The sequence below is a fragment of the Sphingobacterium sp. UBA7625 genome, assembly GCF_002484085.1.
Taxonomy (GTDB): domain Bacteria; phylum Bacteroidota; class Bacteroidia; order Sphingobacteriales; family Sphingobacteriaceae; genus Sphingobacterium; species Sphingobacterium athyrii.
The window spans coordinates 57672-115342 of record NZ_DLJD01000046.1; the positions used below are offsets into that span (position 1 = coordinate 57672).

A 57671-nucleotide genomic window follows, 5' to 3' on the forward strand; every position below is an offset into this window, starting at 1 on the left:
CCTACGGACTGAATGTTTTATGGCGGCACAATCGTTTTAAGGCTGGAATAAATTTTAATCAATCTCAATTGGATGTTGTCAAAGTCAAGGGCACGAGCAAAAGACAGCAATATGATTTCGAAGGAGATGTGCTGCGGAATATCAGCCTTTACACAAATTATACCTTTCGTAATGTGCATCTGTTTGGAGAATATGCCAGTAGTGTAGATGGAGGATCCGCCCTGTTAATGGGAGCAATCGCTAGTTTGCACCCACGTTTATCCACCGTAGTCCTTGTTCGGGACTATAAGAAAAACTACCATACTTTTTACGGACAGGGGTTTGGAGAATCGAGTAACACGGCCAATGAAGAGGGAATCTATCTAGGGCTTGTATACCAATTGGGAAGAAAATTAGTTTGGTCCAATTATATCGATGTGTTCCGATTTCCCGAAGCTAAATATCAGGCTGACAGTAGTTCTCTGGGAGCAGACTTCTTTAGCCAGTTTAGTTATATCTGGTACAAGAAAGGGCAGCTTAGTTTGAGGTATCGAAATCGGTTAAAGCAAACTAACTATATGGGGATGGGGCAGACGGAATCAGGATTGGTAAATAGCTCAAAACAACAGCTGAGACTAGAATTTCAATATAAGCTAAACCGTATCTGGACAATTCGGTACCGGGCAGAAGGTAATTTGTTTCAGAAGGAATATGAAGATAATAGCTTAGGTTATATGTTTTATCAGGATATCTTCTGGAAACCTGATATGGGAAAGATACAATTGAATTCGCGCTTAGCTTATTTTCAAACAGACACGTATGATAATCGGATTTATGCTTATGAGAATGATGTCTTTTATGCTTCGGGATTTGGCATGTATAATATGAGAGGCTGGCGTACATATCTTAATTTACGATATCGAATAAACCGTCATCTCGATATATGGACAAAGTATGGGATCTATTATTATCCTGACAATGAGACAATAGGAACGGGGCTGGATGAGATCATCGGAAATCGAAAGTCCGAAATCAAGGTACAATTAAGATGGCAATTATGACTGAATTGAGTTTTTACCAAAAGCTGGAACGAATTGCTTTACTAAAGATTGCTACTATTTACGTTATCGGTTTATTTGCCGCCCCAATGCTGAAGTTCTCGTTCTCCAGCTTTCAATACCTGCAAGATAGCTTGATTTTATTATCGGGTATCATCCTGTTTTGCTTTCTATTTAAGGGTGGGTTTTTTAAATACTGCTATCTTATAGGATATTATATACTCGTCCTGTTATTTGGCATCTGGCAATTTTGGCGTAGTGACCCGCTTTATATGGAAAACCATTTTTCGCATTTTCAGCTGGACAGTTATGTCGTCGAAATTGTACAGGAACCCAGCACTAAATCAGAAACCACGAGATTCTCGGTTGAAGTATTAGGTGGTTATATACAGGATAGTTTCATGGCCACAACGGGTAAGCTGATGATTTCATTGAAGGCTACAACGAAAAGGCCATTGCGGTATGCCGATCGGTTGTGGTTGAAAGGGACCATGTCGGCGGTGCCTCCTCCTTTCAATCCGTTTGAATTTGACTACAGGGAATATTTAAAAGGATCAGCTATCTATCATCAAATTTTTTTGCATCCAAGTAATTATATACGGATTGAAAGAGAAGACTCACATTTTCCGGACGTCATGGTTCTGGCTTTGCGGACACGCGAAAGCTTTCTGAAAAAATTAAGGCGCTATTGTAAGAATGAGGAATATTATGCTATTGCAGCAGCTTTACTGTATGGTTTTCGAGGCGAAATAGACGAAGCAAACATAAAGGCATTTACAAACACGGGAACCATACATGTACTTAGTGTTTCTGGAATGCATGTAGCGGTACTTTTCGGGTTTCTATCACTCGTGTTTAGGTATATCCCTTGGCCACTAAGATTGAATTGGGTACCTGTTGTTATTACTTTTTCTATTATTTGGATCTATGCTTTTATTGCTGGTTTAGATCCACCTATCGTCCGGGCTGCCATTATGATAAGTTTTGTCCTATGTGCACGGCATTTTAAACGAAATAGTTCTACCTTAAATGCCTTAGTTGCTGCGGCATCTATTATTCTGCTCTGTGATCCCCGTGCGATTACAAATGTAGGATTTCAACTTTCCTTTCTTGCCGTATTGGGCATGCTGTTATTTTTGCCGATCTTTGAGAAGATCGTTATTGTAAAAAATCCTTTCATACGTTTTTTGAGAGATACAGTTGGTATTTCAATCGCTGCGCAGGTGTTAACGACGCCATTGACACTTTATTATTTTGGACAGTTTCCGACTTATTTCTTATTGGCTAATCTACTCGTTGGCCTTCCTTCAACCGTCACGATGTATCTGGGCTTTTTGATGACGATCAACCCCATTGATTGGTTGAATGAGTTGTTTGGTTATCTTTTGGAGAATTTCATCGCATGTATACTCTATAGCCTGAAGGCCATCGACCGTTTGACATTTTCAACAATTCAAATTGATATCATTGACGGTAATCTTCTTTTTCTTTCGTATGCTGCTGTTTTTTCTTTGTTATATGCCTATCAATGGAAAGACAGAAAGTATTGCTACCTTGGGTTTCTTTGTGTCGCAGGGATCGTATTTATAACGATCATCCAACAGATAATAGATGAAAATACAGAGCGATTCCGGATATATAATACAAGAAATGAGCTGACAATAGCCTATTTTAAAAATCAACAGGCTATTATTTATAGCACTTTTGATTCGCTAAATCACAAAGCGCTGCAATATGCCTGTGGTCGGGAAATCCGTGTATGGGCATCCGAAGGAAACGTTCGATTTATTCCATTAAAAAGTAAAAGTGTAAGGAATAATTATCTGGTCGAACTTCCATTCGGAAAAATCGTTGTGATGGAATATTTCAGCAACGAATTACCCGCTGCGGAATTATTGGTTGTCAGAAAGAATGCTATTCAAAAGTTACCAGCTGCAGTAAACAAAATTTTACCTAGAGAGGTGATTTTGGATGGATCCAATTCCTTGAAAAAATCGTTACAGGCACGAACTATATTAGATAGTTTGCGGATGAAGAGTTATCTCATAAAAGATAATTTTGCGTATGTTTGGGATAAGGAGAGCTTATGACTTTAGATAGCATATCAATCTTAAGGCAATATTGGGGCTTTGAATCATTTCGGCCATTGCAGGAAGAAATTATTCAATCGGTTATTTCGGGTAAAGATACACTCGCTTTACTGCCAACAGGAGGGGGAAAATCCATTTGTTTTCAGGTGCCAGCTTTGATGATGGAGGGAATCTGCATTGTCGTGACACCGCTGATTGCCCTTATGAAAGATCAGGTAGCACATTTGCGGAAAAATGGTATTCAAGCCGTTGCCATTTATTCGGGGATGAAAAAGAGAGAGGTGGATATTACCCTGGACAATTGTGTTTATGGGAAAATAAAGTTTCTTTACCTTTCGCCCGAACGTTTGTACAGTGATCTTGTCCGGGAGCGGATCCGATTTATGAACGTTAATCTATTTGCTATAGACGAAGCGCATTGTATTTCGCAATGGGGCTATGATTTTAGACCGCCATACCTGGAGCTGGCAAAACTAAAAGAGCTTCATCCAAAAATCCCGTTTTTGGCACTGACTGCAACCGCGACCGAACGAGTGATCACTGACATCCAGCAAAAGTTAAATTTTCCGAAAGAAAATGTCTTTGTCAAAAGCTTTCTTCGAGATAATTTGGCCTATATGGCTATCGAAGAAGAGGACAAAATGGGACGGATGGTGCGTATTATTCATAAATTGGGGGGATCGGGTATCGTATACGTCCGGAATCGACGGGAAACGCAGGAAATAGCACGTATTCTGATCAATAATGGAATAGCATCAGATTACTATCATGCAGGGCTCTCAGGACAGGAACGCGATCAAAAGCAAGACGCATGGATGACTAATGCTATTCGTGTTATCGTTGCCACAAATGCGTTTGGAATGGGCATTGATAAGCCAGATGTTCGTTTTGTTATTCACCTGGATCTGCCGGATTCGTTGGAAGCTTATTATCAGGAAGCCGGTAGGGCGGGTCGGGATGGGAAAAAAGCATATCCTGTTATTCTGTATCAGGAGAATGATAAAAAAAAGCTTGTTGACACCTTGCAGGCTAGTTTTCCCGATATACCTTTCATCCAGCAAACTTATCACTATCTATGTAATCATTTTCAGGTGCCTTATGGAGCAGGTGAGGGGCTTACGCTGGATTTTGATGTGGTCACATTTGCAAAGAAATACCAATTGCCACTGATACCTGTCATGAATGCCATGAAATTTCTGGAACGTGATGGATGGCTAACATTGTCAGAAGCAGTGACGATACCTTCCCGCTTCAAATTTGAAATTGACAGTACGGAATTGTATAAAATCCAGGTACAATATGCGAAATATGATAAATTAATTAAAGCGATTTTACGAACCTATGGCGGTGTCTTCGAAAATTATATCTTGATTAATGAATACGAGTTCGCTAATAAGCTTGGTATTCCGTACGGTCGTGTCGTCGAGCTTTTAAAATCACTTGAAGCATTGGAGATTGCGAGTTATCTGCCTTCTACCGATTCACCACAGCTGACATTTTTACAAAATCGTGTTGATTATAAGCATCTGTATATCGACCATATATTTATTCGTGACCGTCACCGGGTAAAAGAGGGGGAGGTTAATGGAATGATAGATTATATTGAAAAAGCGCATTGTCGTAGTCAGTCACTACTACTTTATTTTGGAGAGAAGAATGCCGGCTTTTGTCAGGTATGTGATTTATGTTTAATACGTTTACACAAGGAAAATCAGCGAGCGCAAATCAAGGAAGAGATCAAGAGCAGCTTGTTGGCAGCACCAAAGAGACTGCATGATCTGGTTGAAAGTTTAACTCTCGGAACCGAAAAAAGAAGAATAGAGATTATCCGTGATCTGCTTGACGCCGAAGTAATTCGTCTGGAGGAAAATCTCTATTCCTGGAATACCTTATTTTGATTATTTTTCAATCGGAAGGTTGAGTTCTTCTCTGCCCCATTCAGACCATGAGCCATCGTATACCCGGATATTGGTATGACCTGAAATATAGGATGCAAAGGCAAGTATAGAAGCGGTTACACCCGAGCCGCAGGAGAATATATATTCATTACCTGTCGTTTTAAATTGATCAAATTGCTGCTTGAGTTCGTCAGTTGGTTTATAATAGATATCTTCGAGCAATTCTTCAAAAGGTAAGTTTTTGGAATGGGGGATATGACCACCATTAAGTCCTTTTCTTGGTTCTGGTACTAAACCGCTAAATCTTCCTTTACTTCTGGCATCAAAAATAGCGACATTGGCAGCTCTATAATGCGCTAAAATATAATCCTTGTCGGCATATAGATTTTTCTGAAAATGAGCTTTAAAATTTCCGCCTTTGTCCTGTTGTTTATAACTGTCCGCGAGTTTATATTTGTTTTTTTTCCATGCAGGAACTCCACCATTTAAAATGTACACCTGATCAAATCCCATTACCTTAAACATCCACCACGCACGTGGACTTGAATAGATTCCCCATCTGTCATATAATACGACTGTACTATTTTGATCAATGCCCAGAGCTTGAACTTCTTTTTCAAAGACCTGTTCAGAGACTAAGGTATGTGGCAATTTCGACGCGTGGTCGGAAAACTTTCCCTCGATATCAAAAAACAAAGAATTTGGAAGCAGTTCTAGCTTTGCATCTTTCGATGATTGACCGACTTTATCTATGGTACAGTCTAGTAGGATTACATTTCCATTTTGGATCAATACATCCTGAAGTTCGGATGCACTGATTAAGGCTGATTTGAATAACATAACAATGATCTTATGGATACAAAATTACAAAGCAAACCTATAAAAACAAAGAGGCTGTTCTTTTGGAACAGCCTCTTTTTATGGATCGAAAATACTAATTACTTAGCGTTTTTATCATTTTCCATTTGCTCTTTCAATTGAGCTAACACGTCTAAGTCGCCTAAAGTAGATTTTTCAACAGAATCTTTTACTTTTTTAACAGCTGAAGACTCAGCTTTAGCGTCTTTTTTACGGTTGTTAGACTCTTCTTTGCGAGCCTCTTCTTTCTCTTCTTCCCAGATACGAGAGTGAGAAATTACCAAACGTTTGTTCTCTTTGTTGAACTCGATGATTTTGAATGAAGTAACTTCATCAACTTTCAATGAAGAACCGTCTTCTTTAACAGAGTGTTTAGAAGGGCAGAAACCTTCAACACCATATTGTAAAGCTACGATATCACCTTTGTCACCAACTTTGATCACAGTACCTTCGTGGATAGAACCTTCAGTGAAGATGGTCTCGAAAGTATCCCAAGGATTTTCTTCCAATTGTTTGTGACCTAAAGATAACTTGCGGTTTTCTTCATCTAATTCTAAAACAACTACATCTAATGTTTCACCAACTTTAGTGAATTCGTTAGGGTGGTTGATTTTTTTAGACCAAGATAAATCAGAGATGTGGATCAAACCGTCGATACCTTCTTCTAACTCAACAAATACACCGAAGTTAGTCATGTTTTTAACAACAGCTGTTTGTTTAGAACCTACAGGGTAACGCTCAGTAATGTTTTTCCAAGGATCTGGAGTCAATTGTTTGATACCCAAGCTCATTTTGCGCTCATCGCGATCTAATGTTAAGATTTGTGCTTCGATCTCGTCACCAACTTTTAAGAACTCTTGTGGAGAACGTAGGTTTTGAGACCAAGACATTTCAGAAACGTGGATCAAACCTTCAACACCCGGGATGATTTCTAAGAAAGCACCGTAATCAGCAACTGTTACGATTTTACCTTTAACTTTAGAACCAACTTCTAATGCTGTATCTAAAGATTCCCAAGGGTGCTCAGATAATTGTTTCAAGCCTAAAGCGATACGTTTTTTCTCATCATCAAAGTCTAATACAACAACGTTGATTGTTTGATCTAGCGATAAAACTTCTTTTGGATGCTCGATACGACCCCAAGAGATATCTGTGATATGCAATAAACCGTCAACACCACCTAAGTCGATGAACACACCGAAGTCAGTGATATTTTTAACTGTTCCTTCTAATACTTGACCTTTTTCTAATTTAGCAACGATTTCAGATTTTTGGTTTTCTAAGTCGTTTTCAATTAATACTTTGTGTGATACGACAACGTTTTTGAATTCGTGGTTGATTTTCACAACTTTGAATTCCATTGTTTTACCTACGTATACATCGTAGTCACGGATAGGTTTGATATCGATTTGAGATCCAGGTAAGAATGCTTCAACACCTTTGATATCAACGATAAGACCACCTTTAGTACGGCTCTTAACGAAACCAGTAATGATTGCATCATTTTCCAATGCCTCATTGATAGCTTCCCAAGATTTTTGAGTTTTAGCACGTTTACGAGAAAGTACTAATTGACCGTTAGCATCTTCTTGAGATTCAACGAATACGTCAACTTTGTCACCAATTTTTAATTCTGGTAAGTCACGGAATTCGGATAAAGAAACTAAACCGTCAGATTTGAAACCAACATTTAAGACAACGTCTTTGTTGTTGATAGAAACGACAGTACCTTCAATAATTTCACCTTGGTTAACTTGGTTGAAAGTATCTGCGTATTGTGCTTCAAGTTTAGCGCGTTCAGCTTCGCTATAATTTCCGAAACCTTTGTCATTTGCATCCCAGTCAAATTCACCTTCTGGTGTGATCCAAGTGTTTGATTTGATTTCGTCGATTAAGTTTGAATCAGCTTCTGATTCAATTTTTTCAGTGTCTTTCACTACTTTAGTGTCAGCACCTTGTAGCTCTGCGTTTTTCGCTGCTAATTCTTTTTCTGCTTCTTGTTTTTTTGCCATTAATTAATTTTCTCCTTTTTCCTACGTTGTAGGAGTTGCAAAGGTACAAAAAAACTTTTAATGCAAAATTTTATTTTTCTTATTTTATTGAAAGACTTTTAGTTATACCCAAGTCAGGAAGGTTATGGGTAATTTGGTATTAGGAGCTTCATGTGAATACCTTTCATTCATCAGAATAGGAGGACTTTATGTCTCAATGGCAATATAACTTCTTCTTTATAAGGATGCTGTCTTTTTAGATTTTTTGAAGATTATTCACTGTCTTTCTTAAAGGAATTGAAGATCCGGGGTTTGGCGATCACAATGGTTTGCTTAGACAATGCAATGGCCGCATTTAGTTCATAGCCCAACAATAAGATCAGCGTATTCAGGTAAATCCATAGCATGATCACAATCAGGGTGCCTATAGAACCGTATAATTTGTTGTAGGCACCAAAATGATTAATGTAGAATGTAAAAATCGAAAAAGTTAAAATGGCCAATATGGTAGCCATGGAAGCACCTGGACTAAATAACTTCCATCTGTTTGAGGTAGAGGGACCAAACTTATAGATACAGCTTACAGTGAAAAAATAGATAGCAAAAATAATGATCCATCGCGCCAGCTTTAATAGTGTCGCCCACATACTGGATTTAATACCTGTTGTTTCCTTTAGATAGTCGATTGTCACCCCGGCAATCGTGAATATGGTCATGCCTACAGTAAGGGCAAAGATGATTAGAAATGCCAGTGTAAGCGCAATGAGCCTTTTCCTCAACCAAGGTCTTTTCTCCGTCATTAAAGATGCTTTATTGAAGGCATTCATTAAGGAGGCCATGCCATTTGTCGCAAAATAAGCGGCGAATAGAAAACCGAAAGATAAGAGCCCCCCATTTTGGTTCTTGATAATATCTTCTAGGGTGGTTTCGACTACGAGGAATGCGTTTTTGGGAATAACAACCGCTAGGAAGTCCAGTAATTGTTCCTGAAAATTGTTGATCGGAATATAAGGAATTAGCGTAAATAGAAAGATGATACCGGGAAATATGGCCAACAGGAAGCTATATGACAATGATGAAGCCTTGCTTACGATTGAATCTCTGGAGAGTTCCTGAAAGAAAAATACCGCCACTGTATAAAGTGGAAGTGAACCGAACCCGGGCAAAACTACCCGTTTACTCCATTCGATTAATCTAAAATAAGGTTCAAAATTTAATAACCATTGGTGGAATTTCCCCATATCAGTTAAAGTATTTACTCATCTTATCCAGAAAGATCTGTGGGGGCATGCATGGTTTGTTTTTTTCCATATTTACAAATACCAATGTTGTTTCGCCTTGATTGAGTAATTCGCCACTTTCGTTGAACAGCTCGTATTCAAAAATAATACGGACTGCCGGTTTCTTACGTATCGTTACCCGGATCGTTATCAGGTCGTCATACTTACCCGGTTTGAGATATTTTGTTTTCATCTCTGTAACAGGCAGCATCACGCCCATTTCTTCCAGTTCTTTATAGGATATTCCTGTACTTCTCAGCATTTCTGTTCGTGCTATCTCATAAAAGGCAGCATAATTGCCATAATAGACATAGCCCATCTGGTCTGTTTCTGCATAGCGGACACGAATCTGATGATCAAATACAAACATTATTTTTTGATATTTCTTGCGTCTAAAGCTTGTTGGAACTTGCGCGCATTGATCAGATGTTCTGCTTCTGTCTTCGCAAAATTATGGTATCCGGAGAAATCATCCTTTGCACACATATAGATATAATCGTGTTGTTTAAAGTTTAGGACCGCATCAATGGCTGCAATACTTGGAATAGAAATAGGACCTGGAGGCAAGCCTCTATAGATGTACGTATTGTATGGGTTGTCGGTTCTTAAATGTTTATTTAAGACCCTTCTGATGGTAAAGTCATTGTTCGCAAAGATCACTGTTGGATCGGCCTGTAAAAGCATTCCTTTTTTTAGACGGTTTAAATAGAGACCGGCAATCATGGGCATTTCGTCTTGATGCAATGCCTCGCCTTTGACAATGGAGGCTAAAGTGCTGACCTGTTGCCGCGTTAAATTAAGTGCTTTGGCTTTCGCAATACGGTCCGTATTCCAGAATTTTTTCCATTCATCATCGAAACGGGCAATAACCTTCTCTGGGCTCGTGTTCCAGTAAATTTCGTAGGTATTTGGAATGAAAATGGAAATTAAATTTTCCTTGGTAAAACCAAATTTTTGAGCGGTAGCTTCATCATTCAATACCGCAATAAATTGTGCTGAATCTGCTTCAAAACTTTTGTCTAACAAGGCCGCCATATTTTCTTTTAGCCTGACATTGGCAAACCTGAATTTTACGGGTTCCTGATGACCACCTATTAAATTACCGATCAGACGTCGATTGTTCATTCCCGGAGTTAATAAGTAACGGCCAGGCTTTACACTTTGTTCGTATTTTTTATATTGGGCTGCACGTTCAAATGAAGCGATATCATCCAGAAGACTAGAATCTTGAATTGATTTGAGCACATCCTCGTACGTTGTGCCTTCATGAATATAAAGGTATTTCTTTTCTCCAGAAACATTTGAGGCAAAAAAAGCCTTATAAAATGTCCATGCAAAGTAACCTCCGATAACGATGACAATTAATGCAATAATTTTTAACCAACTTGGTATTCCTTTTTTATTTTCCATCAGAATGATTTTTTATATCAATAATGAAACTTTCGCATACATCCGAATTATTTTTATGCAAACAATCCAATGTTTGTAAAGGTTTCAAAAATAATTTTAGAAGCCTAAACTATTACTTTTATTTTCCTTTTTCTGGCCTGCTGGAGGTGTTGTATTTGTCGCTTTGGCAGGAGGATTATTTGTTGTTGTTTTTGCCGGAGCAGCGGGTTTCGCCGCAGGAGGATTTGCCGGTGTAGGATTTCCCTGTGGCTTAGGTGTCGTTGTTCCTCCGGGCGTACCAGTTGTAGGTGTCGGTGCCGTCAAGGAAAGGGTTACATCTATTTTAGCGCCTAAGCTCGTTAATCCCTTCTCTATACCCGGAGATTGCGCGCTGATCACAGCTGTTGTCGTATCAGTCACATTTGGATCGTAAGTCACCGTTCCCAGACCAAGTCCGGCGCCGGTAAGCGCAAATTTAGCTTCATTTAGCGGAAGTCCGACCAAATTGGGAATTTCAACTTCATTTGCTCCAAGGCCATTTCCAAGGACAAGATCTATTCGTGAACCTTTCGGGATCATGCGCCCATTTCGAATGGACTGCCCCGCAAATTGAGCATCTAGAACAATATCTCTGGCGATATCTGCAACATAAGAGGTATCACCAATTTTAAGATTGTGATTTTTCAAAATAGCTGTTGCTTCGATCAGAGTTTTATCTTTAATATTTGGGAAAGAGACCTCCGGTGCTACTTGCGTGATAATTGTTAGATATATTGTGCGACCGGATTTCACGTGAAATCCCTGCTCAGGATCCTGTTCGATCACCAAGCCCGGTTTGGCATCCATCTGGTAAACGGAGTCAATCTGATATTCTAGTCCCGCATCTTCCAAGGCTTGGATGGCTGCGTTGATATGAAGTCCCTTTATTTTTGGAACTGCAATGGATTCATCATGTTTAGTATATATTTTCAGCCCGACATATACCGCAAGAAATAAGCAGATTATCGCAACAAAAGCGGCAATGAGATTTTTTCTGAACGCGGGCGTCTGAAGATATTGTACGACTTTGGACATTACTGTGTTTGATAAAATGAATTCTGCATGGAACCGCAATATTGAAGCCAGTTTTACAGAATGATTAAATAAAATTATTCCTCACAAAATTATTCGTTTTTCCGTGTATAGCAAATTATATTTGCTATTCGAATCGCTAAAATTTATGAAAGCAAAAATAGCATTAATAACTGGAGGTTATACAGGGGAGGCCGAAGTTTCTTTTAAAAGTTCCGCTTTTGTCTATTCTCAACTTGATCATGAGAAATACGATGTATACCCGATTACCATATCAAAAGGAGCATGGTTTTATACAGATAAAGACGGTCAGCAGCATTCTGTTCTGCGCGAGAGCTTTACATTACCACTACATGGAGAAACGATAAATTTTGACCTAGCTTTTATTATGGTACATGGCGTACCGGGGGAGGATGGACGACTACAGAGCTACTTTGATTTGCTGGATATTCCTTATACTTCATGCGATGCACTGACTTCAGCTTTAACAATGAATAAAGGCTATACGAAAGCGATTTTAAGTGATATTCCTGAATTATATCTGGCCAAATCAGTTTTATTATTTGAATCACAGCGGGCGGAAGCAGTCAGCACCGTGGAAAGCAATCTCTCCCTTCCGTATTTTGTGAAACCTAATGCTGGGGGAAGTAGTATCGGGATGACAAAGGTCAAAGAATCGGCTCAGCTACAGGAAGCTATTGATAAGGCTTTTGATGCCGAAAATACAGGAAAACAGGTTATCGTTGAGGAGTTTGTGACCGGACGTGAATTCTCGGAAGGAATTTTTCGAAATACAAAGGGAGAATTGGTTGTATTGCCTGCAACGGAGGTTCGTACGACACGTGAATTTTTTGACTTTGAAGCGAAATATGTTCCTGGTCTGACGGAGGAAATTACGCCTGCGGACCTGAGCGTGGAACAGCGAGAGCGCGCGGCACGTATTCTGAAGGAAATTTATGTCAGATTGAACTGTAAAGGTATGGTGCGTGTGGATTTCTTTTTGGAAAATGGGACCGACAATTTTTATTTCATCGAGATCAATACAATTCCCGGACAAACGGCGCAAAGTTTTATCCCGCAACAGGTACGTGCCTTCGGAATGAAAGAAGGCGACTTTTATGGTGAATTGATCGAAAGCGCTTTGCTATCTGTCAAATAGGACAGGTGGATTGCTATCTTTGAAAGGTCTCTCGGCCTGAATTAACTAAAATATCCCATATAGAAAAACGGCTTTCAGATTCTGAAAGCCGTTTTTCTGTTATTTTCTGAAATCAAACCTGGACAAATCGGGTTTGATTTTTTTTGTTCGTTTTAGCTCTTCTTGGTAGAGAAGCTGACCGATGTTTTTCAAAAATGGATAAGTGACGGTCTCGTATTCATAAATACCATCGTTGTAAATACCGTTTTCATTCGACTGAACTACTACGGCAAGGAGAAATTCAACGCCATGTTCAAAATCTACAATATAAGCGTTATCAATATTATAACCATAGGAATCGCCATATTTATTAAAAATTCGGATATTAGGATTCAGCACGGTATCTTTTTCACGACCATAGAACAGCAATTTGCTATAAGTAGGCCAGAATTCTACGGGGTCATATTTTGGAAAGTCCGATTCAAATGGATAGCGGGACATGTAGTCATAGAGTAGGTTATAATCTTCCTTTTTTAAATTAAATCTGTCTTTGCTTTTGAATGCTTCCGGAAATAATAATTTTTTTAGGATCAATTGTTGGTCCTCCAACGCATACACATTTAAACCTTCAAAGCTCCATGGTTCATGGATAAGCTGATCCTTATCATTCATGTAGCCCTTCCCCTGCAGGGTATTTGCTAACTTGATATCATAATCCTTGGGGTCGAATTGCGCTTTTTGCTGATAGAGGATATGATCGCCCTGATAGAAAGTGAACGGGTTGGTATGCTTGGCCCAAATTCCCTTGTCACCAATAGCAAGGCGGTTGACAATTCGGCTGTATTTTGTGCCCTGTTTTTTGAGTTTTGCATTTAATTCGGCACGGCCAATGAATTCGAACAATCTATTTTGAGCATCATTGTCACTGGTCAACAATATTTTTTTGACATATTGGGCGATAGATGGCAGCCCGTTGGCCGCAGATTCATCTATGGATACCTTGGTTTGCTTTTCAAAAGCAGAATCTATGCGCAGGGGGGTATCTCTAGTTAATCCTTCAATATGCAAATCATTAATTTTTTCCAATGCTAAGATTGCCGTTGGTAATTTTACGGTGCTTGCTGGATAGAAATACCAATTGGGATTTAGCCGATAACTATAAGACCTGAAATGCGGAACATTGGATTGATCGCGATCAATTTGAGTGTACAAGATCTGGATCTCGTTTTTGGTCGGATGATTTAATATTCGTTGAAATAGATCAGGGCGACTCTGAAGTAATTTTTCCAGGTATATCGTGTCAATCTTTTGAGCGTAGGTATTGGACATCAGTAGAATGAAAACAAGAGATAAACATTTTAACATCCGATTGGCTATTTGCGATTATACACTTCAAAGGTATAGTTGAACGCATGCTTATCATCGGCCTGATGCGCTTCTGAAGAAACCAAGTCCCATTCTTCAGAAAAGAGCTCGGGAAAGAATGCATCCCCTTGGATTGTCGTATGCACACGTGTCAAAAGCACTTTGTTTGCTAGCGGTAAGGCCTGTTGATAGATATTTGCACCGCCAATAATAAATACCTCACGTTCGTCGCGGCAATATAAAAGCGCCTCTTGGATACTATTGGCGACATCAATATCTTCCCCCTGAAAATCGGCATTACGTGTAATGACAATATTCCTTCTGTCAGGTAATGCTTTGCCTATGGCATCAAAGGTTTTTCTACCCATCAGGATAGAGTGATCAACGGTATTTCTTTTAAAATATTTAAAATCATTTGGCAAATGCCAAGGCATCTGGTTATTGATACCAATTGCATTGTTTTCCGATGCAGCTACGATTAATGTGATCGTTGGGTTACTCATTTTTGTGTCGTGTAAATTCGTGGTGTAAATTCTTGGCGGTGCGATGTGTGGGAAAACTTTTAATGGTTTTCCTAAACCGCAACCGGTGCTTTTATATGCGCATGGGATTCATAATTTAGCAGTTCGAAATCTTCGAATTTAAAATCAAAGATATTGTTGACCTCTGGGTTTATCTTCATTTGTGGCAATGGCTTTGGATCACGGCTCAATTGAAGTTCGGTTTGCTCAAAGTGATTGCTGTAGATATGCGCATCACCCAATGTATGGATAAATTCGGCTGCTTCCATATCACAGACTTGGGCCACCATCATGGTTAATAGGGCATAGGATGCGATATTGAAAGGTACACCTAAAAAAATGTCCGCACTACGCTGATAAAGCTGACAGGACAACTGCGGCTTCATAATCCCCTTCTCTGGCTGTGCCGGAGCGACATAAAATTGAAAGAAAGCATGGCAGGGAGGTAAAGCCATATGTTCGATTTCAGCGACATTCCATGCCGATACAATGATACGACGCGAATCCGGTGAATTTTTTAGCTGATTGATAACCTGCGCGATCTGATCAATGTGACGGCCGTCGGGTGTTGGCCAAGAACGCCATTGCGAACCATATACAGGCCCTAGGTTACCCTGTTCATCAGCCCATTCGTCCCAAATACTTACGCCGTTTTCTTTTAAATACTGAATATTGGTTTCGCCTTTCAAAAACCAGATCAGCTCGTGAATAATTGATCTGAGGTGCAGTTTCTTTGTCGTTACTAAAGGGAATCCTTCCTGAAGGTTGAAACGCATCTGATACCCAAAGACACTTTTGGTACCTGTTCCGGTACGGTCTGTCTTTACAACACCATTCGTATATACATGTTTGAGTAAATCTAAATATTGTTTCATCTGTAAATTTTAATTTTTAAACGTTTAATCCCGAATCGTTGAATACGTAGGTTAAACCTTCTGACACGTCCATCCTTTCAAGATAGTCAAAACTAAGGAAAATCCTTATAACGAGAAAGTCAAAACTCAAAATGATAAGAGGGGTTACTGAAAAAAAATGTAATTTTGCAAAATATTATGGAGAATAAAAAAGTAGCTTTTTATACACTTGGGTGTAAACTGAATTATTCGGAGACATCATCCATTGGACGTTTATTTAAGGATGCGGGCTATGATACCACCGCTTTTAATAGCCGTGCGGACGTTTATGTAATCAATACATGTTCTGTAACGGACAACGCGGACAAGAAGTGTAGAAAAGTGGTCAAGGAAGCGCTAAAGCACTCTCCGAATGCCTATATTACTATTGTAGGGTGTTATGCCCAGTTAAAACCAAGAGAAATTGCGGATATACCGGGCGTGGATATGGTACTGGGGGCTGCAGAGAAATTTAACATCATTGAGCATATCAATGATTTGACCAAGCAGGAAAAAACAATTGTTTTTAATGGCCCTATTGATGAGACCAACCAATTTGTGTCAGCTTATTCCATTGGTGATCGTACACGTACATTTTTAAAAGTTCAGGATGGATGTGATTATTCCTGTACATTCTGTACAATTCCCCTGGCACGCGGTGCCAGCCGTTCAGGAAAGATTGAAGAGATCGTCAGACAGGCTGAAGAAATTGCCGCTTCAGGTGTAAAAGAGATTGTGTTGACAGGAGTTAATATCGGTGATTTTGGTATCAGGGATGGAAAACGCGAAGATCGCTTTCTGGATTTGGTGAAAGCACTGGATGAGGTTGAAGGCATCGATCGGATACGTATTTCTTCAATAGAACCTAATCTTCTTTCAAACGATATCATCGAATTTGTAGCGCAATCCAAAAGATTTGTTCCACATTTCCACATGCCATTGCAGTCTGGAAGCAACAAAATTCTGGGTTTGATGCGCCGGAGATATAAACGGGAGTTATATACCGAACGGGTAGAATTTATCAAGTCGTTAATGCCCAACTGTTGCATAGGCGTTGACGTGATTGTTGGCTTTCCGGGTGAGACACGGGAGGATTTTATAGATACCTATAATTTTCTGAACGATCTGGATATTTCCTATCTGCATGTATTTACCTATTCGGAGCGCGAAAACACCATCGCAGCACAAATGGAGGGAGCTGTACCCGGAGCGCAACGTAGTGATAGAAGCAAGATGTTGCATATTCTTTCGGAGAAGAAACGTCGCGCATTTTATGAAACACAGCTTGGTGCTCAGGGTGATGTCCTATTTGAAGCAGATGAAAAAGATGGTTATATGCATGGTTTTTCCAAAAATTATGTCAAAGTAAGAACTTTATATGATCCATTGCTGGTCAATGAGGTCGTGCCAGTCAAATTTATGGAAGTTACGGATACCTGCGAAGTAGAGGTAGAAGAGGTTCCTGAAACATTGGCACATTAGTTTTTTAAGACTTATATATCAACAAAAAAGGGCGATCTTATAGAAAATCGCCCTTTTTTGTTGATGTACAGCTCCATATTCACAGCTTTCGATTATCCTTGATTTTCTATCAAATCCGCCATATGGCATGCGCGTGACCATCTCTTGAAATAAACTTTAGGTTGAATTAAAGGGTACTACTCTTCGCAGCATTTAACCAGATCACAGTCCCTAGGATCAAAAGAACACCGACCCACTGCACAGATGAAACAGATTCATGAAGGATAAAATAGGACATGCAGGTGGCCACAGGCAATTCTGCTGAACTCAAAATCCCTCCCAACGAGAAACCTGTTTTTGGTAAGCCATAGGCAAACAGCAAGGGGGGGATAACTGTACCAAATAAAGATAGGATCAACCCAAAATGCAGGAAATTAGTATCAAATTGACCGTTGAACAAATAGTTCGGCGGAAATAACGTGAAAACTAATAGGCAGGCACCAGTTACCATAATTGCGCTTTTTTGGATCGGATGGTAATCATTGCCTACACGGCCATTGACGATCATGAATACAGAATAAGCCGTAGCTGCCAAAAGTCCAAATAACAGCCCCGTTAAGTTGAGGTCCTTTAATCCTTTCTCAATTAATCCTGTTGCCAACAATGTCGCAATCAGGACAATGCCAATGCCAATTAGGTTGTTCTTTGACGGTTTTACCTTGAAAAAGATAAGCTCAATAACAACACCGATCCATATGTATTGCATGAGTAGGACAATGGCTAAGGAGGCCGGGACCAGCTGTACACATTTGTAATACAAAATACTTACTAAGCCTGTTGAAGTGCCACTGATTAAAATTTTGATCCATGAAGATTTTTTAGTTGAAGATTGAAAGGTTTTGCGGGAAAATAATTTGATGGCAATAAAGATAAGCCAAAGTATGAGCATGCCAAACAATACCTGAATCCCTGTTACCTCACCTAAAGTAAGCCCTTGGCCATATGCTTTTTTAACAAACGTTGATAATATTCCAAAACTGCTCGCACCTAAAAAGACAGCTAACGCACCTTTTAATTTTTCCATTCGCAAATAAATTAGGGGTCAAAGTTACGATTTCTGAACAATTCTTTTTCTGATCCGACGTTCTTGTAAAGGAAAATGGATAATCGAGTTGAAGACATTACTGGAGATCAGTGGGTAGAGCACATTAACGGGATGGAAATAATCCTTTGAGCATTTTATTAAAAAAAGAGGGAATGGGTAAATTGTTTTTTACGAAAGCAGCGAAAATATTGTATACAAAGGGTTATTTATTTAAGTTTGTTATACCGGAAAATAAATCGAACATAATGATTGTCAAGCCTTATTTTATCTTTTTTTTAAGCGTGCTATTATTCTTGAGCAGTTGTTCAACAAAGAAAAAAGTACTTACATCCCGTTCACACTCCTCGAGCGGCTCGGTGTTGACTGATGCAAGTTCGGCACGTGGAAAAACCTTTTCGGGATCCCGCCTTGATAATTATGCTTCGCTATTGAATGTAAACACAAAAAAGTTAAATCCGCAGCTTTATTCATTTATTGACGACTGGATGGGGATACCACATCGAATGGGAGGACAGACTAAAAATGGCGTGGATTGTTCGGGGTTCGTTAACCTCTTGTACATTGAAGTTTATAAAGGCAACCTGCCACGAACATCACGTGATATGGAGGGCATTGTGAAAAGAAAAAAGCCTGAAAAATTGGAAGAAGGAGATTTGGTTTTTTTCTCTTTTGGCAAAAATGGAATTGACCATGTGGGCGTGTATTTACACAATAACAAATTCGTCCATGTCTCCACGCGCAAGGGAGTTATTATATCAGATCTGACAGATAGCTGGTATGCCAAAACCTTTGTGGATGCGGGTTCTCCGAAGATCTAACCGGACAACATCCATGTAGGTTTTATGTCATATCTTGATATAAACTTTTATACCCTATATAAATCCTTATTTTTGTCAAAATTTTATAGAAATGACAATAAAGAGTAAAAAGATTTTTCTAGGCCTTTGTATTATTGTGCCATTTTTAATGTATTGTGTTTACTACTACAGCAATATGATTAAAAATGCACCGTTCCGTTTTGCTGATTTTGAATCAATTGAATTTAAATATGGCGAACCGAACCACATGGTCAATGAATATAATTCGAAAACGCGTATCTATAAATATTTAGACAAACAAGATTCATTAATTAGGGATACTGTCAAGTTCACAAAAGATGATCTATTGTATTTGCACCGCAAGGCAATGGAACTTGGTTTTTGGAATTTGGATACGGATATGACAGGTCCGGAATGGAAGAAAGATTCTACAAATTCGAAAGTACCTCGCTTCTACCTGGAATATAATTACAAAGATAAGTCCAAGCGTGTCACCTTAGATGCGGATTTTGCGGGTAACCCGAGGATGCATGATGCTGCTAAATCTATGATAGACGAAGTAAACCGGATGTTGGCAACGGCTCAGGCTAGATAATAACGCTATTTATACTTATTGAGGAGGGAGAAGCCAAGGAGCTTTTTCCCTCTTTTTTTTGCTATTTAATGTTGCCTTTTCTTAAAACGAGCTTTTATTGTTTCTATAGATCAGCTATTTCAGAGGTATGGTTGTGCCGTCGGCTTAATTAATGGACATTGGGATAACAACCTGATACGGGCTTCTATTTACAAATTCTTTATATACAATTGATCTTGTCTTAATGGGAATAGGGTACTTTAGCGGCAAAATCAACGTTCGATATGAAAACATTTTTTGCATTGGCTATTTCTTTAGCACTAGCCCAGACACTACAAGCACAGGAACTTGCAAAGGGAAAAGTTTATCTGGATATAAACAAAAATGGAAAATTGGATAAGAATGAAAAAGGAATAGCATCTGTTTCCGTAAGCAACGGTCGCGAAGTTGTCATTACTGATAAAGATGGGAACTATCAACTGCCGGCCGGAAATGATAATATTATTTTTGTTGTTAAACCTTCGGGATATGCAGTACCCTTAGACGATAATAATCATCCCAAATTCTATTATATCCATAAGGCCAATGGAAGTCCAGCTTCCAAATATCCCGGCGTGGCGCCTACGGGGAAGATTCCATCTGCCATAAACTTCGCTTTATATCAACAAGAAGAACAACCCAATTTTTCGGCATTTGTCTTTGGCGACCCACAGGCATACACAGAAGAAGAGCTGGGATTTTTTAAAGATGGTATCATCAATGAAATCGCAGATAAATCTGTTGCCAAATTTGGAATCAGTCTAGGAGATTTGGTCGGTGATGACCTTTCTCTTCAACCAAAATATAAATCGGTTATTTCTACCATGGGGCTACCTTGGTATAATGTTATGGGAAATCATGACATGAATTACGATGCCAAAACCGACAGCCTTTCTGATGAGTCTTTTGAGCGTACTTTTGGTCCCAATAATTACTCTTTTAATTACGGGAATGCCCACTTTATTGTATTGGATGATATCATTTACCCTAATCCTCGTACCGGAAAAGGGTATTTAGGTGGTTTTCGGAAAGATCAGTTGGATTTTGTTGAGAATGATCTAAAACAGGTGGATAAAGATAAATTAATTGTCCTATCGTTTCATATTCCACTGTATCATGAAAATTCAAATGTATTCCGCAACGAAGACAGACAGCGTCTTTTTGATATTTTGGCCCCCTTTCAGCACACGCTTTCACTATCGGCACACACGCATTTCCAACGTCAATATTTTTATGGACAGAAAGATGGCTGGAAACAAGCGCATGCGCACCACGAATATAATGTCGGTACGACATCCGGAGACTGGTATTCAGGTGAACTGAATGCAAAAGGAATCCCTGTTTCCACCATGCGTGACGGTACGCCAAAAGGCTACGCAATTTTGAAAATTGAGGGCAATCAATATCGCTTTGACTATAAAGTGGTCGGTCAACCTGCAAGCTATCAGATTGACGTGTATGGCGCATCAGTAGTGCCCGAAAAGTATACAAAACGATACCCGATCTACGCAAATTTTTTCATTGGCAAAGAAGGTGATAAGGTATCCTACAGAATCAACCAAGGGGACTGGAAAGCGATGGAATATGTGAATGAAAGTGATCCCGCATTCTTAAAATCCTTAGCGAAATACGATACGGCTGAGCAATTGATAACGACGCGCCGTCCATCTAATCCCGAAAAATCAAGTCATTTGTGGATGACAAATTTGCCTAAACTTAAAGCCGGGAAATATCAGTTAGAAATTAAAGCAGTTGATATGTTCAACAGGGAACATTTTGCGACGAAAAGTATTGTTGTGGAATAATTAAATACATAGTTTTTATACGACAAAAGGCAATCGTCAGGTTGCCTTTTCTTGTTGTTGAAATTGGCATATCAATATTTTGGGAACAGACTTAGATTGCTATAGGGGGGATTAGGATGCAGAACGTTAAATTTAAGGTTGAACGAAGTTGTTTATTGAACGGTAAATCCAGTGAAATAAATAGTTTAAATAACTATTTGTCGAATTGTTTTAAGTTTAAAGTTCCCTTAAGATGGACTTAACATAACAGTCCTATATTTGTGTAGAGTAATTTTTGATTCATAAAGAGTTAGGGTTAATGTGTAGATCTGTTGTGAAACACGTCTGAAAATTTAGTTTGTTTTTAAAGTGAAAAGGTAATCTCCCCGGATTACCTTTCACTGTTTTTATGGATCTCAGTTTCTTTTTTACAAATTCAATATATTGATCTGTTGTTTCCGGACAAATTGCCTGAAATCATCCGAAGCCGGATTTTCGAATATCTCAAGGTCGAAATATTTTGTGGCCGCAAAGAGGTGATCAAAAACATCGGAGACAATATCTTCATAATATTCCCACCGTATGTCATTGACAAAGAAATACAGTTCGATAGGTACACCATGTTCGGTTGATGCTAATTGACGCACCATTAAGGGCATGCATTTGTGTATGTCAGCCCTAGCTTGTTAATCCATTGAAAAGTCCAGTTGTAAATTTGGGATTGAGAATCCGTTAACAATTCCCGATGTATTTTGCATCCTGCAAATATACAAAAAGCCGCATTTGCGGCTTTTTGTTATTTTGAATTGAGCGGCTCGCGCTCATGTTTATGTCTAAAGAATATTGCAAAAAGTACTGCGATAATCAGTGTATAGATGGCAAAGGCTAGCCAGATGTCATGCCAGTCCTTGAGCATAATATTATTGTTCAGGGTACCATCAGGCAACAGTGCGATACTTTTCTCTTTTAAGAAATTCAGGAAATGCATATCATTGATATTTGTATCCAGGTAGTTGGCCAGATCCTGCCCATTCTGAAAGCTTTTTGTGAAATAATGGTCGATAATCCATCCCGATGCAAAACTGCCGAATACTGCTCCGAAACCATTGGTCATCATCATAAATAAGCCTTGAGCAGAACTACGTATACTTGATGTTGTGGATGTCTCAACAAACAAAGAGCCTGAGATATTGAAAAAGTCAAATGCCATTCCATAAACGATACAGGAAAGTACAATCATCCATAGGCCGCCAGCAGGGTCTCCAAATGAGAATAGCCCAAAACGTAATACCCAGGCAAACATAGAGATCAACATGACTTTTTTGATACCAAATCTTTTTAGGAAAAATGGGATTGCCAGAATAAAAAGTGTCTCTGATATCTGCGAAATCGACATGATGATCGTTGAGTATTTCACAACAAAAGATTCCGCAAATTTTGGATAGAATTTAAATTCGTCCAAAAATACATCTCCATATGCGTTGGTCAACTGCAATGCGGCTCCTAAGAACATGGAAAATATAAAGAACAGTGCCATTTTATAGTTTCCAAATAATTTAAAGGCTTCTAACCCCAACAATTGTGTCCAAGATGCACTTTCCTGCTGTAATTTTTTCGGTGGGCATTTCGGTAATGTAAAGGCATAGAGACTCAAAGCTAAGGCCGCTGTTCCCGCAATATAAAATTGGTATGCTGTCGCTTTGTTACCTGTCAGATTTGTGATCCACATCGCTACGATAAATCCAACGGTTCCGAAGACACGGATAGGAGGGAATGCTTTGACCAGATCATAGTTGTTTTCATTCAATGCGGTATAGGCAATTGAGTTGGATAGAGCCAATGTCGGCATATAGAAACACATTGCTGCGAGCATCGCATAAAAAAAAGTATTGGGATCATTGACTTGTGGTAGGTAGAAAAGAACAGCAGCATAAGATAAATGAAGGAAAAAATAGAGTCTTTCAGCATTTATCCAGCGGTCAGCAATGATCCCCATCAATGTTGGCATAAATAGCGAAGCTATTCCCATTGTCGCGAAGATAGCGCCGAATTGTGTACCATCCCATTGCTTTGTGCCAAACCAATAGTTAGCTATTGTAATCAACCATGCTCCCCAGACAAAAAACTGAAAGAAGCTCATAATGGTCAATCTTAATTTAATAGACATAAAACGATATTATTTAGAGTTTTTGTTTCGCTTTAATGAGAGGAGTTATTTTCTTTTGGAAATTTCATCCCTAATCAACGCGGCTTGTTCGTAGTTCTCTTCCGTTAATGCCTGGTTGAGCGCCTGCTCCAATTGTTCATCTGTCAACGAAGAAAAAGGGTTGTTAGCGGATTTGGAAGGAGTCTTCTCTTCGACCTCGACCATACTGGGATCTTGAACCTTGTTGGCTTTGTCCAGATTTTCCAAAAATGCGAATTCATGTCCCTCAATAATAATTCCTGCAGATGACATAATAAATTCATAGGCATAAATTGGTGCTTCAAAACGAACGGCCAAAGCAACCGCGTCGGAAGTCCGCGCATCAATTTCGACCATCTTATTGCCGTCAGAACAAATAATCTTTGCATAAAAAATGCCTTCAATCAGATTGTAGATGAGTACTTCAACGAGTTTAATGCCAAAAGATTCTGCAAAAGACTGAAACAGGTCGTGCGTAAGGGGACGGCTTGGAATCATTTTTTCTATCCGAATAGCGATGGCTTGAGCTTCATGGCTACCAATAATGATGGGCAGTCTTCTGTTGCCCTCCACTTCTCCCAATACAAGGGCGTAAGCCCCAGATTGCGTTTGACTATAGGATAAACCAACGATATCTAATCTGATTTTCTTCATTTTAATTCCAAAGCGGTCTACAAACTTAGATAAATTTGCTTTTATATGCAATTATAATTACGTTCCGTGTGAAACAAATTTATCGATCTCCCTTGCTGATGCCGGCCTTTTTAATTGGGGAAATTGCAATTAGTTAAAGGGTAAATAAAAAATCCCCAATCATGTTTTGAATGAATGGGGAGGAAAATATGCGGTAAATCCTAATGACCTTTGTAAGCCTTTAGAGCCTGTGTCAATTTGGGGACGATATCAAAGGCATCACCAACGATACCGTAATCCGCAACTTTAAAGAATGGTGCTTCAGGATCCTTGTTGATCACGACAATTGTTTTTGAAGAGCTAACACCGGCTAAATGTTGAATAGCGCCGGAGATCCCGATGGCAATATAGAGGTTGGGACTTACAACGATACCCGTTTGGCCGACGTGTTCGGAATGTGGGCGCCATCCTGCATCAGACACAGGCTTGGAACATGCCGTGGCTGCGCCAAGGACATCTGCAAGTTCTTCGATCATCCCCCAGTTTTCCGGACCTTTTAGTCCACGGCCAGCAGAGACAACGATTTCTGCCTCCGGGAGGGAAACTTTATCTGTTGCGCGAACAATTTCTTTAACAATTGTCGAGAAGTCCGTGGACGCAATATTGGCTGTAAAAGGTTCAACAACGGCAGTACCTCCAGTTTCCTTGGTTTCATAAGCATTGGGATTTAAAGCGATCACTTTGATCGCTGCGGTCAATTCCACTGTAGCAAATGCTTTATTTGAAAATGCGGTCTTTTTGACGGTTAATTTTTTACCTTCGATGGTCGGCAGAGCCAAAGCGCCGTCAGCTAGTGCCGCGTGAAGCTTTGCGGCAATACGGGGAGCAAGTCCTTTGCCAGAAAATGAGTTGGAAAGTACAAGCAGATTCGCGCCTGTGCTTTTGACAGCTTCTGCGATAATGCTCGCATAAGCCTGGTTGACAAAGGAAGAAAGCTGATCAGTATTGACCGTTAGTACCTTTGATGCACCATAGTTGCCCAGTGTAGCAAGTTCATCCTGTGCGACATTGCCAATCGAGATGGCAATAAGGTCGGTGCCAGTATTATCGGCGATGGCTTTCGCATAAGAAACGACTTCAAAAGCAGACTTTTTGAATTTTCCATCGGTATTTTCTACATATACAAGTATTGACATAGTTTTTTCGGAATTTAATGATTAAATAACTTTGGCCTCATCATGTAACAGCGAAACCAGTTTCTCAACTTCTGCCGCATCAACGAGTTTTACAGTGCCGCGTGGAGCTGGAGTCTCATAATTAACAATGTGGGAAAGCGTATCAACTGCGGATGGTTCCAGCACATCCAATGGTTTGGTCCGTGCGCTCATAATACCACGCATGTTAGGTATCTTAGGCTCTGCGACTCCTTCCGCTGTACCAATAACAATTGGAAGTTTGGCGGTTAACACCTCTTTGCCACCTTCTATTTCACGTTCAATACTGACAGCATCAGCAGCGATATCGATCTTCTTGGCAATGGATACCGATGGTATATTCAGTAATTCTGCAACGATTGCACCAACTTGTGCACCATTATAATCAATGGATTCCCGTCCAGTTAAAATAAGGTCAAAAGCATTGTCTCTGGCGTAATTTGCGATTTGATTGGCAACAAACCAAGCATCTCTCGGAATGGCATTAATACGTACTGCATTGTCAGCGCCTATAGCCAATGCTTTGCGAATGGTCGCATCGGTTGATGCATCTCCAACATTGATGACAGTCACTGTACCTTTTCCTCCTTCAGCTAATTCAACTGCCTTCGAAAGGGCAATCTCGTCATAAGGGTTTATAATAAACTGCACCCCAGTTGTATTAAAGGCAGTGTTGTCATTTGTAAAAGTGATCTTCGATGTAGTGTCAGGGACATTACTTATACAAACTAATATTTTCATATACGATTGGTTTTACCCAAACTTACCATATTTTCTCCCAAATAAAAAGCCCCCAACCGCTTAAAATTTTGGTTTACCTCAGGTTTTTGTTATTGTATTATTTTTAATTTATAATGATTTTTTGCTTATTATTTTATTGTATTTGTAATTTATAGCCTGCTTCGTGCTTTTTTTAATAAATTTTTCTAAATTCTACATGTATTTTTTCAATAAAAACAAACCGTCAGCATAGTGTCATTTTGTATGCTTGCATAGTATTTTTGATAGCATATCTCTGTTGCGGAGTTATTGCTCGATAGCGAAGGGCCGAGCCAGCACAAAGAAACCTAAAGTGTTAACTAACACTTGCTCTACGTGAAAAATGAAAGAGAAACAGGTGGATTGATCGGATAATTTATAGTATCGAAACGCGGGCGCTATAAAATAATTGTTTACAGATGAGCCCAATTTTAGTTAAATTTGAAATAAAAAAGATATGTCAACACGATTGGATCAACTCAACGAATTTTTGAAAGAGAGCCCTGAAGATCCTTTTTTAAAATATGCCATTGCTGCAGAGTACCTGAAACAAAATAATGAGCAGGAAGCTTTAGACAGATTTGAGAAGCTGATCAATAGCCATCCGGACTACGTCGGAACATATTATCATCTGGGAAAATTATACGAAAAACTGGACAAACAGGAGCTTGCGATCAAAACATATAAACAGGGAATTGATATTGCACGTAAAAGCCGCAATTTCCATGCCTTGGGCGAGTTACAGGGCGCTTTATCATTTTTGGACGAAGACGAAGATGATGATTTTTAGTTCTTTCTAAATTTTTGGTATCTAATTTGTTATGAATTTTAAGGGTGTAACTATTAGATGCTGATTTTTTGAATTTGGAAAGAGATGAAAAGGTTTATTTGGACAGTAGGAGTGATGGTAATGATTGGATTAGGAGGGTGTGATAATCCGAAACAGAGTGTGGCTGCCTATAAAGATAATTTGCAGGAATTAAAAGGAAGAGACAAAGCTGAAATTGTGATCGGAGAATATAAAGGGGTGATGCCTTGTGCGGATTGCGACGGTATAGAGACGCTTATTTCTTTACATAAAGACAATACCTATAAATACTCGTCCAAATATCTTAACAAAAGCGATGATGTTTTTGTGCGCGAGGGAAAGTGGAAATTGGATGAAAATATAATCACGTTGGATGGTGTCGATTATAAATTCAAATTGGGCAATCATATCTTGAGTCAATTGGATCTATCAGGTAATGATATTACGGGTGATATTTCCAAATACTATGTACTGACGAAGAATTGAAATTTGCCGCGGGATATAATATTTAGATAAAAGCAAAAAAAATCCGAAGAGAATTCTCTTCGGATTTTTTTTGCTTTTATATTCCCACAGTTCTATCTACTTTTTGAACAAAGTTCTTTTAAAGTTGACACAACAAAATCCACTTCTTCTTTAGTATTGTTCTTGCAAAAGGAGAATCTCACCGAAGGCCGGTCAGCATTTGTTTTGATTGCCCCAAGCACATGAGAGCCAATATCGGTCCCCGAACTACAGGCGCTTCCACCGGAACAGGATATGCCCGCTATATCCAAATTGAATAATAACATATCGGCAAGATCACTGCAAGGGAAAGAGACATTCAGTACCGTGTATAAAGATTTTTCTGGTTCGACAACGCCATTGAATTCGATATCCGGAATAGCTTTTTGTAACTCTTCAATCATATATGATTTAAGGGCTTGAATATAAGCTTGGTGCTCATCCATATGTTCATAGGCCAGTTCCAACGCTTTCGCGAGACCAGCTATCCCATAAACATTTTCGGTGCCGCCACGCATATTCCGTTCCTGGGCGCCACCATAAATCAATGGTTTGATTTTGTTATTAGCGTTGATATAGAGGAAACCTACGCCTTTCGGACCGTGAAACTTATGGGCTGCACCAGTAATAAAATCAATTTTAAGCTGCCCCAGATCATGCGGATAATGCCCCATGGTCTGTACCGTGTCGGAATGAAATACGGCATTGTATCGCTGACATAATTCCGATATACGTTGGATATCATTAAGGTTGCCGATTTCATTATTGGCGTGCATAATAGAAACAAAAGTACGGGGATTGCTACTTAAGAGCTCCTCCAGTTGATTAAGGTCTAAATTACCTTTACTGTCTACATTGAGTAAATCAAGATGAACTTTTCCCGCCTTCTCAAGCTCTTCCAGCGTATGCAGGACGGCATGGTGTTCTATTGGTGAAGTGATCGCATGCGTGATGCCAAAGTCCGTGATCGAACGTACGATGGCCATATTGTCGGCTTCGGTGCCCCCCGAAGTAAAGAAAATTTCTGCCGGAGATACATGGAGTAGGTTGGCGATCGTTTTCCGTGCTTTTTCTACGATTGTTTTTACTTGTCTTCCGTGACTGTGAATAGAAGATGGATTTCCAAAGTTGTTATCCATGACATCTACCATTACTTTAATAACTTCAGGATCTAAGGCTGTAGTCGCAGCATTGTCAAAATATACTTGCATGGTGCAAAATTACAAATCTCAAAAGTAAATCAAATGCATTAAATGACTTATTTTAATCAGAATTTGGTCGTTTTTTTACCAATATAAAAAATCCAGCCAGAGCGATTGCTAAGCCTAGGTAAGCAGCGATATCGCCAGTTTTGGTATATGCTGTAATTTCCTCGTTTAAATTGATTTCCTGATTCAATGCGGCGGGTACCCACCATTTTGTCTGCTGTACAATATCACCGCGTTGATTGATAAAACCGGATATCCCAGTATTTGCCGATCGGGCAACCCAGCGTCTATTTTCAATGGCTCTTAGTTTGGCATATTGCAGATGCTGGTCTTTCCCCGAAGTATTGCCCCACCAGCCGTCATTGGTAATGATCGCGATAAACTGAGCCCCTTTTTTTACATATTTCGCCACATAGTCACCCCAGATGGATTCGTAGCAAATGACCGGGGCAGCACCGATACCACTCTGGGCATAGAAAACCGAAGGCTCGGCCTGTTTCCCATAACCGCCTGTCGTGCCACCAAAAGCTTTAAATAAGGGTTTTAAAAAATTCATCGCCGCGCCAAAGGGCATCTGTTCCACACCAGGGACCAATTTGGATTTATGATAAAATTGCAGTTTGGATGAGTAATCGATCAATGTTGCCGCGTTAAAGTTGTCCTGGTAAATATTAGGCGCAATTTCACGTGCGGTCGTTGTCTTCGCATAATTATATAATTGATAACTCTCTATACCCGATAAGACATTACCGTTTTTGTACCGATCCAAAAATTGCAGAATCCGTTGATAGGAATAAGTCTCACGAAGATTTTCTTCATCAAAATCACCATTTTGTGAAAGGGCAGTTTCAGGCCAGATAAAAAACTCCGTGTTTGGTTTCGCTACGGAATTAGAAAGAGAAAACAAGGTGTTCAATTGTTCTTCAGGGCTGATCCGAAACTTGACGTAAGGATTCACGTTCGGTTGTACGACCACGACCTGGGCTGGATTTTGATGCTCCTCGTAGCTGAAATAACGAACCAAAGAATAGGCCGTGGGAACCACTGTGACCAACAGCAGGCAAAAGATAGGGACAAGTCTGTTTTTGAGCTGGTAGATCCCTTTTCGATTGAGATAAAGCACAAAAACCAAAATATTGACCAGCCAGATCCATATAGATCCGCCGTATACACCGGTGATGTCGTACCATTGGATCAATTGATGAAAGTTGGCAAAACCGTTTCCTAAAGTCATCCATGGAAATGCCAGGTCCCAGGAGGCGTGTAGAAATTCATAGCTGATCCAGAACCCCATCAATCCAAATAGGGATAATAGCAGTGAAGTTTTACGCCTTAATCGATAATACAGGAAAAACGCAAGAGCCATTAAAGCTGCCCCCAGGCAGAAAGGGATTAAGCTGATCAGAATTGCCGCAAAAGGAGGCATAACTGCCGAGATGGAATTATATACCCAGTAAATGGATGCCGTATTCCAGACAACAGCCATTAGACCCGCCGTTAGAAAAATCTTCTTTCCTTTTTTTTTAATTGTTTCGCTACGGATGATGTTTTCCAGTGCAACCAATAGGGGTATAAACCCAATAAAGAGCAGCAGGCTGGAATAGGGGATGGGAGGCCACCCCAACCACAATAAAAAGGCACTTAAAAGTGCCAATAAATAGTTATTCTTCACAATACCCACCTATTTTATAAACTGGATAAAACTTCTCTTTTCTTTTGCTCGTATTCGTCCTGAGTGATCAATTGCTTGTCGAAGAGTGTTTTTAGTTTTTTCAGTTTTAATGTAATTTCATCATCTTCCTCCTCTACTATCGGAGCAACCGGAACGGGAGCCGCCGGCGGTGTAACCGGAGCAGATGCCGCAGGTTGTACCGCGGGGGACGGAGGAGTAATGACCGGTGCCGGTGTTGCCGTCGGAGCTGGAGCTTGCTGGCTGGGTTCAGCCTTCTCAACAACGGTCTCCCGGGAACTGCTTGGCGCAATGACGATCTTTTCCTTTTCAGCGGCCAACTCAGCTTTTTTATAGTTTTCAAGAGCAGCCTTGATATATTGGTAAAGTTTCCTTGCCTGAACTTTTGGAATGTAGTCAATACTTAAATTCTCTCCGGTAAAAGGAATGACAGTGACTTTCGAACCAAAGATTTCCTCTTTGAAGGCAATATCCTTAATATCCTGCCAGCCGAAAATTTCAAAATCCGTCGCTAGCCCCAATTTCGTAAATTCGCACATAAAAATGCGCTTGTTGCTGATGGTGATACTGTCCGGTAAAATTGTTACCGCCGGTTTTTTCTGTACGGCGATATAATCTATTTTTTCTCCTGGAGTAAGCATGTCCTGGACCTTAGTAATCAATTTTTCAATGATTTTTATATCCTGTCCGTCCTGTGCAAATTGTTCCATGTTCATGTCAAATACGTTTTAGTAATCAAAGATTGTCAAAATTTATTCCAATCCACCTACACAAAATACAAATTCTCCTTTAATTGGATTGTTTTCAAAGTGTAATTTTAAATCAGTTAATGTTCCGCGGACATTTTCCTCGTACAGCTTACTTAATTCCCTGGAGATAGAGGCTTGCCTTTCTGCTCCGAAAACAGTAATAAACTCTTCTATTGTCTTGAGGATACGGTGTGGTGATTCATAGAAAATCATTGTTCTTTTTTCTTCCGCCAAAGCCTTTAATCGCGTTTGGCGTCCCTTTTTCACAGGAAGAAAACCTTCAAAGCAGAAGCGGTCATTAGGTAGGCCTGAGTTGACCAATGCCGGAACAAAAGCGGTGGCACCGGGTAGGCATTGTACCTCTAGTCCCTCTTTGATAGCCGCCCGGACCAATAAAAAACCGGGATCGGAGATCGCTGGTGTCCCAGCATCTGAAATGAGGGCGATGTTTTGCCCTTCTTTCAGAAATTTGATGATTTCAGAAACCGCTTTATGTTCGTTATGCTGATGGTGCGCAAAGACCTTTTTATCTATCCCAAAATGCTTTAAAAGGGGAGCACTTGTCCTTGTATCCTCTGCTAAGATGATGTCTACTTCTTTCAGAATATTGACTGCACGAAAGGTCATGTCTTCCAGATTGCCAATAGGTGTTGGAACTAAATATAACATGGTCAAAGTTAAGTTTTTTTTACTATATAATATGTGCTAAAACATTCTGCCTCTTTTGGAGTTATTTTCTAATATAAATGCACGTATAAATTATGCAATACATTGAAAAAATACAAGCACATCTTGCTGGAGAAGCAGATTATCTATTAGCGTTTGACAAACCTGCGGTTTCTAAAACGATGCTCCATCTTCCCGGAGGGACATTTATCGATCAGGTATATGGTAGCAGTGACCGCACACCACAGGTTTTACGCAGTTTAGGGCAGCTTTTTGGAACCGGTCGGTTAGCCAATACAGGATATCTGTCCATATTGCCGGTAGATCAGGGAATAGAACACAGTGCCGGAGCTTCCTTTGCGCCTAACCCGCAGTATTTTGATCCGGAGAATATCGTGAAATTAGCATTGGAGGGCAACTGTAACGCGGTAGCCTCGACTTTTGGCGTATTGGGCGCGGTATCGCGGAAATATGCGCACAAGATTCCTTTCTTGGTCAAAATCAATCATAACGAATTGTTGACCTATCCCAATCGTGCTGATCAAATCCTGTACGGAACGATACGCGAAGCCTGGAATATGGGGGCGGTAGCCGTTGGAGCGACTATTTATTTCGGTTCAGAGGAATCTGACCGACAGATTATCGAGGTCGCAAAAGCATTTGAAGAAGCACATTCACTTGGTATGGCTACTGTATTATGGTGCTATTTGCGAAATTCAGCATTTAAAACAGGAGACAAGGACTATCATCTGGCAGCAGATTTGACTGGTCAAGCCAACCATCTTGGTGTGACGATCAAAGCGGATATCATTAAACAAAAGCTTCCCGAGCTGAACGGTGGCTTTAAAGCCCTTAATATGGGGAAGAGTAGCTACGGTAAATTAGATGAACGGATGTATACGCAGTTATCGTCGGATCATCCGATTGATCTTTGTCGCTACCAGGTGCTCAACTGTTTCGCCGGTAGGGCAGGATTGATCAATTCGGGCGGGGCGTCCGGGCAGAATGATATACAAGAAGCCGTGAAAACCGCTGTGATCAATAAGAGAGCCGGTGGGACAGGCTTGATATCGGGCCGGAAGGCTTTCCAAAAGCCGATGCAGGAAGGTGTGGAATTGCTCCATGCGATCCAGGATGTCTATTTATGTAAAGAAGTTACGATAGTATAAGATGTGTGGTGGATAATCACTGTAATTATTGCCAAAAAGCGGCAATTTTCACTATCTTTGTTCACTATTTTTTAAATAACACATTTATATTATGTTGCAATTAAATTATATCCGTGAAAACAGGGATACGGTTATCGAAAGATTGGCTGTCAAGCATTTCAAGGAAATTGGATTGGTCGACGAAATCATCAGTTTGGATGAAGACCGCCGTAAGATCCAAGCGGAATCGGACGCACTTTCGGGCGAAGCTAATGCGGCAGCGAAACAGATTGGAGATCTGATGCGCCAAGGAAAAAAAGAAGAAGCTGAAGCCGTTAAATCCCAATCGTCCGGATATAAAGAGCAGGTGAAGCAACTGCTGGATAAATTAGGAGCAATCGAAATCGAGTTGAATGATAAGATTGTACAATTGCCTAATTTACCGCATCAATCTGTTCCTGCAGGTGTAAGTGCTGATGACAATGAGGTGGTTTTAACCAACGGGGAGATTCCCGCTTTATCAGAAGATGCGTTACCACATTGGGAATTGTTAAACAAATATGATATCGTGGATCTGGAGCTCGGTGTAAAAGTTGCCGGAGCAGGATTTCCGATTTATAAAGGCAAAGGCGCAAAATTGCAGCGCGCATTGATCAATTTCTTTTTGGATCAGGCAGCCGAACAAGGGTATGAAGAGGTACAGGTGCCCATTTTGGTTAACGAGGAATCCGCTTTTGCTACTGGGCAGTTGCCCGACAAGGAAGGACAGATGTATTATGTCAACAATGATAATCTATACTTGATCCCTACGGCAGAGGTGCCAGTAACCAATATTTACAGAGATGTGATTGTCAAGGAAGCCCAGTTTCCGATTAAGCATTGTGCTTATACACCATGCTTCCGCCGCGAGGCAGGTTCCTATGGTGCCCATGTGCGCGGTTTGAACCGTCTGCACCAGTTTGATAAAGTAGAGACTGTGCAAATTGTTCATCCGGAAAAATCGTATGCGGTGTTGGAGGAAATGAGCCTGTATGTACAAGGCTTGCTTCAACAATTGGGACTGCCTTATCGGGTGTTGCGTTTATGTGGAGGCGATATGAGCTTCACTTCTGCGTTGACCTATGACATGGAGGTGTATAGTTCTGCGCAAAAACGTTGGTTGGAAGTATCTTCTGTTTCCAATTTTGAAACCTATCAAGCCAATCGCCTGAAAGTGCGTTTCAAAAATTCAGATGGAAAAATGCAATTAGCCCATACATTAAATGGTTCAGCCTTAGCGCTGCCACGTATTGTCGCTGCGATTTTGGAGAATAATCAAACGGACAAAGGTATCCGGATACCATCAGTTTTGGTACCTTATACCAAATTCGAATATATCGACTAGTCGAACGAATTAAATAACAAAAAGAGACTCTACCTAAGCAGGTAGAGTCTCTTTTTTGAAATAACTCGATTTAAAACAACTTTAGAATCGTTATAAATTGTCTTTTTTTTGCCTGCAAAAAATATGAAAATATTTGTGTTAATGATTTCTTAATACATTGTTAATGTTTTGTTAAATATAATTGATTCCGTATAAAATTCTGTTTATAGCATGTTTGCATTGTTTTTATTCTAAAATGAATCTTGTGTTTGAATTTGCAAGATACTGCTGCCTTTGTTGCGGTATTTTTTGTTTTTACGAGTGAATGTTAAAAAACTTGTAAAAGCAACTTAGGCTTTCTATATTTGAAACCGCTAATAAAAATCGCACTAACTATTATATACTGTAAATGCTGAAAAGAGCAAATTTACAGCTGGATATTTATCTAAGGACTGACTCTACATCTACCTAGAGCCCGCTTTCCCAATAATATTTTCAACTGTTATCCCATGAATGGCGGTACGCTATTTTGCGTATTGTTGTTTATTGTCTAAACAATGTCTGTTTAGACAGTTATGTTAACGGATATAGTTTATATCAATATATAGGATTAGAAAAATAATAAAATTAACTAACTAAAACATGAAACAAACATTACTAAGTTTTCTTGTTGGCGGAATGATTCTGACTTCGGTTGCATTCGCTCAAGAAAAGAAGATTAGTGGTCGTGTTACATCTGCTGATGGTAAGGGGTTACCAGGGGTTACAGTGGTTGTACAAGGAACTAATCAGGCGACGCAAACAGATGCAAGTGGTAATTATTCATTGAATGTACCTGCAGGCAAAGTTGTTGTCTTCCGTTCAGTTGGTTTTGATGATAAAACCATTATTGTTAACAACAACAGCACTGTGTTCAACGTCTCTTTAGAGAACCACGATAATGCACTGGAAGAGGTTGTTGTGACTGGTATGGGTCAATCGCGTCAAAAACGTGCTTTGAGTTATGCTACACAAGAAGTCAAAGGAGAAAAACTGACTGAAGCAGCTAATAGTAATCTAGCGACGGCATTGCAAGGTAAAGTATCGGGGGTTCAGGTGACACCTTCCTCGGGTATGCCGGGGGCATCTGCTAATATTACAATCCGTGGTGCACGTTCATTTACAGGAAACAACTCGCCATTATATGTTGTTGATGGATTACCTATTTCATCTACTTCTGATGTATCAACTGGTAATTCTGTTTCTGGAGCAGATTATTCTTCCAGAGGTTTGGACATTGATCCAAACGATATCGAAAGTATCAACATCTTGAAAGGACAAGCAGCATCTGCATTGTATGGTATGCGGGCTTCAAATGGGGTAATCATTATTACAACGAAGAGCGGCAAAGGAAAACAAGGTAAACCACAGATATCCTATAATTCTAATGTTTCTTTTGACAAAGTATCCGTTCTTCCGGATTTTCAAACGACATACGCTCAAGGGGTCAATGGTAAATATGGTGCTAATACTGGTTATTTATCATCAATGTCTTGGGGGCCAAAGATTCCTGAATTAGCAAATGATGCTATTTATGGTGGAAATGTTGATAACAGTTATACCAAGCAATATGGAAAACATGAGGGAATGTATTATGTACCACAACGTGCTAATGCAGGCTTAGACCCTTGGGCTACGCCTCAAGTTTACAACAATGCGAAAGACTTCTTTAATGTAGGCAATACATTCAACAATTCCTTCAATATTGTACAAGGGTTTGAGAAAGGCAGTTATGCGATGTCTTTGGGAGCTACTAATGCTAATGGTATTGTTCCTTCAACAGGTATGGATCGGTACACGGCTAAATTATCAGGTGAGGCTAAATTGTCAGAAAAATGGACAACTGGTTTTACTGGTAACTATGTGAATTCTCATATCTCAAAACAAACCGGTGCAAATAACGGGATTATTGCTACTTTATATGGAGCACCTGCTTCTTATGATTTAAAGGGTATTCCTAGTTCTTATTTGAACAATCCGACCAAACAAAATACATATCGTGGTACAACTGGTTTTGATGGAGTTTATTGGGCTACAGAACATAACAAATTTACGGAAGATACACAACGTTTCTTTGGTAATGGATTTGGTCAATATGCGACTAATTTGGGCGAAAACCAAAAATTAACATTGAAGTATCAAGCTGGGGTTGACTCCTATACTTCTAATTATACCGACCTTTGGGGATACGGTCATGCTAATGGTAAAGGGGAAGTAGAAAACTATCATTTTTCTGTTACTGAGTGGAACTCTTTAGGTACGGCAGCATACAACTGGAAGATCAATGATGATTTGGTATTTGATGCCATGGTTGGTAACGAGATTGTAAACCGCAACAGAAGAAGAGATTACGGTTATGGAATGAATTTTAATTTTCCGGGATGGGATAATATCAACAATGCTTCTACCGTAACTGCTGAACAAACCTTACGTCATACACGCACATTTGGTACTTTTGGTAGCTTAGCCTTGGCTTACAGAAACATGTTGTTCTTAAATGCAACAGGTCGTAATGATATTGTTTCTTCTATGCCTAGAAATAACCGTTCATTCTTCTATCCATCTGTCTCAGCAGGCTTCGTATTTACAGAATTAGATGCAGTGAAAAATTCGGTGCTGACTATGGGTAAGTTGAGGGCCTCGTATGCTGAAGTTGGGCAAGCAGGTGATTATTATGAGAATTATTTTGACAAACCTACTTACGGTGGTGGTTTCTCAAGCGGTACACCTATCCTTTACCCAATTAACAGTGATGGTGTTACTTCTTACACTTCATATCCAATTGTTTACGATCCAAATTTGAAACCGCAAAATACACAGGCGTTTGAATTGGGTACTGATTTGACATTCTGGAACGGTTTAATTAATTTGAACTATACCTTCTCCCGTCAGAATGTAAAGGATCAAATTTTTGAAGTGCCGTTGGCTGCTTCTACCGGTTACTCCAGTTTAGTAACGAATGGTGGTAAGATTCATACGAATTCGCATGAGTTGACATTGGCTGTTGCGCCATATCGTTCAGGAGATTTCAAATGGGATTTTGCATTTAACTTTACTAAAATTGACAACTATGTTGATGAGTTGAAAGAAGGTGTAAACAGTATCTTCATGGGGGGGTTCGTTGAGCCACAGGTTCGTGCGGGTATCGGATATAAATTCCCTGTAATTTATGGTGTTTCTTATTTAAGAAATGATGCCGGTCAAATTATTGTAGATAAAGACGGTCTACCTTTAGCTGGTGAAGAGAAAGTAATCGGTAGCGTCTCCCCAGATTTCAACCTAGGTTTCAATACCAACTTTGAATACAAAAAAATAAGACTTTCGGCGGTATTGGATTGGAAACAAGGTGGACAAATGTATCACGGTACTTCAAACACCCTAAATGTATACGGTGTAACACAGAAAACGGCTGATTTTCGTGATGGAAATGGATTCTTATTTGAAGAAGCTGCTGTTAAAGAAGTCGCTCCAAGACAGTATGCACCAAATGATATCATGATTGACGCAAATCCTACTTTTGATGCAAATGGAAAAGTAAATAACGTATCTACTTATGATTACTTTAACCGTCTGAGCAATATTTCTGAGGCTGGTATCCGAGGAACTTCATTTGTGAAATTGCGTGAGATTGCTGTGGGATATCCTGTATATCAAAACTCAAAGATCAAAGTTGACGTAAATGCATTTGCACGTAACATCATTTTATGGTCTGAGCTGAAAGGGTTTGATCCGGAGGTTTCACAAGGTAATACCAATATGTCGGGAGCTTTTGAGCGTTTCTCGCTTCCGGGAACATCGAGCTATGGTTTAGGTGTTAATGTTAAATTCTAGAATTTAGTATCATGAAATTAAAATTAAATATAGTTGGATTATTGGCCTTAGGCGCTTTGGCTTCACCGATAATCTTTACGGCTTGTTCTGAGGATGCAATGGACAAGATCAATGAGAATGTGAACAAACCAAGTGATGTACAGGCGAAGTTTATCTTGACGGATGTAATCACTCGGACTGCATTTTCAAACGTAGGTGGAGATTTTAATACTTATCTTTCTACCTATGTTGAACATGAAGTAGGAACAGATAATCAATTGTGGAATGCTGAGCATCGTGAGAATGAGCCGCAACGCGCATCTACTTTTAATAATACTTGGGGTAACGTTTATACAACCCTAAAGGATGCACGTATGGTTATCGAAAAATGTTCGACAGGAGGAAATCAAGAAGGGAATTATACAACGTTGGGAATGGGTCAGGTGATGGCAGCATACAATTTAGCGCTATTGACTGATATGTTTGGTGACGTGCCTTATTCAGAAGGTTTTAAGCCATTGGAAATCCGTAATCCAAAACTTGATAAGCAAGAAGAATTATACAAACAGATTAATGCTTATTTAGATGCGGCAATTGAAAACTTGCCAAAAGGTGATACGCATGCATCTGGAAATGTGGGCTCTCAGGATTTGCTGTATCGTGGAAATGTTGCTAAATGGGTGAAATTTGCCCATGGGTTAAAAGCAAGATATGCGATGCGATTGCTGAAAGTAACGTCAGATAAGACTGCCGCATTAAATTTAGTAATCTCTGAGGTAAATAAATCGTTTGAAAATGCTGGCGAACAAGCTGCTTTTAATGAATATGGAGCAAGTAATTTGAATCCACTATTTGATTTTCAATGGTCGAGAGATGGGTTGGCTGCTAGTAAGAGTTTAGCGGATAAGATGATTGATCGTAAAGATCCACGTTTGGTCCGTGATTTTTTTACGCCACAAAATTCAAACACTGGTGTGTGGACACAAGTAAATGATATCGCATCAAATGCAGCATCGTATAATTTATTGGCACCAAATGGAGAAAATACTCAGGTCAAATATCATTATTTAACATCAACTTTTGTTTTTTCCCAAACTGCTCCTACTCAATTGTTAAGCTATCATGAGTTGTTGTTTTTGAAGGCAGAGGCGATGCAAAGATTAGGTAAAAGTTCGTCAGAAGTAGAGCCAATATTAAAAGCGGCAGTAACGGCGGCTATTGCGAACTCGGAGAACTCTGTGAATGCTGCATTTGTTGCGCCTACAGTATTGGCTAACGGTATAGTAACAGAAACTTCAGCAACGTTGACCGCAAGTGATGCAGGTAATTATTTTGATAAAAATGTAAAACCATTATTTGCCGCAAATCCATTAAAGGAGATTGCTAATCAAAAATACCTAGCGTTCTTTGGTGCATCTGGCGAATCAACAGAAATGTACAATGATATCCGTCGTTGGAAAGCAAATGGTGAGAACCTGATTGAGTTGAAAAACCCAGGTAAATTTCCATTACGTTTACCATACGGTAACGATGATACGACAACGAACCCGAATGTTCAGGCCGCTTATGGTGATGGCGCGTACGTCTACACTGAAAATGTTTGGTGGGCAGGCGGTACTCGATAGTACATTTAATTCAATATAACACAAAAAGCGATTTCGAAAGAAGTCGCTTTTTGTGCTTTTATTATTTCTGATTCTCCGTGACCTCAAACTTGGGGAAATTACAATCCGAGTTGTTATTTTAGGTAGGGAGAATGAATTTTAATCTTTGTGACGCCTCCAAAAAGTTTAATGTTTATAAAGTTTGATTTTTGTTTATTTTTTTTGTTTCGTTTATTTCGTTTATATTTGTGGAATAAAATCTTATGTCATGACTATATTTGAAGAAATACAACGTCCTACGAAATCGGAGCAAAAAGTAGCCAATGCTTCTTATACTACATTAGCGGCTGCGTTATTACAGATCCAGTCCGATAATACTGAGATCGAAATAGAAGAGACGAATGATCGGATCAAAATACCATTTAAAGCACTTCGATTTTTGGGAGATATTCTAAAAGCAATGGGAGAGGGAAAGCCCATTTCTATAGTTCCCGTAGCTACAGAGGTAACTACACAAAGGGCCGCTGAGATCCTTGGCTGCTCTAGACCACATCTGGTTAAACTTTTGGAGGGAGGTGAAATTGCTTATACGAAGGTAGGGAAACATCGCCGTATCCGATTTGAAGATGTCTTGAGATATAAGGAAAATATGAAAGAGGAACAAAAGAAACATATCATCGATATGATGAATGCCGATGAAGAAACCGGTTTGTATGATTCATAGTGTTCGGTTCAAGGCTGTTTTAGATACGAATGTCGTGTTTCCCATTGTCATTCGTGATCTACTTTTTTGGCTAGCCTATTATGAGCTTTATACGCCAAAATGGAGTGCACATATTTTTGACGAATGGAAAGATGTTATGCTGCGCAAAGATGTTTCGGTAGTAGAAGCTGAAAAAAGGATACAGCGCGCAAATAAAGCTTTCCCAGATGCTCTAGTTAAGAACTATGAGGTACTGATTGAACATTTGAATTTGCCAGATCCAAGAGATTGTCATGTACTGGCAGCAGCAATAAAAACGAATGCAAACGTCATTGTTACCAATAATTTAAAGGATTTTCCAGCAGAGTACCTCACATCATTTGGATTGACAGCCAAGAGTGCAGACGACTTCCTGACGGATATTATAGATTTAAATCCTGAACAGGCAATATTGGCATTCAAAGAAATGGTGCTGAACCGTCGTAATCCAGCTATGAATGAATTTGAAGTATTGGATAGCCTCCGTAACTCGGGTCTAACAGATACGGCAAACTATCTCCATGCATTACTTTAAGGATCACGCAAAATAAAAAAATAATCTCCCTATTGAAACTTTATGACTGCCTAAAGAGTGATTCGATTCTGAAAGTAGAATATAACTCCGTTAATATAGATGTGATCCTATCCGTTGGTTAGACTAGCTTATCCGACTATTGAAGAGCAAGCTGGCAGATTATTTTTTATCAGCAGTTTCCTTGGGAATATTCACGGGTGATCTTCGGCTCATAGAGGGATTTGATAGGGGCCAAGTTAAGACCATGTTATTACCAAGTTCGAGCTGCAAGCAGGTTCAGAGCACAGTGAGTCCACGTTGAGTCCACCTGTTAATGTGCTTTCACTGTGCCTGCACGTTTTTTGCAAATCGAGAGCAGGACGAGCTTGGGGCGAACTTGTCCATAAGCTATTTACAAGAAGGTGTATTCAATTACAAATGGGCATGCAATAGTACTGCTGATTCAAGAAACCAATACCCGTCACAGCAATCCTTTTATGAAAATAAATTATTGGGTATTGTTGCAGAGTAGATGGATAATCGAGTTCCAGTTTCTACAAAATCATACATTGACATTAAAAACTTAATGAGACAACCTCATGAATATAAATGGGATTTAAGTTGGCATAGTGTCTATGGAATTCAAATTGCTAGAATTTGGCTACCTTAGATTATATTGAAGCGTCCCGAATACTTTAGTAGCAGCGCTTCCCTTGGGGGTAAAGGTAGAAGGCGCCAGTTAGGCGTCTTTTTTCTAATTGAAATTTCTATAGAAAAAAGAAGTATGTTTGGTCCTTAATTCATCAAGCCAATCACCATCTTACATTAAGAAGAACTTTTCATAAAGCAATCTATATATCAAAATCATCAATTTCTGGATTTTCTCGCTTTATCGAATTATAATATAAATTTGTAGCTGGATTTTCTTTTTCAATATTCGGATATTGATATTCGTCAACAAACGGTTTATAATTGATGTGTGATAATTGTGATGTATTGAGAAGTGGCTTGCTTCAAAAGACATAAAACGACCATAAAAGGAATTTTTATCGTATATCAATGGCAAGCAATTTTATTTCATTGTTTAGCCAAGTATTGGGTATATAGGTTTCAAGTAAATTCACCATAAAAATTATTTCATTATAAGGGTATTTCTCTTAAATACCTAAACAATCAACATTAGTACCTCAAACATCCCCACCAATTCCCTGAAATCAACAATAAACTCCGCCTTATCAAACGATAGGTCCTTGCGTTTTTTCGCTTTGAAGAGGTGATTATTGCAATAGTAATCCCAAACTTTTATTAGTTCTCCAGCTTCACGTAATTCGAGGAGGTCTTCAAATCTTTTATCTTGGCAACCCAGATCACCAACTAAATTGAAAAAGTTTACAAAATTGTTGAGTGTGTCCACTTGGACAGGATCTGCTTCAAAGCCTTCGATAATTTCTTTTGAAGAATAAATAATGGCTTCAATGGGAGGTAGTTCTCCTGTACCGGACAACCATGCTTCTAAATTGACAGGTGCTTTAAAATTCCCGCTGTTATTCATCAGTAAACTAAGCAAACCTTCTATCGATGAGGAGAGAAGCACTTTGCCATCGAAAGAAATAAGCAATTTATCATTTTCGTCGGTGTCTTCATACCAAATGAAAAATTGGCCTGAGGGGGTGTCTAATGGTGCATATTGCGAAATCCAAATTCTATAATCTTGACAATGCTCCAGAAATTTTTCACTTTCGGTAAGAATCTTCTGGTATGTTATCCTCATATTGTCAACGCCTTCTTCCAATGCAAATTCAGGGTTAGTGCTTTTATTCGTCAATTTCGCCAGCGCAATTTGTAACTCTAAAGGGGTGAATGCACTTTTATAGTTTTTCTTGATCAGAAGATAGATTGTAAGCGCGAATTTGGGTTTATTAAAATAACCGCGTGAGACTAGTATTTTTAGAATCTCTAATAGTTCATGATTAACTTTTGAACGCCCCCCTTTTTTAACCTCTATTTTCCAACGATAATTTCTAATTGTGCCATCTTTATAGGTGACGGTAAATTTATAATAATCTAACTCTAAATGCTCGTCTTTTTGATGGAGGTGTGTGCCGTGAATATCAATAGTTTCTTTCGGCGCCAGATCGTTTGGTATAATTTTTCGAATCCCAGTCGATGCAATAGCAGGTAGGATATCCAAGTATTCCGTCTTGATATGCTCCTTAAAAAATGGATTGAGAATCTCTGAAAAGTATTTGTTTACCTTTCCCATTAAAAACGAAACTTCCCGCTCAGATATTTTTTTCTTTTTGCAGATCTCATAGAAACGGACAAGAATTTCGAAATCAATTCTTGAGACTTTTTGCCTGCTAAGGTGTTCTGTAGTTGATATAATTTGGTTATCTTCTTTCTCTTCCATTGGTGTGGCCAATTTACTCGATCCAAAAGTAAGAAAAATTTAAATTATGCTATGTAATTTCCATTTTGAAGCTTTAAAACGCTATTCGAAGTCAATTTTTCCAAAACATCACTTATGACTTGGCGTTTTTCAATCATATCCTCTGTCAAATAGAGATACTCAAAAATATCTTTCAATGACTTTTTCTTGTTGAAGTAGCCAATCTCTTTCATTCCTACGATTACTTCTTCTGCGTCTGATGGATTAATCAAGCTAAAAACTACCTTGTCAACTAGTGTGCCGTCACTATAGGGGGAATTATCTGGAGGTAGAAGATTATGTACCTGCCAATCGAGAGCGACTGCAATTGTTGGAAAATCGATATGGGAATAATGTCCTTTCCTAGTACTTTCGATATTCTGTACATATTCTTCGCTTTTGCCAATTATTCTACCAAAAGCTTTAGCTGATATTCCTAAAATAAGTCTACGTTTTTTACTACCATTGATAATATAGAGAGCTAGACGTGTAATTTGTTCCATATTGCTATTTACAGTAATTGTTGTTCTATATGAATTTTAACGGGGTTTGTAAAATTTGTATTTTTGTATATTAATTGTTAAATTTGTATTGTAGGTAATAGGTGTATTAGCTTGTTATTCTACCTTTAAGTAGGCTTGTTTGCTGAATCATGTCTTAGAAAACCTAGGAAATTTTCAATTGGCGCAGATTCAGGAGATCAAAGCCTTATCTCTATCTTTGTTTTTTAACAAAGAAGAGATGGGCTTCTCTTGTTTTCGTCAATAGGCTTCCTAGGGCCTTCTAAGGGAAATGAGAAAGTCCATCTCTTTTTTATTGGATATCTCATTTATATCAGATTCATAATTCGAGCTTTTTTATAAACTAAAAAAAGAGAGTTATGAACATCAATGAACATGGAATTTTTATAGGAATTCCTCCTTAACTTGTGCTAAATTGAAGTCACCATTGTGACCACATCCGAAACAGTGTCAGTGTATCTATATCAACTGCTGTGTTAACCAATTTTTAGACGACTATATCGGAAAAATTTTACGAGTTATTTAATTACCTAATCTTGAGCATTCACTTAGGAAAAGGGTGAATTATGACCATTTTTAGAACCTTAAAAATGAACAATTTTTATAAGGCTGGGAAAGAACTGCCTATTGCGAAAAGGCATCCCAGCTCAAAACAAACAAGATGGAAGCGATCTATTGCTTTTTTAGATAAGACGATGAGCGTTCCAATCATACAGATTACAATTTTAGTAATCTTATATCTTTTAGTTTCTATGTTTAGTTTATCGGCTCAGACGCCCCGCAAGGACAGCGGGGCCGATGGGCTTTCCATTAAGCATCTTAAGATAGGGGATACAATCCCACAGGTCCTTTGGGATCTGAAGCTTGATGTCGTAGGGCATCCCGCTGGAGCAAAACAGATGACGCTCCGTGATTATAAGAATAGTGAACTAATTATTTTGGACTTTTGGGCTACATATTGTACCTCCTGTATAGCCGCATTTCCAAGCTTATCTAAGCTGGAAAAAGATTTTGGAAATGAGCTTAAGATACTTTCTATAAGTCATCAAGATGCTGCTTCAATTCAAAAGTTTATTGATAGGAGTGAATATCTCAAAGAAAATAATCTTGATAAATCCTTCTATTCCGTGGTTAACGATACAATACTGGCCAAATACTTTGGAAGGAGTACGATCCCTTTCAATGTCGTTATCGACAAAAAGGGAAAAGTAAGGGCTCTGACCACCCCTGATGAGCTGACAGCAGACAGACTTGCTATGATGATAGCAGATAATAACGCCAATCCGATTCTGCCGAGAAAAAGCACAATAGATGGCCCTTTATTAAACAGCATAACGGGCGAAGCAAAAGATATTTATTATAGTGCTATACTTCCGTATGATTCTACGCTTCCCGTAACAGTAAAGAAAAAGGTAGATTCTTTACGCCAGATCAAGCATATGGTCTTCCCTAACTGGGGTTTAAAACGTCTTTTTGCTTACTTAATCCACCATCAATCTCCTCGTAAGCAAAATATTGCTTCCATTCCTTCACGACGTATTATCGAAGCTGATCCACAAAGTGAGGCATTTTTGTCGGTTTTTGATACCAATGGGAAATATTCGAGAGTAACTTACGAGTCTGTTTCGCCAATGCTGGCACCAGACTCAACTATTTTTGACAAAATGAAGATCGATTTAAGTCTCCTGTCAGGAATGATAGCTTCCTATCAGAAGAGAGCAATTCCTTGTATTGTCCTAACTGTATCGAATCATAAGCTTCTCCCTATCAATAAATCTGGGTTAACCTATTCACGATTGGTACGAAATGGACTATCGGATGGAGATGGCACTGGTGAGGGGAGATTTAGACAACGTGTCAAATCGAAAGATAAGCGGTCAAAGAGCTTTATGAGCAACTATAGCATGAAGGATATACTATATGCTTTTAACCAATCCTTGGAGGTCAACTTTCCGTTTATGATCGATGAGACCGACTTTCAGGGTAAATTGGATTTGAGGTTACCGGATAAATTGGATGACCTCGGAGAACTACAGGTAGAATTTGCCAATCAGGGACTTAAGTTAAACTTAGAACAACGGGAACTGGATGTGATTGTGTTAACCTCAAACAGTTTCAAGAGCACAAATAAACCATTAAAGCTCACTTCAGATGGATATGTTTATGTAAGCGGAAAGGAGATTGCTCAATGAATAGGTTGATGATATTACTATTCGGGTTATTTCTAATAGTAACAAAAGGAAAAGGACAAACAACACAGATCACGCTATTTGATGCGGAAAAAAATACGGTATTAGAAGGTGTATCTATCTTAAACTGTAATGGGAAATATCTAGCAATGACCAATGAAAAGGGACATGCACGTTTGGAAAATGTCGATTTAGCATCTTGTTATATATTTAGACGACTAGGTTATAAAACGGATACAATTAGCAGCGCAATGCTGATGGATAATAATTGGGTCATTCAGCTGTATCCAGTCACCCAAGAGTTGGACGAGGTATTGGTCTCTACAGGATATCAAAAGATCCCGAAATATCAGACCACGGGTGCTGTAGATCTGATAGCTCATAAAGATTATCAAAGACAGATTGGTGCCGGTGTACTGGAACGCTTGGATGGCCTAGCTGCAGGGGTAACATTTGACCGAAGGAAGGGGTACATGAAAGATCTCCAGATAAGAGGTTACAGTACCATGACTTCGACAATTGCCAAGCCATTGATCATAGTAGATAACTTTCCTTTCGAAGGAGATATAGAAGCAATAAATCCGAATGATATTGAAAATGTATCCCTATTAAAAGATGCTGCTGCCGCTGCTATATGGGGAGCAAGGGCTGGAAATGGTGTACTGGTCATAACGACCAAAAAGGGGAAAATGGACCGGCCATTGACTGTGCAGTGGAATTCAAACATCGGCATCCTAGAGAAACCGGATCTTTTCTACTCCCCGAGAATCGGCAGTGGTGAATTTATAGACAATGAAATTTTTCTTTTTGAAAAGGGAGTCTTCAATGCAAATCTTTCCAATAATACCAAGCGGCCCATAGTCACTCCAGTCGTGGAACTATTGAACGCGGTGAGGAATGGCAAAGTAAATGAGATTGACGCGATGGCGCAGATAGATCAGTTTCGGTCACGCGATTTAAGGAACGATTATGACCGTTATCTGTATCGGAAAGGTGTCAATCAACAGCATTATATAACGATGCAGATGGGTGGGGCTAAATGGAATAATAGACTCGCATTTGGATGGGATAAGGATCTGAATGTACTAAAAGCTAATGATCAGAATAGATTATCTATTCGGGCGAACCAGCAGTGGAAACCATCTCAGCATATTGAATTACAGCTGGGGTTACAATATTCCCAGGCAATAGCTAATATCAATAATCCTGGCGAGCTATCTTCCATATATCCTTATGCGCGCTTGGCTGATGATAATGGGCTGCCCTTACCGGTTGACAATTCCTATCGGTATAGCTACATTGATACTGTTGGTCAAGGATTATTGATGGACTGGCGCTACTATCCCTTGAAGGAAATCCAACAGCGTAATAATAAAACATTGCGTAGAAATATTATCATGGATATCGGGACTAGATACCGTTTTTTGGACGAGCTTTCACTTGACTTGAAATATCAATATGGTAGACAGCAGAAAGATAATAAAAATTATCAATCCGAAGACTTATTTTACACCCGGGATCTAATTAATAGGTTCAGCGTGATCAAAAATGGGACAGTAGCTTATAACTTGCCCAAGGGCGGAATTTTAGATTATCGTAATGACGAAAGCATCAGCCATCAATTCAGGATGCAGATAAATTTTAACCATTCTTGGTCAGACAAACATGAAATACAGTCATTGCTTGGTGCAGAGTGGCGTAAGATTGATAACAATTCACATCTAGGTAGATCATATGGGTATAACGATGAACTCAAATTGTCCAGTCAGGTAGATTACGTTACACTCTTTCCTAATTTCGGCAATCTTTTCTCCAATATGTCGGTTCCTTTTTTGGATCAGTACACTTCCTCTGCGGATAGAATGGTTTCATTTTTCTTCAATGGAGGATATAGTTACAAAAAGCGATATACACTTTCTGCTTCGGCAAGACGTGATGCGTCAAATCTGTTTGGTGTCAATACCAATAACCGTTGGAAACCTTTATGGTCGATAGGTGGGAAATGGATCGTCAATCAAGAAAGTTTCTTCCATGTGCCGTGGATGAATCAACTGGTCTTGCGTACATCGTATGGTCATAGTGGAAATGTAAACAATGCTGTACCTGCCGTAGTTACGATTGATTATAATTCATTTTTGAGTGCACTGGGGAGATTACCTTATGCCAATCTGAGAAATGCGCCCAATCCTGATTTACGTTGGGAAGATGTCGCACAATGGAATATTGGTTTAGATGCAGTTTTTCTGAAAAATAGGATTTCGTTGACAATAGATTACTATAACAAGAAATCAACCGATTTAATTGCAAATGAAGATGCAGATAGAACAACAGGATTCTCTTCCTTTACACGAAATAGCGGAACCTTAGCAACAAAAGGAGTAGACTTCTCACTACGGGCGCTGCTCATAGATAGGAATTGGAAATGGAATGCTGACCTATTGGGAAGTTTCAATAGCAATCGTATGTTAATACTCAACCGGACGAGAACTTCATTGACCGCTGGTGAGTTTTTTGTGCCGCCAGCTATTGACTATCCAATGAATTCCATGTTCTCATACCGCTTTGCGGGATTAAATCCCAATACTGGGGCGCCACAGGGGTTTCTTGATGGGGAACTCAGTGAAAACTATACGAATTTGATCAGTACCACCAAAGTGAAATTAGAGGATCTGATCTACCATGGTAGTGTTGTACCTCGATACTATACTAATTTTAGAAATTCATGGAGCTATAAGGGCGTGGAAATGCTAATAAATATGAGCGGTAAATTTGGCTATGTATACCGTCGAAATACAATACTGTATGCACAGATGTTGTCTACTGGCTTAGCTGCGGCTCATGCTGACTATGAAAAGCGATGGCAGAATCCGGGGGACGAGCTTCATACCAATATTCCTTCATTACAATATCCGGCACTGGCATCGAGGGACAATTTTTATAGGTTGTCGGATGCGACAATCGAACCGGCGGATCACATCAGAATTCAGGACATCAGTTTGGCTTACTCATCAGCCGTAAAGTCTAAATACATCAAGGCTATGCGTATCCAACTTTTTGTCAATAACCTGAATTGGATAGTTTGGAAAAAGAGTAAAAATGAACTCGATCCACTATTTGCTGATAATACTCCGATTGCTCGTTCATATACACTAGGATGTAATTTTCAATTTTAAATCAAATACCATGAATAGAATAATGATATTATTGACCTTTGTTGGCGTGTTAGGGTTGTCTTCATGTAGCGGTTTTCTGGATGTAAAACCAGATAGTTCACTGGCACTGGTCAAAACAGTCGATGACTATTTGGCTATAGTTCAAAATGAAACCCGGATGAATGCCAACTATCCATTTTCATACGATTATGCAAGTGATTTTTTCTATCTCTCCGAACAGGATATTGATGCGTTGGATGAGACTGGAAGATATGCATACTTATGGATTGGAGAACCCTGCCATGCAAACAACTGGAACCAAAATTATGCGCGGATTTATGATACGAATGTCGTGCTGCAAGGAGTAGATCATGCGGATTTGGGCAATCGAAGTGAATCGGATCGCAGGATGGCTAAGGGCATAGCAGCATTTTCAAAGGGTTTTACCCTAATGCAGCTTGCCGCTTTGTATGCGCCACCCTATGAACGGGGGAATAATTTGGGGAAATTGGGCATTCCTATTCGTCCCTCGGCTAATATTGAAGAAAAATCTGTCCGTCCTTCGCTCGAAGACTGCTATCAGGAGATTGAGCGTTTGTTGATAACGGCTGGTAATCTGTTGCCAGATCATACGAAAGCCAGGACAATACCGGGGAGGGAAGCCGCATGGGCTGCATTGGCTCGTTTTTATTTAGTAACTCAAAATTATGACAAAGCATTCGTATACGCAGACTCATGTTTACTATTCAACGGCGAGCTGATTGATTATAATCTGCTCGATCCATTGGCTTCGAGTACTCAATTTCCGGTTTTAAATAAAGAAGTAATATTTCATGCAGCAAAAGGCGATTTTTCGGGTATGTCTTCCACTTCGCGGTCAATGGTCGATAGTGTATTGTATCAAAAATATGCTATGGATGATCTCAGAAGAAGTTTATTTTACAGAAAAAATGTTGATGGCAGAAAAGGGTTTTATGGGAGTTATGATGGCAATGTAGCTTCTGTAGTATTCAGTGGAATAGCTCGGGATGAGATTTATTTGATTGGAGCTGAGTGCGCTGCTCGTTTGGGCAAGTTGGATATCGCATTAAATTGGATAAATGAGCTCCTCAAAAAACGAATTGTTAGGGAAAGCTTTACCGTTTATAATTCCAGTGATCCGGATATTGTGCTTCGGTTTGTGCTGGAAGAGCGGGAAAAAGAATTGGCTTTTCGTGCCGGTATTCGATGGATGGATCTTAGAAGGCTTAATCTTGATGACCGGTTCAAGAAAAAAATCACTAGACTATATAAGGGAAAGGTCTATACATTAGAACCTAATGATATAAGATATACATTTAAAATCCCCGATGAAATCGTTTCGATAGGGAAGCTGGAGCAGAATCAATAGAAAAGGGGGCATTGTGTAGTGCCCCCTTAATGTTAATTTTGCAAAAATACATCCGACTCAGATGTGTCTTTGTTCTGTATGCGTTGCATAAGATCACTATCCTCTTCAATTACAGGATGATCCGTTCCATCATTTGGGGCCACAATACCACAAATGTTTTGTGTACCCGGACAAAGTGTAGAAAGATCACCAGTGTAAGGTGAATAGTTAGCGGGATTTGTCGGATCAGCATTGGGATCGTTAAGCGTCCATGCTGGATCTGCTTTTACTTCAATGTCTGCTTTTTTACTTTCTTCCGCCTTGACGTGTCCTACATATAGGCCAAATCCTAAAACTGCTCCCAAGATTGGGACAAATAATTTTACTTTTTTCATGTTGATATTATTTAATGTATTATTAATACAGGTCTCTAGTTTCTAGCTCTTCAATATCTTGTCCCGGTGACTTGCCTTTTCTTAAGGTTATTATATATCTGGATTGTCGCAATCCCGGGAGAAGAGCTTGGTTAGCTATTGACTAATGTCCTATCGGTTGAACTCCCGTCGGAGTTCGCTATGCATAGTTTTTTAATTTCCTTTTTAATTTATGTTCCATCAATAATGCTGGAACGCCAAGTAAAGTAATGCCCAGATTGAAAAAGAAATGCTGTTTCCAGCTCATTTTTTCAAATACTTTGCCGCAGGCACAGGGGACATAACCATAGATTTCGATGAAAGCCAGGTACGCATAGATTGTATATGCGGTCATCAGTAGAATGGTAAGTCCCAATCCCCAGAATCTTAATTTTGGAATACAGAGCAGTGTTACTGTTCCCAGTTCCAGCATTGGTAATAAATAGCTTAAAATTGCTGTCGACCAGTCCGGAAGCGGCTGCTTATTCAGCTGGCTTACAAAAGCCGAATGATTAAACACCTTACCTAACCCCGTCACGAAAAGCAACACAATCAACATCACCAGAGCAGATAGGACGTAGATCTCCATGAAGATTTCCCACTTTTTTCTTTTAGTTTTCATCACAACTCTATCAGATTCTAAAGTGTCATCATTTTGCCTATATTTTCTGTTGTGTTCCATCTCCTTTTGTTTTAATCGCTTACTAAGTATTACAATGCTAAATTACTGCAATATCTAGCCGAGCGTTAGGTAGAAACAGAGGTAGGGGGAGGCAGAAAATTAATCTAAGATGAGGTAAATGGATCTATCGGATCATTTACAGCACCAGAATCGTTGTTGTAAATTGATTGTTGTTGCTGTTTAAAAGTTAATGCAGTAAAGCCTATCTGATTTTTGACGAACTTATTAAGTTCATTGATACTGCTAAATCCGCATTCCTCGGCAGTGGTAGCCAATTTTTCGTTACCTATGATAATAGAAGCTACGAGATCCAAGAGCAACTGGTTGCGGTAGTCGTGAAATTTACAGCCATAGTGTTTTTTATGCTCGGCATTGATATGATCCCTGCTCACTAAAAGTACTTTGGCAATGTCGGATAATCTGGTTTTGGCCCCCTGATGAAGAATCGTAATCTGTAATAAATTGCGCGCCTGATCGATCAGTTTTTCCTGATTATCGCCCAGTAATTTAAACCGGCTGAGCTGGATCAGAAAAATGAGATGTTTGAGCAACATATGCTCGTTGTCCAGGATATTGGGATTGATCTTGCTAAAAAGTTGTTGTAGTTGCCGTCTGGTCACCTCACCCACACGGAAAGTAACGCTTTTGTCGGCCTTGGATGACTGCTCTTTCCTGGCTGTAACCAAATGTTGCAAAAAATTAAAATGCCGGCTGGCGGGTGGCCTGAATAGTCCGGCATCCAGTATAAAGCCAACAAGGATATGATGGCCTTTGGGTACAGTAATCCCATATTCGCCTTTTGCTATATAGAGGTACGCGCCCCACCCTTCGAAAAAGTCCATCACAAAATCATGGGTATGATGGCGCTGTCGAATCGGCGAGTCGCTTTGTAGACAATAGGTAAGGTGTAGGTCGCCCAGTGTCGTATATACGGGGATAGTTTCTTCTCGTTCCATCCAGAACTCATAATAGTAGAGATAGCCATAGCGCCCATCAAAAGTCTGTTCGCTAATGCAATTGTAAAGGGATATCCAATGCTGCTCCCGGGCATTACGGATGGGGGAGCCCAGCTCATATTTTGGCCGCCCGATGAGCTGATATTCCTGAGGTAAGGTAAAGTCATAACTTCTTTCCATAAAATGATTTTTTTAACATGGGTTTTCTTTAACTGATTGATTCACTGTTGGTCATGGCTTGTGATTAAATTCTACGAAAAAATGAAGGATGTGACCAAAAAAAACTGTGGATAGGTCTGGAGAGCAGGTAAACCGGTTTGGAGATACGGTGAAATTTAGCGGTTAGCTAAATTTATCGTTTACAGGTCTGTATGCCTTAAGCACCGAAAAATGGCTCTAAAGTCTTGTTTTTCTGCCAAATTAGCCACCGTGATCACCACGCTTTCCCGGCCCGAAAGCAAAGTGACCAGACAAGGCAAGTTTGGTGCTAAGTACGGATAAAAAAGATGGAAAAGAAATGGAACAGCTTTTTATGAAAATGCAGCTTTTGGCTGATCAGGCGCTCTACATGTATTCCGGTTCGGAAACAGTAAAGTTAATGATCGAGTCTGCAGAGGAAAAATGTAGTTTATACTATCTATAATCGCTTTGCAAGAGATAGATGGGTGATCCGGACACCCTTTTTTTGACAACCAATTTATTTGAACAACCATGAATACAATACCTCAAAATCTGGGGAATACCCCAGATTTAACAATCGACAAATTATACCTTGCTTCCGACCGCTGGTACCGAAGCCTCAAAAGTATTGCGCTCTTATACCGCTGGGGACTGATCCATAGCCATGATGAGCTAATCGGATTATTGCACTTACACCAGAGCTGGATGGCCCGGCAGCATTATCGTAGAGATGACAATTTATTGAATCAGCTGATCGGCTCGTGGCCCGTGCTGGATCGGCAACCCCGCATCTGGGCTTGCCTGCATATTGGTCCTTATGCAATGGTAGCAAGAGCATTAATGATGCTGGGACGAAAGCTGGCCATACTACTCCGTGCAGATGTCTTTGAAGAACAGGGCCAGATTTATCGGCAGCAATATAAACTGTCCTTTGGCCGTGAAGCGACCGAAGCCGAACTGATTTTTATTAAAGCTGACCGTGGCAACCCTTTATTGAAGCTCAGGGAAGCGCTTCGTAAAAATTATGATGTTGTCGTTTATATTGACGGGCAGCTTAGTATTGATAAGCAGGGCAGGGGCTGGGCCACAGTAAAACTGCATGGGACCGATCTATCACTGCGTGAAGGTATCGTTGCTTTGAGCCATTGGGCGGATACGCCCATTATTGCGCTTCTTTTGACTGAAATCGGTGCGCAGATCAGGCTGCGAGCTTCCGAAGATCTTTACGTGCAGTGTAAAGCGGACTATCCGCGTATCATGCAACATGTCTTTGATCCTGTGCATCTATTGAAGGCCGAAGAGTTACTTCAATGGGAATGTCTACCAACAATTTTTGATAAAAGCCCCATAGATCTGCCTGAAAATAAACCTGATCAGGTCATCTGGTTGCCATTTCTTGTAGCAGATAAAGGGATGCTCTTTGATGTGACTACTTGTCGTTCGGTTGGGATCGGACCAAAGGAGTTTGAATTAGCCCGTCAGAAATTTCGGGAAATAGGGATCGTGACTTAATGTCCCTTTTTTGTGACGTGTTTGTTAAAATCTCTTTAAATCTATAAATTGTCATTTTAAACAATTTTAAACCTGTTTAAATTAAGATCTGTGTTACTTTATAGCCTAAACCGATATGATCAAGGACAGTATTCTGAAACCGTTGCCTTACCGTATTCATATGATTTGTTGGACGATCTACTTTGCCTGGGTCACCACTGTCAATGTCTATAAATTTGGCTGGGGGCACCTGCCTGTAATGTTTTTCGTAGCGCTTATTATGTTGACAGTTAGTTACGCAAATAGGGCCTGGCTACGGCGTATGCTTTTTAGAAAATTTTCGTTACAGCATCTGTTTTCCTTGCTTGTCTATTTACTGCTGACGACGTTAGTTGTTTTCCTCGTCCTTTATCAGTTTCCAACGGTATTGAGCAAAAGGGTGCTGAAGAATCCCGGGCTCTTTAAGGCCGTCGACTTTGGTATTGGCGTCCTGACGTTCTATATATCCTTTGCACTCAAAGGATTGATGATCTTAGCGATTGAGATAGGCTATAACCTGACAATAGGCCTGTTCCGACATTTGGGCTTGATCCGGGAGCAGTCGGTGGCAAGCATCAAGACACAGTTCTTTCGTAACTGGACAGTTCATTTTATGGGCAATCTGACGCAGAGCTTCGCCCGCAGGGCAAGAGACAAGCGTGTAGCTTTGGCCCGGATTGATCTATTTTTAAGTTTACAGGCCTATGCTATGCGGAAACTGCAATTTGCTAACTGTATGTTAGGTACGATCGAGGATGAAATCAAGTACCTGCGCATGATGATGCGCTTGTATGACGAGACGCATATCTTATTAAAGACGGATATTGATGACTTTAACAGACCCATAATCCCAATGACATTATTGAGCCTATACAAAAATATGGTAAAGCACGCCGACCTGGAGGATACGGAGCAACCGGCAATCCTACAGGTGTGTGTAGATGAACAGAAGATCATGATCAAAAGTATCAACCGGATAGCCCAGCGGTCGGCCTGGATCTTTGAGGCTGGCGGAACGGGATTAGAGCAATTGACAAAATTGCTGCGCATGGAATACGGCGATGCATTTTCACTGATTAAAAAAAAGGAGGGCGGCATATTTTACCTGGATTTGGAAATAAATTTTAAACATGAAAACAATAGAAAAAATAATGAAGCAAGAAAAACGGCGAAAGAAAATCCGGGCCGCCATTGTGGATGATGATCCGGATATCGTCGATGATCTAAAAACATATGTGGATCTCAGCACAGGGGTCGAATGTGTGTACGCGACGACCAACCCCAAAGAAGCATTGGTCGCATTGCGTAGTCTGAAACTTGACGTACTGTTTTTGGATATTGAAATGCCCATCGTCAGTGGACTGGATATCTTGGGGCAGCTGGCTGGCCTAAAGCGTATTAATCCGGGTATTGCCGGGCTACAGGTCGTGGTGTGCAGTACGAATAGGGAGGTGGGGGATAAAATGTTTCATTATGAAGTAACGGACTATTTTCTAAAACCTTTTGAAAGGGACCGTTTCTACAAGGCGATGGACAAGGTGATAGCCAAACTCCAAAAATATGGACTGAATGATCTTGATGATGGAAATAAATGCTTTTTCTATGGTGCACGGGGCCAGGAGAAACGTCGGTTAAATTACGATGAGATTATTTACATCGAGGCGAAAGATGATCAGACCTGGATCTGGACCGATGAGAAAGTATATATCGAGGTTAATGTGACTTTTGGCGACATGATCCTGTGGTTGCCCAAGGCCAATTTTGCACAGGTGCACCGTAGTTTTGCGGTCTCGCTCAATCATATTACAGCCATTACGGCAGCATATGTAATCTTGTCAGGCATAGAAATAAAAAGGGGCGAAAAAGGTAAGTATAAATATTTTGACCAGTGGATCGAACAAAATACAATTACGGGCAGGCTCAACAGACATGGAATTGTCCGCGATACAGTGGAGAAATGGGAAAATAAACAAACTGAAAAATAGTTAATGGATTAAAACCAACTTATGAGGATTATTTTGAACAAAACCAGAAATAGCGTTCACAAGGGGAATGATGGCGCTATTTTATTTGCACTGCATATACTCTATAAGCGGCTGCATAACATAAAGCGCAATACGATAGATGCTGACGATACAGAAGCTGTCTGGTGGGATGCTGCCCATGTGCAGGACTATGTGGGTGTCAGTGAACGCACACTGTACCGTTATCAGCATAAAGGAATGCTTGGTATGGTACGAAAGGAAAATGGGAAACGTCTTTTCCTCGCTGCTGCAGTTGAGCGTTTTAAGCGTGCTTACTGGAATCTGTAAGCTAACGGTAAAATAGCAGTCCTAGTTTAGGGTCTTTCGTTTTCGGAAGACCTTTTTTTCTGAAAATATTTGTCTCTATTGATTAGAAAGTACCTTCGGTTTGCTTTTATAGCCGTTGGTGCTAGCGAAACCACGAACATTTTATTTTTCTTCGGGTCAATTTCTGACCAATACCGGCCTATCTTATGCTTTTCTTTTGCCGCTGCTCGGGGCAAGCTTTGGCTTTGTTCGGGTGGGTCTTTACCGCTGTTCGGGCTGCACCCGAAGCAGCCCAATGCAACAGTAGCCTATCGCTAATGGAAGGGCAGGAGTTGGGTGTTTGTTGGTCAGGTGAATTCCTATAGTATGGTCTTTTTTTTACGGCATCCTGCCAGATCCCTGCCTGTCTCCCGAAGGATTCCTGCCAGTATGCTGTCAGACTTGTTATGTGTATATGTTTTTGATTTTTAAGTTTTTACGTTTGTGGTGTCAGGCTTAAATACCGGTATGTCTTAGCTGCTGACGTTAGTTTAATTTTTAAAAAATAGAAAAAATGGGAACAATTGTAAATGGAATAAATGGACGTGTGAGCGGTAAAACCGGCTCCGTGATAGGGTCCAGCTGGAAGAGTATAAATTACCTCAAAGGGCTGTACAAAAAGAGCAATAAACCTGCTACTGAAGAGCAGTTGATCATTCAGGCAAGATTCAAGCTGGTCATGCGCTTTCTGCTGCCCATCACCTCATATCTTCAGGTTGGATTTGGTCAGAAAAAGGCTGATCGGCAGACACCGCTCAATGCAGCCTTTCAGTTTAATCTGCCGTTGGTTATCCAGGGTACTTACCCCAGTTTCACGCTGGACTACAGTAAAATCCGTATCGCGGATGGTGCTTTTTATCTGGGGCCACCACAGGCTCCGGTGTATGCCAACGAGGAGCTGACTGTAAGCTGGGATATGGTCAATAATGATATCTACAAGAGTGCGGATGACGACGGCGTATATATTATCTGT

General features: G+C 39.8%; 49 protein-coding genes (2 of these 49 cut by a window edge). 25 read left to right on the forward strand and 24 right to left on the reverse strand.

The features are described 5' to 3' along the window. The 3 genes in view from B4G94_RS18995 to B4G94_RS19005 are tightly spaced (each overlapping or abutting the next) and all read left to right on the forward strand, a layout consistent with a single transcriptional unit that may run on beyond the window. Positions 1-1040 carry the 3' portion of a ComEA family DNA-binding protein gene (locus tag B4G94_RS18995; protein ID WP_286861011.1) on the forward strand. 997 nt of this gene lie to the left of the window's left edge, so only the last 1040 of its 2037 coding nucleotides appear in the window; its start codon lies off the left edge, out of view; it ends in the stop codon at positions 1038-1040. Further along, positions 1037-3127, forward strand: coding sequence for a ComEC/Rec2 family competence protein (locus B4G94_RS19000; RefSeq protein ID WP_286861014.1), 2091 nt, complete (start codon positions 1037-1039; stop codon positions 3125-3127). The genes B4G94_RS18995 and B4G94_RS19000 overlap by 4 nt, the downstream gene beginning before the upstream one ends. Next, positions 3124-5025, forward strand: a complete 1902-nt coding sequence (locus B4G94_RS19005) for a RecQ family ATP-dependent DNA helicase (protein WP_108636516.1) — start codon at positions 3124-3126, stop codon at positions 5023-5025. The genes B4G94_RS19000 and B4G94_RS19005 overlap by 4 nt, the downstream gene beginning before the upstream one ends. Here B4G94_RS19005 and B4G94_RS19010 read toward each other — a convergent pair whose 3' ends face one another. From B4G94_RS19010 to B4G94_RS19035, 6 genes are all read right to left on the reverse strand, one after another. After that, positions 5026-5865: a sulfurtransferase gene (locus B4G94_RS19010; RefSeq protein ID WP_286861016.1), complete on the reverse strand. Its 840-nt coding sequence runs from the start codon at positions 5863-5865 to the stop codon at positions 5026-5028. Positions 5866-5963: 98 nt separating this feature from the next. Further along, positions 5964-7895, reverse strand: a complete 1932-nt coding sequence (gene rpsA / locus B4G94_RS19015; protein ID WP_286861019.1) for a 30S ribosomal protein S1 — start codon at positions 7893-7895, stop codon at positions 5964-5966. A 251-nt stretch (positions 7896-8146) separates the two neighbouring features. Further along, positions 8147-9115 carry a YihY/virulence factor BrkB family protein gene (locus B4G94_RS19020; RefSeq protein WP_108636519.1) on the reverse strand — a complete coding sequence of 323 codons (969 nt, stop codon included), beginning with the start codon at positions 9113-9115 and terminating at the stop codon, positions 8147-8149. Between the two features lies 1 nt (position 9116). Then, entirely contained in the window at positions 9117-9524 is a 408-nt protein-coding gene (locus tag B4G94_RS19025; protein ID WP_104384277.1) for an acyl-CoA thioesterase, read from the reverse strand. After that, positions 9524-10564, reverse strand: coding sequence for an endolytic transglycosylase MltG (gene mltG / locus B4G94_RS19030; RefSeq protein WP_286861023.1), 1041 nt, complete (start codon positions 10562-10564; stop codon positions 9524-9526). Before mltG ends, B4G94_RS19025 begins: the two co-directional genes overlap by 1 nt. Positions 10565-10660: 96 nt before the next feature. Further along, the gene (locus B4G94_RS19035) at positions 10661-11617 is read right to left on the reverse strand and encodes a PASTA domain-containing protein (protein WP_165308817.1); all 957 of its coding nucleotides are present in this window, start codon (positions 11615-11617) and stop codon (positions 10661-10663) included. 145 nt (positions 11618-11762) lie between these two features. Between B4G94_RS19035 and B4G94_RS19040 the strand changes: the two genes are divergently transcribed. Continuing rightward, complete coding sequence (locus tag B4G94_RS19040) at positions 11763-12773, forward strand: D-alanine--D-alanine ligase (protein ID WP_286861027.1); 1011 nt, start codon at positions 11763-11765, stop codon at positions 12771-12773. Between the two features lie 99 nt (positions 12774-12872). On the opposite strand, the gene B4G94_RS19045 is transcribed toward B4G94_RS19040, so the two are convergent. The 3 genes from B4G94_RS19045 to B4G94_RS19055 form a co-directional block, all read right to left on the reverse strand. Further along, positions 12873-14117 (reverse strand): serine hydrolase, encoded by a 1245-nt coding sequence (locus B4G94_RS19045; protein ID WP_165308815.1) that lies wholly within the window; start codon positions 14115-14117, stop codon positions 12873-12875. Positions 14118-14125: 8 nt separating this feature from the next. Continuing rightward, positions 14126-14620, reverse strand: a complete 495-nt coding sequence (locus tag B4G94_RS19050) for a dihydrofolate reductase (protein WP_286861030.1) — start codon at positions 14618-14620, stop codon at positions 14126-14128. Positions 14621-14691: 71 nt separating this feature from the next. Next, a complete protein-coding gene (locus tag B4G94_RS19055; protein ID WP_286861033.1) occupies positions 14692-15513 on the reverse strand; it encodes a thymidylate synthase in 822 nt (273 codons plus the stop codon). A gap of 177 nt (positions 15514-15690) precedes the next feature. Here B4G94_RS19055 and mtaB point away from each other — a divergent pair, with 177 nt between their 5' ends. Continuing rightward, positions 15691-17013, forward strand: a complete 1323-nt coding sequence (gene mtaB / locus B4G94_RS19060) for a tRNA (N(6)-L-threonylcarbamoyladenosine(37)-C(2))-methylthiotransferase MtaB (protein WP_286861035.1) — start codon at positions 15691-15693, stop codon at positions 17011-17013. A gap of 166 nt (positions 17014-17179) precedes the next feature. Here mtaB and B4G94_RS19065 read toward each other — a convergent pair whose 3' ends face one another. Next, the gene (locus B4G94_RS19065; RefSeq protein WP_286861037.1) at positions 17180-18076 is read right to left on the reverse strand and encodes an EamA family transporter; all 897 of its coding nucleotides are present in this window, start codon (positions 18074-18076) and stop codon (positions 17180-17182) included. A 314-nt stretch (positions 18077-18390) separates the two neighbouring features. Between B4G94_RS19065 and B4G94_RS19070 the strand changes: the two genes are divergently transcribed. From B4G94_RS19070 to B4G94_RS19080, 3 genes are all read left to right on the forward strand, one after another. Beyond that, on the forward strand, positions 18391-18915 hold the full coding sequence (locus tag B4G94_RS19070; protein ID WP_286861039.1) for a C40 family peptidase: 525 nt from the start codon (positions 18391-18393) through the stop codon (positions 18913-18915). A 91-nt stretch (positions 18916-19006) separates the two neighbouring features. Further along, positions 19007-19510 carry a hypothetical protein gene (locus B4G94_RS19075; protein ID WP_286861042.1) on the forward strand — a complete coding sequence of 168 codons (504 nt, stop codon included), beginning with the start codon at positions 19007-19009 and terminating at the stop codon, positions 19508-19510. A 263-nt stretch (positions 19511-19773) separates the two neighbouring features. Continuing rightward, entirely contained in the window at positions 19774-21333 is a 1560-nt protein-coding gene (locus B4G94_RS19080) for a calcineurin-like phosphoesterase family protein (protein WP_286861044.1), read from the forward strand. A gap of 407 nt (positions 21334-21740) precedes the next feature. Here B4G94_RS19080 and B4G94_RS19085 read toward each other — a convergent pair whose 3' ends face one another. The 5 genes from B4G94_RS19085 to B4G94_RS19105 all read right to left on the reverse strand — a co-directional run bounded on the left by B4G94_RS19085 (position 21741) and on the right by B4G94_RS19105 (position 26085). Continuing rightward, positions 21741-21962 (reverse strand): hypothetical protein, encoded by a 222-nt coding sequence (locus B4G94_RS19085; RefSeq protein WP_313533632.1) that lies wholly within the window; start codon positions 21960-21962, stop codon positions 21741-21743. Positions 21963-22108: 146 nt separating this feature from the next. Then, positions 22109-23479 carry a nucleoside permease gene (locus B4G94_RS19090; RefSeq protein WP_108636531.1) on the reverse strand — a complete coding sequence of 457 codons (1371 nt, stop codon included), beginning with the start codon at positions 23477-23479 and terminating at the stop codon, positions 22109-22111. 45 nt (positions 23480-23524) lie between these two features. Then, a complete protein-coding gene (locus B4G94_RS19095; protein WP_104384289.1) occupies positions 23525-24151 on the reverse strand; it encodes a bifunctional nuclease family protein in 627 nt (208 codons plus the stop codon). A 200-nt stretch (positions 24152-24351) separates the two neighbouring features. Further along, a complete protein-coding gene (locus B4G94_RS19100) occupies positions 24352-25326 on the reverse strand; it encodes an electron transfer flavoprotein subunit alpha/FixB family protein (RefSeq protein WP_286861047.1) in 975 nt (324 codons plus the stop codon). Positions 25327-25347: 21 nt separating this feature from the next. Beyond that, the gene (locus B4G94_RS19105; protein WP_108636533.1) at positions 25348-26085 is read right to left on the reverse strand and encodes an electron transfer flavoprotein subunit beta/FixA family protein; all 738 of its coding nucleotides are present in this window, start codon (positions 26083-26085) and stop codon (positions 25348-25350) included. 475 nt (positions 26086-26560) lie between these two features. Here B4G94_RS19105 and B4G94_RS19110 point away from each other — a divergent pair, with 475 nt between their 5' ends. Further along, positions 26561-26893, forward strand: a complete 333-nt coding sequence (locus tag B4G94_RS19110) for a tetratricopeptide repeat protein (protein ID WP_108636534.1) — start codon at positions 26561-26563, stop codon at positions 26891-26893. A gap of 84 nt (positions 26894-26977) precedes the next feature. Next, the gene (locus B4G94_RS19115) at positions 26978-27397 is read left to right on the forward strand and encodes a copper resistance protein NlpE (protein ID WP_108636535.1); all 420 of its coding nucleotides are present in this window, start codon (positions 26978-26980) and stop codon (positions 27395-27397) included. A 92-nt stretch (positions 27398-27489) separates the two neighbouring features. Here the strand turns inward: B4G94_RS19115 and B4G94_RS19120 are convergent, their stop codons facing one another. The 4 genes from B4G94_RS19120 to rsmI are packed head-to-tail and all read right to left on the reverse strand — an operon-like array spanning position 27490 to position 31731. Next, complete coding sequence (locus B4G94_RS19120; RefSeq protein ID WP_286861050.1) at positions 27490-28626, reverse strand: cysteine desulfurase family protein; 1137 nt, start codon at positions 28624-28626, stop codon at positions 27490-27492. 52 nt (positions 28627-28678) lie between these two features. Beyond that, positions 28679-30295 carry an apolipoprotein N-acyltransferase gene (gene lnt / locus B4G94_RS19125; RefSeq protein ID WP_286861052.1) on the reverse strand — a complete coding sequence of 539 codons (1617 nt, stop codon included), beginning with the start codon at positions 30293-30295 and terminating at the stop codon, positions 28679-28681. Between the two features lie 14 nt (positions 30296-30309). Next, positions 30310-31029 (reverse strand): PH domain-containing protein, encoded by a 720-nt coding sequence (locus B4G94_RS19130; RefSeq protein ID WP_286861055.1) that lies wholly within the window; start codon positions 31027-31029, stop codon positions 30310-30312. A 36-nt stretch (positions 31030-31065) separates the two neighbouring features. Then, positions 31066-31731 carry a 16S rRNA (cytidine(1402)-2'-O)-methyltransferase gene (gene rsmI / locus B4G94_RS19135; protein ID WP_104384296.1) on the reverse strand — a complete coding sequence of 222 codons (666 nt, stop codon included), beginning with the start codon at positions 31729-31731 and terminating at the stop codon, positions 31066-31068. Between the two features lie 92 nt (positions 31732-31823). Between rsmI and B4G94_RS19140 the strand changes: the two genes are divergently transcribed. From B4G94_RS19140 to B4G94_RS19165, 6 genes are all read left to right on the forward strand, one after another. Continuing rightward, complete coding sequence (locus B4G94_RS19140; protein ID WP_286861059.1) at positions 31824-32897, forward strand: class I fructose-bisphosphate aldolase; 1074 nt, start codon at positions 31824-31826, stop codon at positions 32895-32897. 91 nt (positions 32898-32988) lie between these two features. After that, positions 32989-34260 (forward strand): serine--tRNA ligase, encoded by a 1272-nt coding sequence (gene serS / locus B4G94_RS19145; protein ID WP_286861061.1) that lies wholly within the window; start codon positions 32989-32991, stop codon positions 34258-34260. A 621-nt stretch (positions 34261-34881) separates the two neighbouring features. Beyond that, complete coding sequence (locus B4G94_RS19150; RefSeq protein WP_286861062.1) at positions 34882-38109, forward strand: SusC/RagA family TonB-linked outer membrane protein; 3228 nt, start codon at positions 34882-34884, stop codon at positions 38107-38109. 11 nt (positions 38110-38120) lie between these two features. Next, the gene (locus tag B4G94_RS19155) at positions 38121-39713 is read left to right on the forward strand and encodes a SusD/RagB family nutrient-binding outer membrane lipoprotein (protein ID WP_286861063.1); all 1593 of its coding nucleotides are present in this window, start codon (positions 38121-38123) and stop codon (positions 39711-39713) included. Positions 39714-39960: 247 nt separating this feature from the next. Next, positions 39961-40416, forward strand: a complete 456-nt coding sequence (locus tag B4G94_RS19160) for a helix-turn-helix domain-containing protein (RefSeq protein WP_108636543.1) — start codon at positions 39961-39963, stop codon at positions 40414-40416. Further along, the gene (locus B4G94_RS19165; RefSeq protein ID WP_286861066.1) at positions 40406-40969 is read left to right on the forward strand and encodes a PIN domain-containing protein; all 564 of its coding nucleotides are present in this window, start codon (positions 40406-40408) and stop codon (positions 40967-40969) included. The genes B4G94_RS19160 and B4G94_RS19165 overlap by 11 nt, the downstream gene beginning before the upstream one ends. 1144 nt (positions 40970-42113) lie before the next feature. Here B4G94_RS19165 and B4G94_RS19170 read toward each other — a convergent pair. Beyond that, complete coding sequence (locus B4G94_RS19170; protein ID WP_286861068.1) at positions 42114-43358, reverse strand: hypothetical protein; 1245 nt, start codon at positions 43356-43358, stop codon at positions 42114-42116. Between the two features lie 44 nt (positions 43359-43402). Then, positions 43403-43879, reverse strand: coding sequence for a hypothetical protein (locus tag B4G94_RS19175; RefSeq protein WP_286861071.1), 477 nt, complete (start codon positions 43877-43879; stop codon positions 43403-43405). Positions 43880-44487: 608 nt separating this feature from the next. On the opposite strand from B4G94_RS19175, the gene B4G94_RS19180 reads away from it, so the two are divergent. Genes B4G94_RS19180 through B4G94_RS19190 form a run of 3 tightly spaced genes read left to right on the forward strand, consistent with a single transcriptional unit; the run spans position 44488 to position 50628 of the window. Then, entirely contained in the window at positions 44488-46089 is a 1602-nt protein-coding gene (locus B4G94_RS19180; protein WP_286861074.1) for a TlpA family protein disulfide reductase, read from the forward strand. 8 nt (positions 46090-46097) lie between these two features. Continuing rightward, entirely contained in the window at positions 46098-49259 is a 3162-nt protein-coding gene (locus B4G94_RS19185) for a SusC/RagA family TonB-linked outer membrane protein (RefSeq protein ID WP_286861076.1), read from the forward strand. Between the two features lie 10 nt (positions 49260-49269). Continuing rightward, on the forward strand, positions 49270-50628 hold the full coding sequence (locus tag B4G94_RS19190; RefSeq protein ID WP_286861078.1) for a RagB/SusD family nutrient uptake outer membrane protein: 1359 nt from the start codon (positions 49270-49272) through the stop codon (positions 50626-50628). 32 nt (positions 50629-50660) lie between these two features. Here B4G94_RS19190 and B4G94_RS19195 read toward each other — a convergent pair whose 3' ends face one another. The 3 genes from B4G94_RS19195 to B4G94_RS19205 all read right to left on the reverse strand — a co-directional run bounded on the left by B4G94_RS19195 (position 50661) and on the right by B4G94_RS19205 (position 52838). After that, positions 50661-51002: a hypothetical protein gene (locus B4G94_RS19195; RefSeq protein WP_165308794.1), complete on the reverse strand. Its 342-nt coding sequence runs from the start codon at positions 51000-51002 to the stop codon at positions 50661-50663. A gap of 178 nt (positions 51003-51180) precedes the next feature. Continuing rightward, positions 51181-51642, reverse strand: coding sequence for a MauE/DoxX family redox-associated membrane protein (locus B4G94_RS19200; protein WP_286861081.1), 462 nt, complete (start codon positions 51640-51642; stop codon positions 51181-51183). A gap of 164 nt (positions 51643-51806) precedes the next feature. Further along, positions 51807-52838 (reverse strand): helix-turn-helix domain-containing protein, encoded by a 1032-nt coding sequence (locus tag B4G94_RS19205; protein ID WP_286861083.1) that lies wholly within the window; start codon positions 52836-52838, stop codon positions 51807-51809. A gap of 337 nt (positions 52839-53175) precedes the next feature. Between B4G94_RS19205 and B4G94_RS19210 the strand changes: the two genes are divergently transcribed. The 6 genes from B4G94_RS19210 to B4G94_RS19235 all read left to right on the forward strand — a co-directional run. Beyond that, entirely contained in the window at positions 53176-53301 is a 126-nt protein-coding gene (locus tag B4G94_RS19210) for a hypothetical protein (protein ID WP_286861086.1), read from the forward strand. Positions 53302-53369: 68 nt separating this feature from the next. Continuing rightward, positions 53370-54350 (forward strand): hypothetical protein, encoded by a 981-nt coding sequence (locus B4G94_RS19215; RefSeq protein WP_286861088.1) that lies wholly within the window; start codon positions 53370-53372, stop codon positions 54348-54350. A 115-nt stretch (positions 54351-54465) separates the two neighbouring features. Further along, a complete protein-coding gene (locus tag B4G94_RS19220) occupies positions 54466-55569 on the forward strand; it encodes a hypothetical protein (RefSeq protein ID WP_286861091.1) in 1104 nt (367 codons plus the stop codon). Then, positions 55520-56353, forward strand: a complete 834-nt coding sequence (locus tag B4G94_RS19225) for a LytR/AlgR family response regulator transcription factor (RefSeq protein ID WP_286861094.1) — start codon at positions 55520-55522, stop codon at positions 56351-56353. Before B4G94_RS19220 ends, B4G94_RS19225 begins: the two co-directional genes overlap by 50 nt. A 21-nt stretch (positions 56354-56374) precedes the next feature. After that, positions 56375-56680, forward strand: a complete 306-nt coding sequence (locus B4G94_RS19230; RefSeq protein ID WP_286861097.1) for a hypothetical protein — start codon at positions 56375-56377, stop codon at positions 56678-56680. Between the two features lie 532 nt (positions 56681-57212). Continuing rightward, a protein-coding gene (locus tag B4G94_RS19235) for a DUF6266 family protein (RefSeq protein ID WP_286861100.1) crosses the window boundary here: on the forward strand, positions 57213-57671 show its 5' portion. 186 nt of this gene lie beyond the right edge of the window; the window shows 459 of its 645 coding nt (coding positions 1-459); its start codon is at positions 57213-57215; its stop codon lies beyond the right edge, outside the window.

What these genes read in the sequence shown, in the direction of transcription:
- B4G94_RS19000 (WP_286861014.1), top strand. Translation starts at nt 1,037, where the DNA reads ATGACTGAATTGAGTTTTTACCAAAAGCTGGAACGAATTGCTTTACTA.
- B4G94_RS19005 (WP_108636516.1), top strand. Translation starts at nt 3,124, where the DNA reads ATGACTTTAGATAGCATATCAATCTTAAGGCAATATTGGGGCTTTGAA.
- B4G94_RS19010 (WP_286861016.1), bottom strand. Translation starts at nt 5,865, where the DNA reads ATGTTATTCAAATCAGCCTTAATCAGTGCATCCGAACTTCAGGATGTA.
- rpsA (WP_286861019.1), bottom strand. Translation starts at nt 7,895, where the DNA reads ATGGCAAAAAAACAAGAAGCAGAAAAAGAATTAGCAGCGAAAAACGCA.
- B4G94_RS19020 (WP_108636519.1), bottom strand. Translation starts at nt 9,115, where the DNA reads ATGGGGAAATTCCACCAATGGTTATTAAATTTTGAACCTTATTTTAGA.
- B4G94_RS19025 (WP_104384277.1), bottom strand. Translation starts at nt 9,524, where the DNA reads ATGTTTGTATTTGATCATCAGATTCGTGTCCGCTATGCAGAAACAGAC.
- mltG (WP_286861023.1), bottom strand. Translation starts at nt 10,564, where the DNA reads ATGGAAAATAAAAAAGGAATACCAAGTTGGTTAAAAATTATTGCATTA.
- B4G94_RS19035 (WP_165308817.1), bottom strand. Translation starts at nt 11,617, where the DNA reads ATGTCCAAAGTCGTACAATATCTTCAGACGCCCGCGTTCAGAAAAAAT.
- B4G94_RS19040 (WP_286861027.1), top strand. Translation starts at nt 11,763, where the DNA reads ATGAAAGCAAAAATAGCATTAATAACTGGAGGTTATACAGGGGAGGCC.
- B4G94_RS19045 (WP_165308815.1), bottom strand. Translation starts at nt 14,117, where the DNA reads ATGTTAAAATGTTTATCTCTTGTTTTCATTCTACTGATGTCCAATACC.
- B4G94_RS19050 (WP_286861030.1), bottom strand. Translation starts at nt 14,620, where the DNA reads ATGAGTAACCCAACGATCACATTAATCGTAGCTGCATCGGAAAACAAT.
- B4G94_RS19055 (WP_286861033.1), bottom strand. Translation starts at nt 15,513, where the DNA reads ATGAAACAATATTTAGATTTACTCAAACATGTATATACGAATGGTGTT.
- mtaB (WP_286861035.1), top strand. Translation starts at nt 15,691, where the DNA reads ATGGAGAATAAAAAAGTAGCTTTTTATACACTTGGGTGTAAACTGAAT.
- B4G94_RS19065 (WP_286861037.1), bottom strand. Translation starts at nt 18,076, where the DNA reads ATGGAAAAATTAAAAGGTGCGTTAGCTGTCTTTTTAGGTGCGAGCAGT.
- B4G94_RS19075 (WP_286861042.1), top strand. Translation starts at nt 19,007, where the DNA reads ATGACAATAAAGAGTAAAAAGATTTTTCTAGGCCTTTGTATTATTGTG.
- B4G94_RS19080 (WP_286861044.1), top strand. Translation starts at nt 19,774, where the DNA reads ATGAAAACATTTTTTGCATTGGCTATTTCTTTAGCACTAGCCCAGACA.
- B4G94_RS19085 (WP_313533632.1), bottom strand. Translation starts at nt 21,962, where the DNA reads ATGGTGCGTCAATTAGCATCAACCGAACATGGTGTACCTATCGAACTG.
- B4G94_RS19090 (WP_108636531.1), bottom strand. Translation starts at nt 23,479, where the DNA reads ATGTCTATTAAATTAAGATTGACCATTATGAGCTTCTTTCAGTTTTTT.
- B4G94_RS19095 (WP_104384289.1), bottom strand. Translation starts at nt 24,151, where the DNA reads ATGAAGAAAATCAGATTAGATATCGTTGGTTTATCCTATAGTCAAACG.
- B4G94_RS19100 (WP_286861047.1), bottom strand. Translation starts at nt 25,326, where the DNA reads ATGTCAATACTTGTATATGTAGAAAATACCGATGGAAAATTCAAAAAG.
- B4G94_RS19105 (WP_108636533.1), bottom strand. Translation starts at nt 26,085, where the DNA reads ATGAAAATATTAGTTTGTATAAGTAATGTCCCTGACACTACATCGAAG.
- B4G94_RS19110 (WP_108636534.1), top strand. Translation starts at nt 26,561, where the DNA reads ATGTCAACACGATTGGATCAACTCAACGAATTTTTGAAAGAGAGCCCT.
- B4G94_RS19115 (WP_108636535.1), top strand. Translation starts at nt 26,978, where the DNA reads ATGAAAAGGTTTATTTGGACAGTAGGAGTGATGGTAATGATTGGATTA.
- B4G94_RS19120 (WP_286861050.1), bottom strand. Translation starts at nt 28,626, where the DNA reads ATGCAAGTATATTTTGACAATGCTGCGACTACAGCCTTAGATCCTGAA.
- B4G94_RS19130 (WP_286861055.1), bottom strand. Translation starts at nt 31,029, where the DNA reads ATGAACATGGAACAATTTGCACAGGACGGACAGGATATAAAAATCATT.
- rsmI (WP_104384296.1), bottom strand. Translation starts at nt 31,731, where the DNA reads ATGTTATATTTAGTTCCAACACCTATTGGCAATCTGGAAGACATGACC.
- B4G94_RS19140 (WP_286861059.1), top strand. Translation starts at nt 31,824, where the DNA reads ATGCAATACATTGAAAAAATACAAGCACATCTTGCTGGAGAAGCAGAT.
- serS (WP_286861061.1), top strand. Translation starts at nt 32,989, where the DNA reads ATGTTGCAATTAAATTATATCCGTGAAAACAGGGATACGGTTATCGAA.
- B4G94_RS19150 (WP_286861062.1), top strand. Translation starts at nt 34,882, where the DNA reads ATGAAACAAACATTACTAAGTTTTCTTGTTGGCGGAATGATTCTGACT.
- B4G94_RS19155 (WP_286861063.1), top strand. Translation starts at nt 38,121, where the DNA reads ATGAAATTAAAATTAAATATAGTTGGATTATTGGCCTTAGGCGCTTTG.
- B4G94_RS19160 (WP_108636543.1), top strand. Translation starts at nt 39,961, where the DNA reads ATGACTATATTTGAAGAAATACAACGTCCTACGAAATCGGAGCAAAAA.
- B4G94_RS19165 (WP_286861066.1), top strand. Translation starts at nt 40,406, where the DNA reads ATGATTCATAGTGTTCGGTTCAAGGCTGTTTTAGATACGAATGTCGTG.
- B4G94_RS19170 (WP_286861068.1), bottom strand. Translation starts at nt 43,358, where the DNA reads ATGGAAGAGAAAGAAGATAACCAAATTATATCAACTACAGAACACCTT.
- B4G94_RS19175 (WP_286861071.1), bottom strand. Translation starts at nt 43,879, where the DNA reads ATGGAACAAATTACACGTCTAGCTCTCTATATTATCAATGGTAGTAAA.
- B4G94_RS19180 (WP_286861074.1), top strand. Translation starts at nt 44,488, where the DNA reads ATGAACAATTTTTATAAGGCTGGGAAAGAACTGCCTATTGCGAAAAGG.
- B4G94_RS19185 (WP_286861076.1), top strand. Translation starts at nt 46,098, where the DNA reads ATGATATTACTATTCGGGTTATTTCTAATAGTAACAAAAGGAAAAGGA.
- B4G94_RS19190 (WP_286861078.1), top strand. Translation starts at nt 49,270, where the DNA reads ATGAATAGAATAATGATATTATTGACCTTTGTTGGCGTGTTAGGGTTG.
- B4G94_RS19195 (WP_165308794.1), bottom strand. Translation starts at nt 51,002, where the DNA reads ATGAAAAAAGTAAAATTATTTGTCCCAATCTTGGGAGCAGTTTTAGGA.
- B4G94_RS19200 (WP_286861081.1), bottom strand. Translation starts at nt 51,642, where the DNA reads ATGAAAACTAAAAGAAAAAAGTGGGAAATCTTCATGGAGATCTACGTC.
- B4G94_RS19205 (WP_286861083.1), bottom strand. Translation starts at nt 52,838, where the DNA reads ATGGAAAGAAGTTATGACTTTACCTTACCTCAGGAATATCAGCTCATC.
- B4G94_RS19210 (WP_286861086.1), top strand. Translation starts at nt 53,176, where the DNA reads ATGGAACAGCTTTTTATGAAAATGCAGCTTTTGGCTGATCAGGCGCTC.
- B4G94_RS19215 (WP_286861088.1), top strand. Translation starts at nt 53,370, where the DNA reads ATGAATACAATACCTCAAAATCTGGGGAATACCCCAGATTTAACAATC.
- B4G94_RS19220 (WP_286861091.1), top strand. Translation starts at nt 54,466, where the DNA reads ATGATCAAGGACAGTATTCTGAAACCGTTGCCTTACCGTATTCATATG.
- B4G94_RS19225 (WP_286861094.1), top strand. Translation starts at nt 55,520, where the DNA reads ATGAAGCAAGAAAAACGGCGAAAGAAAATCCGGGCCGCCATTGTGGAT.
- B4G94_RS19230 (WP_286861097.1), top strand. Translation starts at nt 56,375, where the DNA reads ATGAGGATTATTTTGAACAAAACCAGAAATAGCGTTCACAAGGGGAAT.